General features: G+C 71.6%; 50 protein-coding genes and 3 pseudogenes (2 of these 53 cut by a window edge). 36 read left to right on the forward strand and 17 right to left on the reverse strand.

Annotated elements, in window-relative coordinates:
- Together ABT354_RS13240 and ABT354_RS13245 are read left to right on the forward strand one after the other, a co-directional pair.
- Positions 1-243 carry the end of a hypothetical protein gene (locus tag ABT354_RS13240; protein ID WP_351492803.1) on the forward strand. Its footprint begins 522 nt before the window's first position, so only the last 243 of its 765 coding nucleotides appear in the window; its start codon lies beyond the left edge, outside the window; it ends in the stop codon at positions 241-243.
- A 598-nt stretch (positions 244-841) separates the two neighbouring features.
- On the forward strand, positions 842-1,345 hold the full coding sequence (locus tag ABT354_RS13245; protein WP_351492806.1) for a hypothetical protein: 504 nt from the start codon (positions 842-844) through the stop codon (positions 1,343-1,345).
- A gap of 200 nt (positions 1,346-1,545) precedes the next feature.
- Here ABT354_RS13245 and ABT354_RS38055 read toward each other — a convergent pair.
- A pseudogene (locus ABT354_RS38055) lies at positions 1,546-1,626 on the reverse strand (Lsr2 family DNA-binding protein); the annotation flags it as partial.
- 149 nt (positions 1,627-1,775) lie between these two features.
- On the opposite strand from ABT354_RS38055, the gene ABT354_RS13250 reads away from it, so the two are divergent.
- The 6 genes from ABT354_RS13250 to ABT354_RS13275 all read left to right on the forward strand — a co-directional run bounded on the left by ABT354_RS13250 (position 1,776) and on the right by ABT354_RS13275 (position 8,096).
- Positions 1,776-2,711, forward strand: coding sequence for a nitrilase-related carbon-nitrogen hydrolase (locus ABT354_RS13250; protein ID WP_351492809.1), 936 nt, complete (start codon positions 1,776-1,778; stop codon positions 2,709-2,711).
- A 565-nt stretch (positions 2,712-3,276) separates the two neighbouring features.
- The gene (locus ABT354_RS13255) at positions 3,277-4,071 is read left to right on the forward strand and encodes a hypothetical protein (RefSeq protein ID WP_351492812.1); all 795 of its coding nucleotides are present in this window, start codon (positions 3,277-3,279) and stop codon (positions 4,069-4,071) included.
- A 682-nt stretch (positions 4,072-4,753) separates the two neighbouring features.
- Entirely contained in the window at positions 4,754-5,167 is a 414-nt protein-coding gene (locus ABT354_RS13260) for a hypothetical protein (protein WP_351492814.1), read from the forward strand.
- Between the two features lie 102 nt (positions 5,168-5,269).
- Entirely contained in the window at positions 5,270-5,650 is a 381-nt protein-coding gene (locus ABT354_RS13265) for a sugar nucleotide-binding protein (RefSeq protein WP_502983405.1), read from the forward strand.
- A gap of 516 nt (positions 5,651-6,166) precedes the next feature.
- Complete coding sequence (locus ABT354_RS13270; protein ID WP_351492817.1) at positions 6,167-7,321, forward strand: Gfo/Idh/MocA family oxidoreductase; 1,155 nt, start codon at positions 6,167-6,169, stop codon at positions 7,319-7,321.
- A gap of 52 nt (positions 7,322-7,373) precedes the next feature.
- On the forward strand, positions 7,374-8,096 hold the full coding sequence (locus tag ABT354_RS13275) for a cupin domain-containing protein (protein WP_351492819.1): 723 nt from the start codon (positions 7,374-7,376) through the stop codon (positions 8,094-8,096).
- Here ABT354_RS13275 and ABT354_RS13280 read toward each other — a convergent pair.
- The 3 genes and pseudogenes from ABT354_RS13280 to ABT354_RS13290 all read right to left on the reverse strand — a co-directional run bounded on the left by ABT354_RS13280 (position 8,014) and on the right by ABT354_RS13290 (position 9,963).
- Positions 8,014-8,967, reverse strand: a complete 954-nt coding sequence (locus tag ABT354_RS13280) for a GMC family oxidoreductase (protein WP_351492821.1) — start codon at positions 8,965-8,967, stop codon at positions 8,014-8,016. The two genes, ABT354_RS13275 and ABT354_RS13280, sit on opposite strands and share 83 nt — an antisense overlap.
- Before the next feature lie 169 nt (positions 8,968-9,136).
- Positions 9,137-9,241: pseudogene (locus ABT354_RS13285) on the reverse strand (NAD(P)-binding protein); the annotation flags it as partial.
- Between the two features lie 332 nt (positions 9,242-9,573).
- Positions 9,574-9,963, reverse strand: a complete 390-nt coding sequence (locus ABT354_RS13290) for a hypothetical protein (RefSeq protein ID WP_351492823.1) — start codon at positions 9,961-9,963, stop codon at positions 9,574-9,576.
- Positions 9,964-10,524: 561 nt separating this feature from the next.
- On the opposite strand from ABT354_RS13290, the gene ABT354_RS13295 reads away from it, so the two are divergent.
- Complete coding sequence (locus ABT354_RS13295; RefSeq protein WP_351492825.1) at positions 10,525-11,484, forward strand: ankyrin repeat domain-containing protein; 960 nt, start codon at positions 10,525-10,527, stop codon at positions 11,482-11,484.
- Positions 11,485-12,136: 652 nt separating this feature from the next.
- Here the strand turns inward: ABT354_RS13295 and ABT354_RS13300 are convergent.
- From ABT354_RS13300 to ABT354_RS13310, 3 genes are all read right to left on the reverse strand, one after another.
- Complete coding sequence (locus tag ABT354_RS13300) at positions 12,137-12,850, reverse strand: DUF6624 domain-containing protein (protein ID WP_351492827.1); 714 nt, start codon at positions 12,848-12,850, stop codon at positions 12,137-12,139.
- Positions 12,851-13,618: 768 nt separating this feature from the next.
- Entirely contained in the window at positions 13,619-13,987 is a 369-nt protein-coding gene (locus ABT354_RS13305) for a hypothetical protein (RefSeq protein WP_351492829.1), read from the reverse strand.
- 308 nt (positions 13,988-14,295) lie between these two features.
- On the reverse strand, positions 14,296-15,123 hold the full coding sequence (locus ABT354_RS13310) for a hypothetical protein (RefSeq protein ID WP_351492831.1): 828 nt from the start codon (positions 15,121-15,123) through the stop codon (positions 14,296-14,298).
- A 598-nt stretch (positions 15,124-15,721) separates the two neighbouring features.
- On the opposite strand from ABT354_RS13310, the gene ABT354_RS13315 reads away from it, so the two are divergent.
- Positions 15,722-16,675: a DUF6924 domain-containing protein gene (locus tag ABT354_RS13315; protein WP_351492833.1), complete on the forward strand. Its 954-nt coding sequence runs from the start codon at positions 15,722-15,724 to the stop codon at positions 16,673-16,675.
- 183 nt (positions 16,676-16,858) lie between these two features.
- On the opposite strand, the gene ABT354_RS13320 is transcribed toward ABT354_RS13315, so the two are convergent.
- The gene (locus tag ABT354_RS13320; RefSeq protein ID WP_351492835.1) at positions 16,859-17,620 is read right to left on the reverse strand and encodes a hypothetical protein; all 762 of its coding nucleotides are present in this window, start codon (positions 17,618-17,620) and stop codon (positions 16,859-16,861) included.
- An 816-nt stretch (positions 17,621-18,436) separates the two neighbouring features.
- Between ABT354_RS13320 and ABT354_RS13325 the strand changes: the two genes are divergently transcribed.
- Together ABT354_RS13325 and ABT354_RS13330 are read left to right on the forward strand one after the other, a co-directional pair.
- Positions 18,437-19,240 (forward strand): hypothetical protein, encoded by an 804-nt coding sequence (locus ABT354_RS13325; RefSeq protein WP_351492837.1) that lies wholly within the window; start codon positions 18,437-18,439, stop codon positions 19,238-19,240.
- Positions 19,241-19,270: 30 nt separating this feature from the next.
- The gene (locus tag ABT354_RS13330) at positions 19,271-20,047 is read left to right on the forward strand and encodes a hypothetical protein (RefSeq protein WP_351492839.1); all 777 of its coding nucleotides are present in this window, start codon (positions 19,271-19,273) and stop codon (positions 20,045-20,047) included.
- Here the strand turns inward: ABT354_RS13330 and ABT354_RS13335 are convergent.
- A complete protein-coding gene (locus ABT354_RS13335; RefSeq protein ID WP_351492841.1) occupies positions 20,025-20,474 on the reverse strand; it encodes a toxin-antitoxin system YwqK family antitoxin in 450 nt (149 codons plus the stop codon). The genes ABT354_RS13330 and ABT354_RS13335 overlap by 23 nt on opposite strands.
- A gap of 26 nt (positions 20,475-20,500) precedes the next feature.
- Positions 20,501-21,130, reverse strand: a complete 630-nt coding sequence (locus tag ABT354_RS13340) for a hypothetical protein (RefSeq protein WP_351492843.1) — start codon at positions 21,128-21,130, stop codon at positions 20,501-20,503.
- Positions 21,131-22,311: 1,181 nt separating this feature from the next.
- Here ABT354_RS13340 and ABT354_RS13345 point away from each other — a divergent pair.
- The 3 genes and pseudogenes from ABT354_RS13345 to ABT354_RS13355 all read left to right on the forward strand — a co-directional run bounded on the left by ABT354_RS13345 (position 22,312) and on the right by ABT354_RS13355 (position 26,736).
- Entirely contained in the window at positions 22,312-22,500 is a 189-nt protein-coding gene (locus ABT354_RS13345) for a helix-turn-helix domain-containing protein (RefSeq protein WP_351493179.1), read from the forward strand.
- Between the two features lie 84 nt (positions 22,501-22,584).
- Positions 22,585-25,950: pseudogene (locus ABT354_RS13350) on the forward strand (nSTAND1 domain-containing NTPase); the annotation flags it as partial.
- Positions 25,951-26,202: 252 nt separating this feature from the next.
- The gene (locus ABT354_RS13355; protein ID WP_351492845.1) at positions 26,203-26,736 is read left to right on the forward strand and encodes a hypothetical protein; all 534 of its coding nucleotides are present in this window, start codon (positions 26,203-26,205) and stop codon (positions 26,734-26,736) included.
- Between the two features lie 204 nt (positions 26,737-26,940).
- On the opposite strand, the gene ABT354_RS13360 is transcribed toward ABT354_RS13355, so the two are convergent.
- The gene (locus ABT354_RS13360) at positions 26,941-27,489 is read right to left on the reverse strand and encodes a hypothetical protein (protein WP_351492847.1); all 549 of its coding nucleotides are present in this window, start codon (positions 27,487-27,489) and stop codon (positions 26,941-26,943) included.
- Positions 27,490-27,870: 381 nt separating this feature from the next.
- Between ABT354_RS13360 and ABT354_RS13365 the strand changes: the two genes are divergently transcribed.
- Both ABT354_RS13365 and ABT354_RS13370 read left to right on the forward strand, forming a co-directional pair.
- Positions 27,871-28,233: a zinc ribbon domain-containing protein YjdM gene (locus tag ABT354_RS13365; protein ID WP_351492849.1), complete on the forward strand. Its 363-nt coding sequence runs from the start codon at positions 27,871-27,873 to the stop codon at positions 28,231-28,233.
- Positions 28,234-28,352: 119 nt separating this feature from the next.
- Positions 28,353-29,096 (forward strand): hypothetical protein, encoded by a 744-nt coding sequence (locus ABT354_RS13370; protein ID WP_351492851.1) that lies wholly within the window; start codon positions 28,353-28,355, stop codon positions 29,094-29,096.
- A 232-nt stretch (positions 29,097-29,328) separates the two neighbouring features.
- Here ABT354_RS13370 and ABT354_RS13375 read toward each other — a convergent pair whose 3' ends face one another.
- Together ABT354_RS13375 and ABT354_RS13380 are read right to left on the reverse strand one after the other, a co-directional pair.
- Entirely contained in the window at positions 29,329-30,279 is a 951-nt protein-coding gene (locus ABT354_RS13375; RefSeq protein ID WP_351492853.1) for a terpene synthase family protein, read from the reverse strand.
- 123 nt (positions 30,280-30,402) lie between these two features.
- The gene (locus ABT354_RS13380; RefSeq protein ID WP_351492855.1) at positions 30,403-31,041 is read right to left on the reverse strand and encodes an HD domain-containing protein; all 639 of its coding nucleotides are present in this window, start codon (positions 31,039-31,041) and stop codon (positions 30,403-30,405) included.
- 139 nt (positions 31,042-31,180) lie between these two features.
- Here ABT354_RS13380 and ABT354_RS13385 point away from each other — a divergent pair, with 139 nt between their 5' ends.
- A complete protein-coding gene (locus ABT354_RS13385) occupies positions 31,181-32,197 on the forward strand; it encodes a GlxA family transcriptional regulator (RefSeq protein ID WP_351492857.1) in 1,017 nt (338 codons plus the stop codon).
- Between the two features lie 51 nt (positions 32,198-32,248).
- On the opposite strand, the gene ABT354_RS13390 is transcribed toward ABT354_RS13385, so the two are convergent.
- Entirely contained in the window at positions 32,249-32,383 is a 135-nt protein-coding gene (locus tag ABT354_RS13390; protein WP_351492859.1) for a hypothetical protein, read from the reverse strand.
- A gap of 308 nt (positions 32,384-32,691) precedes the next feature.
- Between ABT354_RS13390 and ABT354_RS13395 the strand changes: the two genes are divergently transcribed.
- On the forward strand, positions 32,692-33,786 hold the full coding sequence (locus tag ABT354_RS13395; RefSeq protein WP_351492861.1) for an endonuclease/exonuclease/phosphatase family protein: 1,095 nt from the start codon (positions 32,692-32,694) through the stop codon (positions 33,784-33,786).
- A 116-nt stretch (positions 33,787-33,902) separates the two neighbouring features.
- Here ABT354_RS13395 and ABT354_RS13400 read toward each other — a convergent pair whose 3' ends face one another.
- Positions 33,903-34,349, reverse strand: a complete 447-nt coding sequence (locus tag ABT354_RS13400) for a MarR family winged helix-turn-helix transcriptional regulator (RefSeq protein ID WP_351492863.1) — start codon at positions 34,347-34,349, stop codon at positions 33,903-33,905.
- A gap of 174 nt (positions 34,350-34,523) precedes the next feature.
- Here ABT354_RS13400 and gap point away from each other — a divergent pair, with 174 nt between their 5' ends.
- The 14 genes from gap to fdxA all read left to right on the forward strand — a co-directional run bounded on the left by gap (position 34,524) and on the right by fdxA (position 51,305).
- Positions 34,524-35,528 (forward strand): type I glyceraldehyde-3-phosphate dehydrogenase, encoded by a 1,005-nt coding sequence (gene gap / locus ABT354_RS13405; protein WP_351492865.1) that lies wholly within the window; start codon positions 34,524-34,526, stop codon positions 35,526-35,528.
- Positions 35,529-35,821: 293 nt separating this feature from the next.
- Positions 35,822-37,018 (forward strand): pentalenolactone synthase, encoded by a 1,197-nt coding sequence (gene penM, locus ABT354_RS13410; RefSeq protein WP_351492868.1) that lies wholly within the window; start codon positions 35,822-35,824, stop codon positions 37,016-37,018.
- A 140-nt stretch (positions 37,019-37,158) separates the two neighbouring features.
- Positions 37,159-38,010, forward strand: a complete 852-nt coding sequence (gene ptlH, locus ABT354_RS13415; protein ID WP_351492871.1) for a 1-deoxypentalenic acid 11-beta-hydroxylase — start codon at positions 37,159-37,161, stop codon at positions 38,008-38,010.
- Positions 38,011-38,071: 61 nt separating this feature from the next.
- Positions 38,072-39,511, forward strand: coding sequence for an MFS transporter (locus ABT354_RS13420; protein ID WP_351492874.1), 1,440 nt, complete (start codon positions 38,072-38,074; stop codon positions 39,509-39,511).
- Between the two features lie 152 nt (positions 39,512-39,663).
- Complete coding sequence (ptlF, locus tag ABT354_RS13425) at positions 39,664-40,491, forward strand: 1-deoxy-11-beta-hydroxypentalenate dehydrogenase (protein ID WP_351492876.1); 828 nt, start codon at positions 39,664-39,666, stop codon at positions 40,489-40,491.
- Entirely contained in the window at positions 40,449-42,263 is a 1,815-nt protein-coding gene (gene ptlE / locus ABT354_RS13430) for a neopentalenolactone/pentalenolactone D synthase (protein WP_351492878.1), read from the forward strand. Before ptlF ends, ptlE begins: the two co-directional genes overlap by 43 nt.
- 36 nt (positions 42,264-42,299) lie before the next feature.
- On the forward strand, positions 42,300-43,199 hold the full coding sequence (ptlD, locus tag ABT354_RS13435) for a neopentalenolactone/pentalenolactone F synthase (protein WP_351492881.1): 900 nt from the start codon (positions 42,300-42,302) through the stop codon (positions 43,197-43,199).
- Entirely contained in the window at positions 43,196-44,209 is a 1,014-nt protein-coding gene (locus ABT354_RS13440) for a polyprenyl synthetase family protein (protein WP_351492883.1), read from the forward strand. Before ptlD ends, ABT354_RS13440 begins: the two co-directional genes overlap by 4 nt.
- Before the next feature lie 129 nt (positions 44,210-44,338).
- Positions 44,339-45,352: a pentalenene synthase gene (gene ptlA / locus ABT354_RS13445; RefSeq protein WP_351492885.1), complete on the forward strand. Its 1,014-nt coding sequence runs from the start codon at positions 44,339-44,341 to the stop codon at positions 45,350-45,352.
- Between the two features lie 113 nt (positions 45,353-45,465).
- A complete protein-coding gene (ptlI, locus tag ABT354_RS13450) occupies positions 45,466-46,860 on the forward strand; it encodes a pentalenene oxygenase (RefSeq protein WP_351492887.1) in 1,395 nt (464 codons plus the stop codon).
- A complete protein-coding gene (gene ispH / locus ABT354_RS13455) occupies positions 46,857-47,855 on the forward strand; it encodes a 4-hydroxy-3-methylbut-2-enyl diphosphate reductase (RefSeq protein WP_351492890.1) in 999 nt (332 codons plus the stop codon). Before ptlI ends, ispH begins: the two co-directional genes overlap by 4 nt.
- A gap of 29 nt (positions 47,856-47,884) precedes the next feature.
- Positions 47,885-49,672: a 1-deoxy-D-xylulose-5-phosphate synthase gene (locus tag ABT354_RS13460; protein ID WP_351492892.1), complete on the forward strand. Its 1,788-nt coding sequence runs from the start codon at positions 47,885-47,887 to the stop codon at positions 49,670-49,672.
- A 137-nt stretch (positions 49,673-49,809) separates the two neighbouring features.
- Positions 49,810-50,988 (forward strand): flavodoxin-dependent (E)-4-hydroxy-3-methylbut-2-enyl-diphosphate synthase, encoded by a 1,179-nt coding sequence (gene ispG / locus ABT354_RS13465; RefSeq protein ID WP_351492894.1) that lies wholly within the window; start codon positions 49,810-49,812, stop codon positions 50,986-50,988.
- Entirely contained in the window at positions 50,985-51,305 is a 321-nt protein-coding gene (fdxA, locus tag ABT354_RS13470; protein ID WP_351492896.1) for a ferredoxin, read from the forward strand. The genes ispG and fdxA overlap by 4 nt, the downstream gene beginning before the upstream one ends.
- 50 nt (positions 51,306-51,355) lie before the next feature.
- Here the strand turns inward: fdxA and ABT354_RS13475 are convergent, their stop codons facing one another.
- Positions 51,356-52,513, reverse strand: a complete 1,158-nt coding sequence (locus ABT354_RS13475; protein WP_351492898.1) for a helix-turn-helix transcriptional regulator — start codon at positions 52,511-52,513, stop codon at positions 51,356-51,358.
- A gap of 328 nt (positions 52,514-52,841) precedes the next feature.
- Here ABT354_RS13475 and ABT354_RS13480 point away from each other — a divergent pair, with 328 nt between their 5' ends.
- Together ABT354_RS13480 and ABT354_RS13485 are read left to right on the forward strand one after the other, a co-directional pair.
- The gene (locus tag ABT354_RS13480) at positions 52,842-52,988 is read left to right on the forward strand and encodes a hypothetical protein (RefSeq protein WP_351492901.1); all 147 of its coding nucleotides are present in this window, start codon (positions 52,842-52,844) and stop codon (positions 52,986-52,988) included.
- A 285-nt stretch (positions 52,989-53,273) separates the two neighbouring features.
- Positions 53,274-56,216 carry an AAA family ATPase gene (locus ABT354_RS13485; RefSeq protein WP_351492903.1) on the forward strand — a complete coding sequence of 981 codons (2,943 nt, stop codon included), beginning with the start codon at positions 53,274-53,276 and terminating at the stop codon, positions 56,214-56,216.
- On the opposite strand, the gene queC is transcribed toward ABT354_RS13485, so the two are convergent.
- Positions 56,194-56,910 carry a 7-cyano-7-deazaguanine synthase QueC gene (gene queC / locus ABT354_RS13490; RefSeq protein WP_351492905.1) on the reverse strand — a complete coding sequence of 239 codons (717 nt, stop codon included), beginning with the start codon at positions 56,908-56,910 and terminating at the stop codon, positions 56,194-56,196. The genes ABT354_RS13485 and queC overlap by 23 nt on opposite strands.
- Before the next feature lie 478 nt (positions 56,911-57,388).
- On the opposite strand from queC, the gene queD reads away from it, so the two are divergent.
- Positions 57,389-57,671, forward strand: partial view of a 6-carboxytetrahydropterin synthase QueD gene (gene queD / locus ABT354_RS13495; RefSeq protein WP_351492908.1) — the 5' portion only. Its footprint extends 83 nt past the window's final position; 283 of the gene's 366 nt are visible here — the first part of the coding sequence; its start codon is at positions 57,389-57,391; its stop codon lies beyond the right edge, outside the window.

The following is a 57,671-nucleotide window of genomic DNA, read 5'->3' on the forward strand; positions in this document are numbered from 1 at the left end:
GTCACACGGGCCAACTGGGAGACAAGGAAGTACGGCTCCTACGGAGGCCGCACGGTGAGCCTTCAGTTCAAGCCTGCCGGTGCCGCCTCGTACACCACAGTGAAGAAGGTGCAGGCGAACGGCTCGGGTGGTCTCAGGACGACGGTGAAGGCCTCCAAGACGGGTACGTGGCGCTGGGTGTACCACGGCAATTCCACCACCGGGCCGTCGACGTCGGCCGGGGACAGCGTCGTGGTGAGGTGATGCCCGACGTGCCGGCGGGCCGCTGGGGGCCGAACCGGCGGTATCGGCTGCGACGGTCAGGGTGTCGGGTCCGCCGTGATCATGGCGGACCCGACACCCCGCGTCCTGGCGAGCGGTCGTGCACGGGCCTCAGCACAACGCGAGCCAGAGCACGGGCCATGAGGCGACCGGTCACCGCTCTGGCGGGCAGGGCCGGATCTCGATGAGGCGACGACGACCACGGTCTTCAACGCCGTCCCCGTCGTACAGGATCGGACGTGCTCGACGTCGTGGGTGCACTGGCGGAGCTCGGGGCCGGCCGGTTCACTGCCGGGGATGAGGTCGCCGAGGTGGGGTCGACGGAGAGCCCGGCCGCGAGACCCTCTCCTCGCTGCTCTCCCGCAACCACTACGAGATCAACTCGTTCAGCATGGTCAACACCGGCCGGAACCCGTGCAAGTGCCCGGGACGTCTCCTCTCCGTACGGATGCAGTCCATCGTCCTCGAAGAGCTCCACGGCCACTGCACCGTCTTAACTCGGCGTATCCTTGCTGGGATTCTGAACTCCGGCTGGTGGCCAGGGGTGCCTGCCGTGCAAGTCCGGACCGGAGGGGGCAAGATGGCCGGCAGTGGCAACGCGGAGGCGAGCGGTCCGCGGTACGCCGATGAGCTGACGACCGCCATGGTGTGGGAGATCGGCGACTGGCTGCTCCCCCGGCTCGAACGGGCGGCAGCCGCCCACCCGCCAGGCGGCGAGGAGAGCATCACCGCCTCCGCACTTGGGGAAGCGGTGGCCACCCTGGTCCTCACCCTGGAACGGGCCATCACCGGTGGAACGCCCGGCCGTGCCCGTGCCCCCATCGGTGTACCGCCGCTCCCGCCGCTTCCGGAGCCCAGCGAGGAGGAACGCCGGGTACGGGCACAGGAGCGGCTGGAGCGCCGCCGGGAGGACTGGAACACCCTCTGCCTTCTCGCCGGCCACTGGCGCTCCGCACCCGGCTACCAGGGCTCCCGCTGGAGCGAGATCCGCTTCCGCGACGCCGAGCAGGAGTGCTGGTACAACCAGCAACTGGCCCACCGGCATGTGGAGACCCGGATCATCCGACCCTCGGAAGAGGACTGACACCGCCGCGAGCCCCGGGCAGGACGGCCTCTCCCGGCCAGGGCGGCAACCGGAAGGGAAGCCCCGGGGCGCTGACCATGACGGCGACACCTCCCCTTGAGGGCAGGCCGCTGGGGATTGGTCTGATCAGGCGGACCCCGGCCCTGCACCGGGCGGGCCGTGCCAGGTGGGCGGCTGTCCTTGTCCTGGGCGGCCTGTTCGTACGCCCGCGGGATGCAGGCCGGAACGCGGCCCCGGTTGTTCACCAGATAGCCGTTCTCCCGCGCCCGGAGGCGCAGCACCTCCCACTCGGGCCGAGCGCCTTCCCGTCACCGGCGGGCCGGTGCCGACACCGATGCCGGACAGGGTGTGCGTCGGTCCTGCTCCGGAGTTAGCGTGGGTCGCGGGCCAGGGGCCCCGGGCCGTTTCCGGTGCGAGAGAGTTGGACGCGATGCCTGTGCCACTGCGGGTGAAGGCCCGGCTCTCCCGCCGCGAACCGCCGGGTGCGGGTGCGGGCCTGAGGGTCGCCCTCTATCAGGGTGAGGGTCCGGTGGGCACCCTGGCCGCGGTGGCGGCCAATCTGACGCGGATGGGCGAGGTCGTGGCAGCGGCCGCCCGGTACTGCAGTCAGCTGTGCGTCTTCCCCGAGAAGTTCAACACCGGCTACGCCCTCGGGCTCGCCGAGTGCCGCGAACTCGCCGAGCCCGCCGACGGCCGGAGCGTCACAGCCGCCTGTACGGCCGCGCGGGCCCATGGCACGGCGGTGGTACTGCCCTACCCCGAGCGGGCCGACGGCCGGTTCTTCGACAGCATCGCCGTCATCGACCGTACGGGGACACTGGTGGCGAACTACCGCAAGAGCCATCTGTACGGGGCGGCAGAGCGCCGCAACTACTCCTTCGGTGAGGATCTCCCGCCCGTCGTCGGGCTCAACGGCATGCCGGTGGGGGTCCTCAACTGCTACGAGTGCGAGTTTCCGCCGCTCTACCAGTACCTGGCCGAGGCCGGGGCCGCGATCGTGGTCGGACCCACCTCCGCCGACCACCACTTCCCCCTCGCCGGCGGCGGGGTCACCCAGGTCCCCTACCAGGACGCGACACGGCACATCATCCCCGCCATGGCCTCCATCTGGCGCCTGTTCGTCGCCTACGCCAACCGGCGCGGATGGGAACACACACCCGCCGGATCCTGGCAGTACCAGGGCAACACCGGCCTGTGGGCCCCCAACGGCGACAGCGTCATCACCGCCACCGGCGACGACCAGGCCCACGACACCCTCCTCATCGCCGACTGCGACCCGGCCGCACATCCCCCGTTCAGCCCAGAGGGCAACCACCTCCACGACAACCGCCTCCGAGTCGCCAAAGCCCTCGGCCCAGCCACCTGAGACCCGCCCGCACGGGGCGGAGGCGGAGCCGGACCGTCAGAACCGGATCCCCCTGCCTGAGGGGCTGATGGGGGCCAATGCCCCGGTTTCACTCCTTCGGGGTGAATCGCCGCTACGGACGCGGGCATGACAGGAACGTGGGCACCGCCCGCGCCCGCCATACCCACCGGGCACCCCCGCACAGGCTCCCGGCGCCACCGGGCAGGTGTCCCCCCGGGCTGTCGCGGTGGGACTGCCGGGAATCTGCGCGTCACCGCGCCGCCCGCCCTGCCCGCAGCCGGCCGCAGGAGCCGAAGGAGCCTTGCCCATGCCGCGACCCTCTATCCGTGTCACCGCCGCAGGAGCGCTTCTGGGGGTGATGACAGCCACTCTGGCCGTCATCGCCCCGGCCGCGCACGCGGCCTCCGCTTGCACGGTGAACAACGCACCTGTCACGAACATCGCGATCTCCGGTGGCCCCGGCGACGACGTCATCTGATGCGAGTCGGGGATTGCCGCCGACACCACCGTCAACGGCGATGGGGGCAACGACACGATCACTGTCTTTGGGAGCGTCGCAGGGTCCGTGAACGGCGGGCCGGGCAAAGACACCATCACCATCGGGGGAACCGTTGCCGGATCCGCGTACGGCAGGGCCGGAGCGGACGACATTCGCGTGAGCGCGACCATTCGTTTTCCCCTGGTGATGGGACAGACCGCGGTCACCGGGACCGTCCGGGGCGGGGCACCGCTCCTGGGTGCTGTTCTCGACGGGAACGACACCATCACCATCAATGGTGGTGATGCCATGGCCGTTGGCGGTGACGCCGTCACTGGAACGGTCATCGGCGACGCCGGGGACGATCGGATCACCTTGGCCGGAGGGGGCATTGAGGAGAACACCGGTGCCGCCGGGCACGGCGTCGATCAGGGCGGCAGTGTCCAGGGCGGCGCCGGTCAGGAAGAGATCAAGGTCTACGGCGGAAAGGACGACAGCGTGGGTTCGACCCCGCAGACCGCGGTGGGGACCGGCGAAGTCCGTGGAGGAGGCACACTCGGTGGCCTTCTCTACGAAAGCGACAACATCATCATCGAGTCCGGCGACGCATTCGGCGACATCAGCGGTGACGGTGACGACGACTGCATTCGGGTGCCCATCAACAGTGGCCGGGTTCTCGGCGGTGCGGGCGGAGACACTCTCCGGTTTCTCGAAACTCCGGAACCGCCAACGGAGGTGCGGGCAACGACAGGATCGATGTGGACGGCACGAACAGTGGGACCGTCGACGGCGCGGCGGGCTCGGACAGGTGCACGGTCCGCGCGGGCAACCCGCCGCAGAACTGCGAGCAGTGACCCCACGGCCGCGTCCGCCGTGCGGTGATTCCGGTCATCCGGCGCGGACAGGGCCCGTGCCCGGGAACCCCGCGACATTCCGGACGGATCTGTTCCGCAAGGATGACTACCTCGTACTTCCCTCCGGTGTCGCATTCAGCACCCCGTTGAGTGACCAGTTCACAGGCAATGCGCTGCGCTTGGAGGGCTGGCCGGGCATCCGGTGGTGACTCCCCTCGACGCCGCCTACACCCGCCACCGTGCCGCCGACGCCGCCTGGCGGCTCCGCCCGCACGCCGCCGCCGAGGGCCACTGCTGCGAGGGCCTCCCGCCACCCCCGCTACGCCCAGACCTGGCCGAAGGCCGGCTTGGTGCCGGGCCTGTCCGTCGTGGACGCCGCCTGCGCGATCGGCCGGCCCGGCACAGCCGCTCTCCTGACCGCCGGCTTCGCCGCCCACCAGAGGACCGGAGCCCGCCTCATGAGCCCTGCCCGTGCCGTGTGCTGACCGGGATCGACCTGCCGCTGGAGCCGTCGTGCGGCTCCACCATCTGGTGCGCCGACGTCTACCGTCGCCTCACCCCCCACCACCAGCGCACCACCTTCCTCGCCCTCCCCACCCCCGCAGGACGCGCCCGTATGGGCGCCGTTCGAGGACATCCGGCTGCTCGACGCGACCAAGCGGCCGTACGGGCCCGGCTTCGACGCCTACGTCCGGGACCTCACCGCCGAGGTGTCCCGGCTCCTGGGCCGGGAGCCCTTCGACGCCGTCCACGTCCAGCACCTCGGCTTCGGGCTCGCCCTCGCCCACGTCCGCTCGGCGGAGCGGACGCTGCGGCTGCTGCACGCCGGGCGCCTGGACGCGAACAAGTCCACGGTCACCGCGATCGACGCCCTGGCCCACATCACCACCCACCACACCCTCACCATCGGCAGCGGGCCGGAACTGCCCGCCCTCACCGCCCGCACCCGAGCTCGGCCTCGTCGCCGTCGAAGCCCAGGCCCACGGCCTGCCCGGCCTTCCCGGCCTCCTCCACGGCGGCGCCCTCCCCTACCCGCCGGGCGACCCGGCCGGCCTCGCCACCCGCATGACGAACTCTCCGACGACCCCGCCCTGCGACAGGTGCTCGCGGGGGCGCCGCGATGAGCACGACACCCCTGCACGCGAGCCGGCTGTGGCCCCCGGCACGGCCCCGCACCGCCGACCTCACCGCTCCCACCCCGGAGCTGCTGGAGGCCCTCGGCCATCTTGACCGCGAGGCGCTCCGCCCACGAACACCTCGTCCACCAGCTCGCCGCCGGCACTCGTGGCGGCGCCCTGTTCACCGACGACATCCGCTGCCCCGTCCACGTCACCGACCTCGCCGCCGCCCTCCTCGAACTCGCCGTCGGCGACCTGACCGGCATCCGCCGTCTCGCGGGCCCCGACGCCCTCAGCCGCCACGAACTCGGCGTCCTCATCGCCCGGCGCGACGGCCTTGACCCCACCCGTCTGCCCACAGCACTCCGGGCCCGCAGCAACATCCCCGGCGCCCTCGACGTACGCCGCGACAGCCAGGCCACCCAGCGGAACCTGCAAGCCACCACCCTGCGCGGCGCCCGGCAGTTCCTGCGCGATCCCATCACCTGAAGCGGGTGGATGCCGGTCTTTGTCCACCACTTGGGGCGCACGGGCCGGGTTGGTGCGCCGTCCCGTCCACCGTGTCCAGCACCTCGACCGGGGTCCTGGCCTCTGCCGGGCAGGAAAGTCCTGTTCCTCCCAGCGCCAGCGGACGTGCTGGAGCAGGACCGGGCCGTCGTGGAGGACGACGATGTCATCGTTCGTGTTACGGGTGATGAAGAGGCCGGAACCGTCCGGCATCGTCAGGTAAGGGGCCTCGGTGCCGACGCCGAGAACTTTCGGGTCCCCGGTCACCGTGCGGAGGTTGAGCTGGGCCGGACGGGGGAGGACGAGGTGTCGGTGCGGCCGGGGCACCCGGTCCGGGTCTACAAGGGAGTCGGGAGCTCGGGAGCAGCGGTTCGTGGAGCATGTGGAGAGGTACTGCGGGATGCGCGGGCGGTGGCAGGCGGAGGCATCCGGATGCGGAGGAGCGGCGGCGGACCGGCCCGCGCCCGGTCACCGGGCCGCCGGGGACCCAGGCCCCGTATGACGCCGGCGCCGCGGACCTGCGCCCTGATCGGTTTCGGCGTGGCGGCGCGGATCCACGGCCGGATCCTGCGCGGACTCGGGGTACGGGTCGTCGCCGTCCTGGAGGCCTCTCCCGACCGCCGGGCCGCGGCCCGTGCGCGCGGTCTGCGTCCTGTCACCGCCTACGCCGAGGCACACGCGCTCGACCCGGACTTCTGGGATGTCTGCACACCGACCCGGTGCCATGTGGAGGTGCTGGAGCGGATCCACGCCGTCGCGCCGCGGGCCGACATCGTGGTGGAGAAACCCGTATGCGCACCGTCCGACGCGGCCCGGCTGCGCCGGCTCCTGCTGCGGCACCGGGGCAGGATCGTCGTCAACGAGAACTACGCCTCTTCCGCCGTCACCGCCACGGTGAGGGAGCGGGTCGCCGCTCTCGGTCTGCGGCACACGAGGACCGTGGTGGAGATGACGAAGCACCGCGGCGCGGACGTCCGGGCGGGGCGGCAGATCGACCGGGAGCTGGGGGCCTTCGGCTACGAGGGTCCGCACCTGGTGACGGTCGCTCAGGGGATCGGGCCGTGGCGCCCCCGGGGGATCGCCGACGTCTCCATGAGTCCCCTGTGCGAATGCGGGGATGCGTGCGGGTGCGCCTGCACGGGCGCGTGTGCGGGCGGATGCGGGGAGGGGGACGGTGCACGGGTCCTGCGGGGGCAGGGCGGTGCCTCTGTCCGTTACAGAACCGAATCCGGTCCCGTCATCGAGCTGTACACCTCGATGACGGGAAGGATCGGCTGTCCCGTGCCCCCCTGCGCCCCGCCCCGCCCGGTCATCCCCATGGACGATCCGCTGACTCGCTACCGCGTCGTCCGGGTGGACGGAACAGCCACGGACGGTGCGCTCTGGCAGGTGGCGGGGTTCTACGAGCCGGTGACCGGCATCGAGCGCCCGGTCGGCGCCGTCGCCGTCCACCGGAACGGCGCCCTGGTCCGTCCGCTGTGTCTCATCGAGGACGACACCATGACCCGGCACCTCCGGCGCGCTCTGGACCACTTCGCCGGCCACGGCCCGAACCCCTGTCCGCCCGAGCGGGCCCTCGACACCCTGGAACTCCTCCACCGGTGGGCGCGGGAGGCCATACACGGGATCCGGACACGGGACACCGCCGGATAGACCGGACACCGGATGGATTGAGCGGCTGGATACACCACACAGTGAAAGGCCCATGATGACCGTGACCACCGGCCTGCCCGCGGGCATCGGCCTCTCCGAAGTGCGCGTCTACCGCACCGCCGCCCCCGACGGCCAGTGCGGCGGCACCCCGCACACCCACCTGGCCTGCGCCGAGCTGTACTTTCCCCTGCGGGGCCGGGGCGCCGTCGAGTTCCTCACCATGGACGGCTACACGCGTACCACCCTGGAACCCGGCGGTCCGGTGCAGTTCACCCCCGGCACACTGCACCGGCTCATCAACGGCGCCGAACCGCTGGAACTCCTGGTCGTCATGGAGAACGGCCGCCTTGTCGAGGAGGGGGACGCCGTCTTCACCTTCCCCGACGAGGACCTCGCCGACCCCGAGGTCTACGCCGAGCTGGCGGCCGTCCCCGACCCGTCGGCCGTCGAACGGCGACGCGACCGGGCCGTCATCGGCTTCCGGCGGCTGGTCGACACCTGGCTGGGTGATCCGGCAGCGGGGCGCCGCGCTCTGGAGCGCTTCCACCGCCGCGCCGTCGAACTGGCCGCACCGCGGGCCGGGGCCTGGCCGGCCCACCTCGACGCGGGCCCCCGGACGGCCCTGGACCGGCTGGCGGACCGTACCGAAGCCGTCAGCGCGGGTGACCCGTCCCATCTCGCCCTGGGCCGGGTCACCCGGCTGCCCCACCTGGACGAGACCGCGCTGGCCGCCCGGTCCTGCGGCCGGCTGTGGCCCTACGCCGTGACGTCGTGACGTCGTGACGCTGTGACCGGATCAGGTCGGCGGCCTTCTCTCCGATCATGATGGCGGCGGCGTTGGTGTTCCCCCGGACCAGGGTGGGCATCACTGAGGCGTCGGCCACCCGCAGTCCGCTGACGCCGTGGACGCGCAACTCCCGGTCGACGAACGTTCCCAGCGCGCAGGTCCCCACCGGGTGGTAGAGCGTGTTCGCCTCGCGACGGGCGAAGGTCAGGAGATCGCCGTCGCCGTCCGAGTCGGGCACGAGGTGGTCGGCGCGCCGGTGCACGCGCAGGGCGGGCCGGTACGCGATGCGGAGGACGGCGCGCAGGGCCCGCAGGGCGGTCTCGCGGTCCTCGGGGATGGCGAGGTAGTTGTGGAGCACCCGGGGCTTGGCCCCGGGCTGCGCGGACCGCAGGGAGACCTTGCCCCGACTGGTCGTGCCGAGGAGCGCCGCGCCGTTGACGAGGGCGGGCGTGGTGGTACCGGGGCCCTGCGGAAGCACCATCGGCATGGCGTGGAACTGGATGTCCGGTGCGTCCAGTCCCTCTCTCGTACGGGCGAATCCGCCGACCCCGCCGACGTCGGAGGTGTGCAGTCCGCGTCCCCGGGGGGCGAGCGGTCCCGCGGCGCCCGGCAGCGGACCGGTGCCGGTGCCGGTGAGATGGATGACGGAGAGGTGCAGATGGTCCTGGAGGCTCTCCCCCACCGGGAGATCAGCGCGCGGCTCGATGCCGTGCGCGGCCGGCTCGTCGGCGATCCCGATGCCCGAGAGCATCAGCAGTTGCGGTGAGTTGTACACGCCGGCGCAGAGCACCACTTCCCGCTCGCAGTACAGGGCCTCCTGCGCCGCCGTGACCCGGGCGGCTCCGAGGGGGCCGTTCACCCGTCCCTCGTTCACCGTGAGGGGTCCGGCCGCGCGGAAGGGCGCAGCTGCGGCCGTTCAGCTGCGGCTCGGGCTCGGTGGCGTAGCCCCAGTCGTACTCCGTGCCGAAGGGTTTCCCGAACCCGGTCGGGAAGTGGATCTCCGGCGCGTCGTCGACGGGTCCCGCCTCGGTCAGCAGGACCCGTACGCCCGGGTCGTCGCTCAGTCTCGCGGCGAGCGCGCATCCGGCGGAACCGGCCCCGACCACGATGTGGTCGTATGCTTCCCGGCGCATGATGTGCCCTTTCGGTCAGCAGATCACACCATTGTCCGCCGCGCCGGCCGGACCTGTCCGCGTCGGTCATCGTGACCGCCGGCCACAACCCGCCCGGCTGCACCGGAAATCCAGGTCCGCGACCACCGGTGTCCGGGCGTCGTCCGGTCGCAGCCCGGTGAGGGTGCGGGCGTCGGCCCGGACGACCTCCGCCGCCACCCGCACCCCCGGATCAAGGTGCCCGCCCCGTACGCCGCAGCGGTCGGCGGGGCGCTCGTACGGGCGGCGGCGGACGTCAGCGCGGGGCGGTCGGGCGAGGACTGCCGGCCCCTGGTTACCGAGGCGGCTGGCGGTCAGGCGTCCGGGTCGGCTTCGGGATGCGTGAACCGCACGGGCCTGCCCAGCGACCGGGCGTAGGCGATCTCGGCTCGGGTGCTGTCCCCGATGTAGCCGCCGACGACGAGCACCTCGTCGGCGAGCCGGATCTTCGCCCGGTGCAGATCGTCGAGTCGAACCTTCAGCGTCTCGGCCTCGGCGGGATCGGACCGGAGTTCGTGCGGCGACTTCATGTCACAGCCCGGTTTGACGACGATCCTCCCGGCTTTGGTCTCCCGTAGATCGGCCTCGTTCATCTCCGCCATGAAGCGGGTGGAGCCGCAGATCGCGACGATACGCGGGAGGCCCGACAGCCTCTTCGCGTCGGCGAGCCTCTCCTCGGGGGTGAGCAGTCGCGGGTACGACACCGGTTCCTCCTGGTGGTGCGGTCCAAGGGGCGCCTGCGGAGACGAGAACGAGGAGTCCCGAGATCATTGTGTGGCGGACACCGTGGGAACCCTCGCGGCAGCACCCTATGCGACGACCGGCGGCATCCTGAAGGAGCGCCCCGGCCTGGCGCCGTGGCACCCACCGGTCGGCGCTACAGCCCCGCCTGAGCGCAACCGAACCGGCCAACCTCGCCACGAGCCGGCCGGCCGTGGGGATCGACATCACCGGCACGCTCGACCTCCTGCCCGGCGAAACGGCCACCTCTCCCGAGTCCGCTGCCGCCCGCGTCGCCCGCCGCGGCGGTCTCAAGGCCGATGACGCCGGCGGCGAACCGCCGAGTGCCACCGTCCGCGCGTTGCCCCCGGGGCCCCCGCTGCAGCGGCGCGGGGCGGCCCCGGTTCCGGGCCGGGAGCTCACGCCCGCGGGTGTGTTCGCCGGTGAGGGCTTGTGTCAGTGGGCTCTGGGACGGTGGCCCCGTGGCCGGACTCAACAGGCCGTCCGGCGTTCGGTGTTCGGTGTTCGGTGAGGAAGGGGTTCAGGTGGCTGAGCGGGGTGCGGGCTGGGAGTGCGGTGAGTGGAGGGGATGGCGGGACCTGGACGGGCTGCGCCGGTGTCTGGCGCGGGGGGCCGATCCCGAGGACTGGCACGGGGAACGGCCGCTGCATGTGGCGGCGGTGCTCGGTTCACCGGAGGTGGTGGCGGAGCTGGCCGGGCACGTCGCCAATGTGGACGCGCTGTGGGAGGGGACCACGGCGCTGTGGGAGGCAGTGGTGGACCGGCGGTGGGACAACGCCCGGGCCCTGGTGGCGGCGGGGGCCGATCCCTGGGCGCCCGTGGCGGGCGGCTGGTCGCCGGGCCGGCTGAGCCTGGCCCTGCCGGGGGGCCGGTTCTTCACCCGGCCCGCCGACGAGAGGGGCCTCAGTCCGGCCGAGCGCGCCGTCGCGGAGGAGAGCGGGCGGCTCGTCGCCGTGCTGGAGGACCTGCACATCGACGGTACCGGTCTGGCGTGCGTGGCGGGCATCGACGCCGCCGAGGCCGTACGGCGTCTGGATGCCGTGCCGGTGCGGGGGCGGGCACTCGCGGAGCTGGAGGGGGCGGACGAGTACGACATCGACACCAGCATGAGGATCGTCGGGGTCACCACGGTGCCGGGCGGCTGTGTCGTGACCCAGCCCTGGGGTTACACACCACAGAGTGACGCGGTCCTGGCCCGTCTGGCCGCCGGGACCCGCTGCTACGGCCTCTACGCCAACCCCAAGAGCGGCAACCAGGGCTGCATCGCCCGCGACGGAACCATCCGTGCCGGGGACCTCCATCCCGGCGGCGGACCCGATCCCTGCGGCAGTCCCGAGGAGATCTTCCTGGCCTTCCTCTACGCGGATCACGCCGCGGCCCACGCCTGCGCCTGGGCGGGCCTCGGGCTCACCGAGGCCCGCGCGGTCACCGGACCGCCCGATATCTGGGTCGAGCTGCCCGACCGCGGCGACGGGGACGACTGAACCATCCGGGGCACGAGCCGGCATGCCGGTCACCGCCCACAGGGCCGCCGGCAGCAGGAAACCCCGGCTCCCGCTCGCGGCCCGGGGACGCGTCGGCCGTGACGGTGCGCCGGAACCGGGTCCCGGAGACGACGGCAGATCAGGCCGGGCTCACGTGCGCTGTGATGGTGTCGGGTGTGGATCGCGGACCGGGGGCCACGGGATACCGGTCCCCCGGGGAATGCCCGGGTTGAGCACCAGGGTTCCGTAGCCGCGCGCCTCGATCCTCCCTCGACCTCATCCCGTGACCCGTAAGGAAACACGGGTCCGCCGGGGGATCCAGCGAACGCCGTACCGCGCCCTCGCACACGCTGTGGCACCGGACTTCGCCGCCCCCGTGCGACCCGGCCCCGCCACGCCAGCCACCGCGGCGCGCCGGGCCCGCTTGCGTTCACCGAGCCGGTCTTCCAGCGGCCCATGGCGGACGCGGTGGGCTGAACTCCGTACGCACGCGGGCGTCGGCTCCGTCTCCGGCTGCCTGCCCCAGGTACGCGTGGCGTCCGCCCCGGTTCCCGGCCGTCCGTCCTGCCCGTCCCCCACGCGACTCCCCCGGCCCGCGTACGGCGGGCGCAGCGGGAGGGCCGGATCACGGGGATGCGGCGAACGACCGGATCTACTCGCCGAGCGGTTCGAACCCCCACACCGCCCGGCGCGCGTCAGCACCCGGAGGGTCGATCATCGGGAACGGCAGCAGGGTCCCGTCCTCCTGCTGGGCGAGCTGGGTCCCGAAGACCTGGGGTTCGCCACGGTGAACGCGGACGCGGTCCTCCAGCAGCGCGCCGTGCCGGACATCGGCGTCCCCGTCGGTGACCGCCCGGGCCAGCAGATCGAGGCACTCCTCCTGGAACCCGGGCGAGTGGTCCGCGTGTTGGGCCAGGATCCACGCTGCGCCCGCTGCCGCCTTGCCGACGAGGGCGTGCCCGGGCCAGCCGTGCTCGGCGATCACACCCCGCAGCCAGGCGGTGTTCGCCGCGTCCACCGCCCGCCACCGTTCGTAGAAGCCCTCCGTCCGGTCGGCCTCCGGGGTGAGCCGGACCGATTGGTCCTGTTCCTGACGCTCCAGGAGCTCCTCGCGCAGGGAGGCGTTCTCCAGCGGTGGATCCGGCAGTCTCACGGCATGCTGTACGGCGAGGAACATGCACCCCAGGGCGAAGCGGAGGTGCTCCGGTATACGGGAGGCCTCCAGCTCGCCCGTGGACAGCCAGCGGCCGTCGCACTCACCGCGTCCGGTCCGGGCGAAAGGCCGGTCCACGAGGCCGACATGGACAGCCTCCAGGCAGGAGCGCCCCGCCGGTGAGGTCCTGGCCGCGAACACCCTGCTGGTCACCTCCCCTACCTCGGTACGGGGAACGGCGCTGTCCCAGGGCACCACCGGCCGTGGCAGCAGACGGACGTGGTGACCGTGGGCTTCGGCTGCCCGCACCGCTGCTCCGGCCGGTGTCTCCCCGTCTCCGCACGGTGCGCTGGGGGCGCACCAGTCTTCCAGGGGGCCTCCCGGGTGCCAGGTTCGCCACTCTTGGCCCCAGCGGGTGAACAGCAGGATCGTGGACAGCGGCCGGGCTGGAGTGCTCATGACTCCGATGCTGCCAAGCCGGCGTGTACCGGGGCGTGGTTTCCCCGAAGGCAGCTCCATCGGGCGACTGAATCCGGTCACCCGAGCGTGGACTCCCGGTGTTCCGCGGTTCGGTCTCCGATGTCGGCACAGCAGGGCGGTTCGTGGGGTCAGGCCCATGCTGACGGGTTACCCGGCCCGACTCCCGGGTTCTCGCGGGCCGGCCGGTCAGGGCTCCGCTCCTGGACTGCCGCACCACCCTCGACCCCGAGCCTTGGCGCAGCGCGGGCTGGGCCGTTCGGACGCCCCGCCGAGGGCGCCGTGGGCGTTCAAGGCGGTGATATCGCAGTACCCCAGGCCCTGTTGCCCGGCTGCCGGTCGGCACGCGGGGTCTTGTCGAGATCAGGCGTGCGCCGACCGGGCTGCTCAATTCTCCGCTCTCGGGGCGTCCTTTGACGGAGAAGAAGGGATGAAACACGGTCGGGTGGCTGGTGGGCGGCGCTCGGACACGCTGCGCGATGTGTCAGCCGGCGGGGCGGGGGGTCATACGGTGAGGGCCGGATCCAGCATGAGATGGTGCGTGCCCCCAGCGTGCGTGCACAGGGCCCGCCAGGCCTCGGCGTTGTCGATCTGGAGGTATTCTCCCAGGTCGTCGACCTCGTCCTCGCACCGCGGAGACAACTGATGTGTCTGCCCTGCGGGATCGGTCCAGGTACCCGCCGGATGGAGACGGACGCTGTCACCGTCGGCGGGTACGTACAGAGCGACGGACCGGGCGGGCGGGTGCGCCTCGCGCACACGGTGCGCGATCAGCGCGCAGGCGTAGCGGCTGATGACACAGGTGAGGATGCTCATGTCGGCCGGAGTCGCTGTGCCCCACTCGGCCATGGCCTGGTTTTTCGCTTCTTCCACCCGCGGTCGGATCCGCCAGGTCCACCGGGCGGAAGTGGAGGCCCTGGCGGCGGTAGTCGATGCCCTGCGAGCGCAGGTCGGCGTAGACGGTGTCCCGGCTGACGCCGGCCGTGCGGGCGAGTTCCGCGATGTTCCGCGCACCCTCGGCCCAGGCGGCGGCGACCAGGCGGGGCCTGGAGCGGGCCTGGTGGAGCACCCATTCCTGGAGCGCCCGGATGGCCGGGCGCTGCGGATTCTTGTCCATACCCCCACCCCATGTCGAGTTACTCGACATGTCAAAAAACTCGACACCTCGACACAAGGTGGAGTCACGTTCCGGTGGCGGGGGTCCGCTTCGCTGCGGGGAGCCCCTCGGGGGTGAGGACGTCACCGGCGGGGGGATGGAACGCTCCGACCGGCTTGCCGTAGGCGGTGAAGACGGCGCGGAAGGGAGACCGGTTGCCGGTCATCTCGAACGCGTACAGCTCCGGCTTCCCTTCGGTGACGCTGAGCCCGATGGTTCCCATCTCGGTGCTGGTGGTGAAGGCGAGGAGCCGGCGCCCGTTCTCTGTCACCCGTTCCGGTACGGGGGTGTCCATCGCCTCGTCCGACGGCTTGGGGATGTTCTCCCGGAAGTCGCACATCCAGGTGATCGACTTGACGGAGGGCGCCGACGGGACGCCTTTGACCCAGCGGTCCGCGAACCGGTCCACGTCCGCCTCGATACTCCTGGGACTGCGTCCGCTGAGGGCTCCGGCTCTGATCTGCGCCTCGTCCATCGCCAGGTAGACAGCCCTGTCGGGTGTCCTCATCACGCGGACGGTGCCCTTCCCGGCATAGACGAGCTCGGCCCGGCACTCGCCGTCCCGGCCGGTGCGCACCTTCGCGCGCATCCGCTGCCCGTTGTGGCGGGCGGTCAGGCCGATGGTGACCGAGGATGCCTGGTGGAAGGCGTTGAGCGCGGGGGCGACGGTGGTGCCCCAGGCGCTCTTGCTGGATCGTTCAGGGTTCCTGTCCGAGGTCGCCGCAGGCTTGCGGGACTCCTCCGGCGAGGACGGGGCCTCGTCCTTGCCGGCGCCGCAGCCGGACACGCCGACGGCCAGGACGACGAGTGCGGATATGAGAGCGCGGGGCGCTCGGGACGTGGTGACCGGCACAGGGACCCTCCGGGGTTCGGACAACAGCGATCGGGCATCAGCCCGCGGGACGGCCTGCCACGGCGGCGGCAGCATCACCGGGACGGGCCGGTGATGATCTTCACACTCCGCACCGGGGGGGGTGACCGTGCGGGCCCGGGATATCGGGGCATGGGGCGACCGGCGCCGGGGGGAAGCGGCGGTGCCCGGGGCGTCGCGCAGCTCGCCCCTTTCCGCATCGGCAGGGCTCCCTGCGCCCGTTCCCTCGGAAGTCGCGCGGGAGTGTCCGGACGGCCTGGCGGACCATCCTCAAGGGGCCGTGGCGCTGGACTCCGCCGCTTCGTTCGTGTTGTGGCCGGCATCTCGAAGCCGGCACGGCCCTGGACAGGCCCGGGCGGCTTCAGCTGCGGTGCGAGGCGGGGCGGATCGCCGTGGAGAGGCGTCATGCGCTTTCTTCCGGCCTCGGAACACATCCCTTGGGTGCGGGCCCCGCGTGATGCACTGGTTCCGGGCGGTCCCGGCCACCGCGGTACCGGTGGTCGACGGCCGGCCTGTCCGGATCGGCCCGCGGTTTCCGGTCTCCCGCCTCTGTGTCCGCCCCCTGTCCTGGAGGAGTGTCATGTCCTTTCCCGCGTCTCCCCTTCCCGGGTTTCCCCGTACGGGCCCGGGTGAAGTGCTGCTGGTGTGCGCGCATTTCGGGCACGGCAGCCCTGTGTGGGGCGGTCTGCTCGACCGGATCGGCGGCCACCGGGCAGGCGGCGTACTCGACCTGGAGGGGAGCGGTGTACGCCTGCGCATGGTGGAGGACGCCCGGTGGGACCGCCTCCGCGGTGGCAGCGCTCCGGCACTCGTACCCGGCGGCCCCGTGCGGCCGGTCCTCGTCCTGGCGGATGCCCCGGCATCGTATGAGTGGGGCGCGCCGCTGGTCGTGGATCTGGCGGGGATGCCGGGGCGTGGTGTGCGGGTGGCGCCGGAGCGGCTGGGCGGGGTGCTGGCGGGTGTGCTGGGCGGGTGGCTCGGCTTCGGTGAGCTGGTGCGGGGTATGGACCGGTGCGGAAGGTACCCGGGGGAAGGTGACCGCCCGGCCTGCTCCGCCGGGGTTGTTGCGGTCCGGTCCGGTTTCCCTCTGCTGCCGTCCACCGGTTCCGCCCTGCTGGTCCGTACCTGTTTCGCCGACGAGCCGGGCTGGCACGCTCTGCTGGAGGACCTGGGCGGGACCGACGGTGAGGGGTGGATCGGCACGGACCGGGATCCCGGCGACATCGACACGGACCACTATCCGCTGGAGGCGCTGGTGGTGGACGACCTGGCCTACCGGGATCTTGTGCCGGGCCAGGTTCCCGCGCTCGTCGCGCCGTCCGCGCGACCTTCCCTGGTCGCTCTCGCCACCGCCCGGACCTTCTCCGAGCCCGGTCGGCCGCTGACCGCGGTCGACCTCGACAGCGCGCCGGGACGCTGTGCTGTTCTTCCCAGCCGTCTTGTCGGGTCGATGGCGTGCAACCTGGAGATGTCCAACATGGACTTCCACGATTTCGTCGTCGCCGAGGGCGTCACACCCTGGTGGGAGCCGTAACCGGCAGGTATCCCGTCGGAAGCGGCCGGGCTGTGGCGCCCAAGGGCACCCGGGTTGGGCCGCCCGGCGCCGGTGAAGGCGGCCTCATGACGGGCGGTGCTCCCGGCCCGCGATCGATCGTCCTGCGATCCGGCTGCGAGCGGTGCTGTTCATGGTGCGGGCCGGGGATGGGACCGGTGGTGTTCAGGCCCGGTCGGACGGCGCGGTGAGAACGTCCCCGGCGGGTGGGTGGAACGCTCCGACCGGCTTGTCGTCCTGGGAGAAGACCGCGGTGAACGGAGTGTCACCGCCGGTCACCCGGAGCTTGTGCACCGCGGGTTTTCCGATGGTGATGTGGATCTCCTTCGTGATGCCCCTGGCACGGGCGGCAAGGGCCAGGAACCGCCGTCCGTTCTCGGTGACCGTTGTGGGTACCGGGATCTGTGTCACGTCCACCGACGCCTGGGGTATCTGGGTGCGCAGGCCACACATCCAGGCGGCCATCTTGACCACGGGCGCCGAAGGTACGGCCTTGACCCAGCGGCCCGCGAACATCTTGACCTCGGCCTCCGTCTCCTCAGGGCTTCGGTGGCCCCGGGCGCCGCCCCTGATGTGGGCCTCGTCCATCATCATGTACACGGTGTCGTCACCAGTCCTCATCAGCCGGAGGGTGCCGCGCCCGTCGAAGGTGACCTCGGCCCGGCACTCGCTGTCCGGGCCGGTCCGCACCGTGGCACGCATCGGCGTTCTGCCGTAGCGCACGGTCAGGCCGACCGTGACCGACGGGGCGGCGTGAAAGGCGCCCAGCGCCGGGACGGCCGTGGCCGTCCACGACCCCCGGCCGCCATCCGCGCCCCGGCCCCGTTCCATTTCCACGGTGTCGATGGCACAGCCGCCCGTACCGAGAGCCAGGACGACAAGGAGGACCAGGGCGCTCCGGGATCCGCGGGGCACGATCACAGACACGGGCACACTCCATGGTCCAGGCGGGAACTGCTGGGCCGGCAGCACCTCATGGCCACGATAGGGCGTCACAGTGTGCGGGAGGAAAGCAATGCGCGCACCGGCGCGCCCGGTTGAGGCCGGCGCCCGGAACAGGCACGGCCCGGGCGCCGTTTGCCCGGCGGGACGGCCAGAGCTCCTCCGCCGCCTGGCCGGAGGGCTTCACCCGCTGCTCGGCGGCGGGGCGGCCGATCCGGGGGCAGCGGGGGCTATCGCGGTCCGCTGCCCTCCTCCCCCGGGAGGCCAGCGCCGCGGCGTTCCGGCGGAGTCCGCGGACGCGCTTCCGGTGGATCGCTTCTGAGCGGACCGGAGGCTCAAGACTGCGCCGCCTCTGGTGCTCCCGCTCTCTGTCCGGCTGCCGCACGCGTTGCGCTCGCCACCGGGAGCGGCCTGAGCGGCGGGCGAGCCGGGTGTAGTGGGTGTGGCGGAGAACGCCGGGGTGGACGGGTGGGGTCAGGCGGTGGGGGGTGGGGGTGGGGCATGGGGGGCCGGCGGGTGTTTCGCCGTCCGGTTGGTAGGGGTGCCAGAGGTGGTCGTGTCCGTAGCGGAGGTGGAGGTGGTTGCCGCAGGTGATGCGGTTGCCGTCCATGCTGACGGTCTGGGGGTGGCCCGCCGAGGTGAGGGCGGGGATGATCTCGGCGAGGGCGGAGGCCAGGGTGGTGCCGGGGGGGGTGAAGGGTTCGGTGCGGGTGCGGTTACCGGCGTGGCCGGCGTACTCCCAGGCGGCGGCCTGCTGGGTGAACTGCTGGTGGGGTGGCTTGAGCCGGAGGGAGGAGCGAAGTGATCGCGAGTACGGTGGTCGGACGCTGGTGCTGGGGCGAGTTCGATGCCCCGGGTGGCGATGTGGAGCGTTGTCTGTGGGCGCTACGGGTCGCGCACGCGGTCCTGGTGCGGCATGGTCTGTCCACCGGGGAGTGCACCGCCCGTCTGTCGGTCGCCGAGTGGGGCAAGCCCAAGAGCCTCCTTTACCAAGGTGATGTGCGCCTGGACACAGGCGTGGGCGGCGATGCCGGCGTCGGGGCACTGGCCGGGGCGGTGATATCCGGCATCCGCCCCGGGCGGATCGGGTCGGCGGACGCCCTGGTCCGCTGTACGGGTGCGGTCACCGGCACCGGCGGTCTCGTTCCTGTCCCCGGTCCGTTCCTGCTGGGCGTCTCGGCCCTCGCGGACTTCACCACCGTGGACCTGGAGACGTACTCCGACACCTGCATGACCCACAACCTGCGCGGAAACCCCCAGCCCGCGGCGTACGCCGCGAACGCGCCCCGGCTGACGGGCGCCCTGCGCGGCATTCAGGAGGCGCTGGGCTGGGAGACACCCGTGCGGCGGGGTGAGGATGCGCTGGGCTGGCTGTGGGCCGCCGACCGGGAGGGCGCGGCGGGCTTCGTCCCGGCGGATGTGGACGACGACAACACGTACCGGGCGGCACGGATGTGGCCGGCGCGGCTGCGGGACGCGCACGACCGCGGACTCACGCCGTCGCGGGCGCTGCGCGAGCTCGCGGGGCTCCCGGCGGCCGCCGTGGTTCCGGTGACCGGACTGGCCGGGCTCCGCGATAGCGTCGATGCCACCGGGAACCGCTGATCCGGCGCTCACGGAGGAAGGCTGTGCCATATGGGAGAGGGAACCGCGTACGCGGTGCTGGGACAACTGCGGGCCGTGGACTGGGGCGACGACGCCGCGGCCTTCGCGCACGCCAACTCGCGTGCTCTGCTCATGCGCGAGTTCCTGCGCCGGACCGCGCTGTGGGCCCGCGCCCAGGGCGCCGAGGAGGCGTGGCCGTTCTTCGACGTCTGCGACCGCATCGCCCTGGACCTCAGCCTGTCCGACCGTCTTGCCGCCGAGGCCGAGAGCACCCTCGCGGATCTGGCGCCCCAGTCCTTGCGGCTGGCCTGCCGCGCCGCGCTGCGGTGGGCGGTCCTCCGCGACACCGGCGCCCCCGTGCCCGGCGGGCTTCCCGATCCGTACGAGCCGCTGCTGCTCCTGGTCGGGCGGGGCGGGGGCTGGTTCCTTCAGGAGTTCCTCGACCTGACCGGCGTGATGATCCGCCTCGGCACCGTGGAGAGCAACGCAGCCGCCACGCCGTTCACGACCCTGGACCGGGCGACCCTTGACGCCCTGGACGCCGAGGGCGAGATCACCTACTACGCGAAGACCGACGCAGACAAGCCTCGTTCGAGTCCGCGCGGGATCGTCCGGCGCCGGGTGGACGACGAGGACCGGACCTGGGACGAGGCCTTCACCCGTAACCTCCGCTGGGAGCCCACCGAGTACCTGCGACGGCACGAACTCGGCCACAACGACACGGAACCTGAACGGATCGGCGAGGTCGAGGCCGCCGCGTTCATCGAGTCGGTCACCCGGCGGCTCACGGCGGAGGCGGCGGGCTGAACTCCGTACGCGCGCGGGCACCGGCGCCGTCCCCGGGTACCTGTTCCGGGTGCGGGTGGCGTCCGCTCCGGTTCCGCACCGGCCGCCCCTGTTCGTCCCACGCGCGGCTCTCCAGGAGGGACCAGCCGTCGTCGGAGAACCACTGCTCGGAGGCGAGCACGCCGTTCTCGTGCCAGGCCCGCCACAGCCCCACCGCCCGGCCGCCCACACACACGCCCTCGGACTCCGGCCGCCCGTTGTAGTGCCATGCACGGCTGGAGCCGTGCACCCGGCCCTGTACGTACTCGTCGAGACTGACGAAATCATCGCCGGAGTACTCCGCCACCTCCCCGGTGAACGGCTCGCCCCGGTACGTCAGCCGTGATCCGTCGGCCCACATGTCGACATCCGGGCCGTCGATATCGATCCTCAGCGGCTTGCCTGCCACTGCCACATCTCCTTCACGGTCGCGGTTCACCAGGGGAGACCGATGACGCCCCAGCCACGACGGTACGCCTCGTCGGTGACAGCACCCCACTCCGTCACCAGCCTGCTGAACCCGGTGGCGTCGGTGATCCAGCCGTTGTCCCGCGGTCCATGGAGCCGGTACGGCTCGTGAACCCGAGCCAGCACCGACCGGGCCTGCTGCCAGGTGTGTGCGAGCCGGGCGGTGGTGTCGGGGTCGCGGGCGATGAGAAGGTCGCGCCGCTCCGCCCCTTCGGGCGCGGGAAACATGCCGGAGTCGACGTGCTCCAGGTCCTGGTGCGGGTCGGGGCCCCACCAGATCAGCCCGCCGAGGAAGTCGTCCAACAGCCCGCGGGGGCCGGCGGGGACGGCCTCGCGCACGTGGTCCCAGGCGTGGGCCGTCCAGAAGTGCGCCTTGTAGGAGCCGAGGGTCCCGTGGAACTCGTACCGTCCCAGCCAGGACCGGTACGGCTCGGTGGGCCGGACCCATCCCCCGTCCAGCGGGTCCCGGTCCCCGTCAGGGCCTTCGGGGTCCTTGTCCGGGTACACCGCCTCCCGAAGGCTGTCCAGCCGGTCGTCCGCCGCGATCCCTTCCAGGTGTGCCCAGTCGACGACCAGGACGGTGAGGTCCATACCCATGGGAAGGGAGAGTAGTTCGCCGGTTCCGCCGAGGGCCGGCTGGGGTGCTTGCGATGCGTAACGGTCCCGCCGCCGCCAGGTGCCCGGACCAGTGCCTCCCCGGCTTCCACGATCCCAGCCCTCGCCCTGGGTCGCCGAGGGCCGCCCCCCTGGTCCTGATCGGGGACTCCGACCCGGGCACGTCCCATCTGCTGATCGGGATGGGCACCGCTTTCGCCGAGGCCGGGATGCCGGCCTCTACGGCACCACCTCCGCGCTGGTCAACGGGCTCGCGGAGGCGAGGCGGGCCGTCGGCTGTCGGCCCTGACCGCCCACCGCAGCAAGCTCTGCGGGCTCCGCCCGGATGAATTGACTACCTGAACCTGGACAAGAAGGGCGCGAAGCCGCTGCTCCAGATCTTCACCGACCGCGAGGAGCGCAAGGCCACCACGGTCGCGCCGTTCACCGAGTGGGACGAGATATACGCCGATCCAGGCTCTGGCGGCCATCACCGACCCCGCTACCTCTTCCCCGCTGCACCCTCCCCCAGATCGGCGCGGAGTCGTACGGCCACCAGACCACCGAGGCCGAACTCGCGAACCCGTCGCGACACACGGTCCGGCCCACTTCCGCTCCATGCCTGTCAGACAGATGCGGGAGGAGGGACCAGATCAGCATCCGGGTCGTCACCCGCGACGGTGAGACCGGCCCGCATGTGCACGAGGGCGGCTGGAGCCGCCGGCTCACCATCGGATGAGCGAGCGCTCCTTGGCGTAGTCGCCCCGGCTCTGCGGTGGGGCTGCTCAGCAGCAGGTCATCGCCGAACCACTCGGCTCCCGGCGTCTGGTGGCGGCCCTCCACCGGAAGGGCCGTCACCCGGTGTTCGTGTGCCCGGACCGGGCGAGTGCCGGAAGTGGTGTCGCCCTTCCGCTCCGGCGGCCATGCCGGCAAGGCCGCGAACGCCCGTGAGTGATCGGGTTGCCGGCGCCCGGCGAGTACCTCTGGCCGATCGGCCAGCACGCCGTCGACCGTGACCGGGCGTGGCACGTGCGGCCGGGCACCGGATCACGCCCGGGGCGTGCCGGTTTCGGGCTTGTACACGTCTTCGGCAGGTTCTTAGCCTCGGCCGGGTACCGGCTTCATCGGAAGGAGTGGGCACATTGGGGCGTCGTGAGGGGCCTGTCGACCCTGCGGCCGGTCCGGTGCAGCGGTTCGCTCATGATCTGCGCCTGCTGCGTCAGGAGGGCGGTGGCCTCACCTACCGGGCCATGGCCCGCGAGGTCGCGTACTCGGCGGTCACGCTCTCGCGGGCAGCGTCCGGGAAACAGTTGCCCTCACTGGAGGTCGCCCTGGCCTACGTTCAGGCATGTGGCGGCGACGTAGGGGGGTGAGAGCGGCGCTGGCACGAGACCGCGGACGCGCTCACGGTACAGGCGCCCGCGGACGACGGCGCGACCAATTCTCCGTATCAGGGGCTCGCCCGCTTCGAGCCGGGTGACCACGACCGCTTCTTCGGGCGGGACAGACTCGTCACGGTGGCGGCCGGACTCACCCGCGGCAACCGGTTCACAGCGCTCTTCGGACCGTCCGGGAGCGGCAAGTCGTCCCTGCTGCGCGCCGGCCTCGTCCCCGCCCTCCGCGAGAACGGGCAGGGTCTGGCCGCGATCCGCATCCTCACCCCGGGCGGCCACCCTCTGCGGACCCACGTGGCGGCGCTGGTCCCGAAGCAGAGCGGGCCCGGCGGGAGCCCCCGGGGAGACACCCTGCTGGTGGTCGACCAGTTCGAGGAAGTCTTCACCCTCTGCACCGACCCCACCGAGCGCGCTGCATTCATCGACCGGCTCCTCGCCGCACGGGACCCCGGCAGCGGACTGCGCGTGATCATCGCCGTCCGCGCCGACTTCTCCAGCCGCTGCGCCGAGCACCGCGGTCTCGCGGACGCGCTGACCGATGCGGCGCTGCTGGTCGGGCCTATGACGCCGGCCGAACTCCGCGAGACCGTCGTCGGCCCCGCGCGGGCGGCCGGGCTGATCGTGGAACGGGAGGTGACCGCCCGGCTGATCAGCGAGGTGGAGGGCGAACCGGGCGGACTGCCGCTGCTGTCCCACGCCCTGCGGGAGACCTGGCGCCGCCGCCGCGGTCGCACCCTGACCCTGGCCGCCTACGAAGCCGCGGGCGGCACCCACGGAGCCATCGCCCGCACCGCCGAGGACGTCTTCGCCACCCTCTCGGACGAACGACAGCGACTGGCCCGGCTTGTTCTCCTGCGGCTCATCACCCCCGGCGACGGCACCCCCGACACCCGCCGACCCATCACCCGCTCCGAACTCGACTTCGGCGACCCGGCCGAGACCACCCTCGTGGTGGAACGACTCGCCCGCGCCCGGCTCCTCACCCTGGACGACGACACCGTCGACCTGGCCCACGAAGCCCTCATCACCGCCTGGCCCCGCCTCAACACATGGATCGAAGAGGACCGCGAACGGCTACGGACCCACCGCCGCCTGACCGAGGCCGCCCAGACCTGGCACGACCTGGGCCGCGACCCGGGCGCGCTCTACCGAGGCGTACGACTGACCCTGGCCCGGGAGTCGTTCACGGATGCCTCTGACCTCACCGACGGCGAGCGCGCCTTCCTGACGGCCGGGGTCGAAGCACGGCAACGAGAGGAACGAGCAGCGCGGCGGGCCGTCCGCAGACTCCGGAGCCTGACAGGCCTGCTCGCCGTGCTGCTGGTGATCGCCCTACTCGCGGGCACCGCTGCCTGGCAGCAGAGCCGGGTCACCGAGAAGCGCCGCGCCGAGTCCGAGGCCCGCCGGATCGCCGCCGTCGCCGCCACCCTGCGCACCACCGACCCACGCGTCGCGCTACGCCTGGGGGTGGCGGCCCACCGCATCGCCGATCTGCCGGAGACCCGCGCTGCCGTGCGGGCCGGAGCTGGACAGAGCGACCACGACCTCTTCACCGCCACGCTCGACCAGTGGCCCGTCAAGCACTGGCTGAGCGCCGACGGAACGACCCTGGCCGTCGCGGTGAAGGATCGGCTGATGCGCTGGGACATCGCTTCCCACCGGCGCATCGCGGACGACCGGGTCCCCGGAATCCATGAGCCGGTCTTCGCTCTCGCGCCCGATACCCGCTCCGTCGCCCTCCCGGACGGAGACGATCTGATGGTGCGCCGTGTTTCCGGCGGGCGGGAAGTACGCATCCCTGAGGGCGCCCACCGTATCGTCGGGATTTTCTTCAGCCCTGACGGGAGGCTCCTCACCGCCGCCTCCCAAGGAGGCCGGCTCCAGGTGCGCGACGCGCATACGGGAAAGCTGCTGTTCACCACCTGGGGCGCCTTCATCGGCAAACACGCTCCGTACGCCGTCACGGGCGACAACCGGCTGGTGGCCTGGTGCACCCGGGGTCGGGAAAACCTCCTGAGGGTTCACGATCTGACCGGCCGGGCCGTCCACGCGCCACCCCGGGACCTGGCGCGGTCAGCCTGTACGAGGAATGAGATCACCTTCACCCCGGACGGCCGGGCCGTCGCCGTACCGATGCCGGACGGCGTGCGCACCTGGGACCTGAAGGCCGGCCGTGAACGCCCCCGCGTCCCGGCCCGGGACGCCGTGAACCTCGCGTTCAGCACGTCCGGCCGCTGGCTGGCCGCGCACACCGGTGACACCGTGCGGATCTGGCAGACCCGTCGCCCCGGGCGCCCGGTGTACACCAGCCCGCCGGTCAGCCGCACGGCTGGTGACATCCGCGTCGATGAACACGCAGGGGTGATCCGCTACGGGGAAGGCACGACAGGGACGATCGTGCGCACTCTCTTCCTCGGCGGGGCGCTGGAGAGCAGGCCCCTTCGGCCCCGGGCCAGGGAGACCCGTCTCAGCCCGGACGGCCGCCTCGCGGTCGCCTCTGAGAACGGGCGCCTGATACTGCGCGACGCCCGGAGCGGGGCACTCATGCACCGACTCCCCGGTCGTGTGTGTACGGGGTGCCGCCCGGCACTGGCCTTCTCGCCACACGGCGACGCCCTCGCTTACACCACCAGTCAGATGGAGGAAGGCCTGCGTGTGGTGAGTACGGCCACCGGCCGTACCCTCTGGACGGCGAGGCTTCCCTTCCCGCAGAGCTTTGTCGTCGGTCCCGGCGGGACCTTCGTCACCGTCTCCTCCATCGGCACAGTGATCGGCAATGACGACCGCATGCGTCTGACGGCGTGGCGGACCACCCGACACGGCAGCCGTCAGCTGTTCGCCGCCGACATCGACATCACCGCCCACAACAGTTTCCTGGCGCCCGACCTGCGGACCGTACTGACCGGCGACGGCCGATACCATCCGCTGGCCGCAGGCCGCGCCCGGCCGGCGACCCCGGGGGAAGGAGGTCTGATCAGCGCGGCCTTCAGCCCCGACGGCCGGTATCTGGCGGTCGGGGACAACTCCGGACGGGTCACCCTCTGGGGCCGCGGAACCGCGGAACGTCTCGCCGTGCTCACTCACGAACAGGAGAACAGCCGCCCCGACAACCTGATCGACCGGCCGGCTCTCGCGTTCTCCGCCGACAGCAGTCAGATAGCCGTCGGCCTCAAGGAAGGCTCGGTACACGTCTGGGAAACAGCCGCGCCCCGACTGGACGGCGCCATCGTGGCCAAGGCACCCGGCCCCATACGAGATCTCGCCATCGTGGGCGGCGAGGTACGGGTTGCGACGGCGGACACATCGTCACTTTCGTACGATGTGAGCCTCCCTGCTCTCGTCCGGGCGACCTGTACCCGCTCCGGTGGGCTGACCAGGCAGGAATGGGCCGTGCACATGCCCGGGCTGTCCTACCGGAAGACCTGCTGACCACACACCCGACAGTCGAGACCTCCGCAGACGGTTACCGCCGCTGAGCGGAGCGGGGAACCCGACGATCGGCGCCGTGGCCGGTTAATCGCGCCGAGATGATCTTGTTCCGGGCGGGCCCCTGCCGCAGAATCATGTTCCCGTCAGACAGGGGAACCACCCTGAAGCATATTCCGTATGGGGTATTTTGTTATGCTCGCAACCAAAGTCGCATCCGTATTGATCGCGCCACGTCCCGCGATCCGCGCGGCCATGACACGCCGCACCATGAGGGTGGGCGTCCTCGCGGCGGTCGTACTGCCGCTCTCCCTCGCCTGTTCACCCGCCGAGCCGCGCCAGAGCGACAAGGCTTCCCCGGCGGCCAAGCCCGCGGCATCGTCGGCCGCCCCCGCCCGTACCGTACACACCGGTCCCCTTCGGAGCCCTGAGCTCGACGGATCGGCGACCCTGGCCGGCCGCCAGAACGAGATACGGGGAGGCGCCACCTTCGAGTTCGACAAGGGCCGGAAAGGGCATGCCCTGATCGTCACGGCGCGATGCCAGGGCAAGGGGGCGCTCAGGATCACGGTCGAGCCACTGGATTCACAGTTCACGCTGAAATGCCTCGACGGTGAGGTGTCGAGCATGCACAACGAGCTCACCCTCGGCGGAGCGGAGAAGGCGGGCATCATCTCCGTCCGGGCTCCGTCGTCCGTGCGCTGGTCCATGGCCGTCGGCCGGGACGTGCCGGCGGTGCCGGAGGGCCCCGGCGGTTCGGAGACCACCGGAACATCCGGAGCGCGGTAGCCGCCCGGCGCCGGGCCGCTCCTCGGATCCGAGGGCTTTCTCGTCCTTCCCTCCACCAGCGGCACCGGGAGCGATCTCGTCGCCGCCGTCCGGTTCCCACGGCGTCCACCGCTGTCCCGGACCATCGCGGACCGCCGCACTCAGCCCGGACCGGAGCATGCGGGGCAGCCCGGAAGACCATGAAGCTCCGGCGGGTGGGGCGGCTCAGGGCCGCTGGGCGTTGCGGATGCGCTGGGTCTGGAGGGTGATGAGGGCGGTGGGGAACGCGTCCTTGTCGTGACCATAGGTCGCGATGACATTGCCGGTCCGGACGATGGTCACGATCGACGAGGTGGTCATGGTCTCACCGGTTCCGCCGTCGTCCGGGTTGAGCGGGAAGGTGACCGACCGCTTGTACTGGACGGCTTCGTCCCCTGCCGCAGGGGCCTTCTGGCTCTCGATGGAGCCGGTGTAGTCGCCGGCCCAGCTCTCGCCGCGATAGGTGCCGCAGGAGCGCAGTGCCGTCTTGAGCCGGGCGAAGCGCCGCTCGGTCTCACCCCCGTCGAAGGAGGTGAGCCTGATGGTGGAGGAGTGGATGGACTTCTTCCAGTTGATGGTCTGGTGGATGATGTCGGTGGCGTCGAGGCCCCAGTTGGTCCGATTGACGGTCCGGCAGTCCGGGTCCGACTCAGGCCGGAAAGAGGGGAGGTCGGACGGGTCTTCCCCGAAGGGGGTCTCATCGACGGGGATGTCTCCCGGGCGGGCGCCGGGCACCTCACCTTCCCGGAGCGCCAGGGTGGATAGCTCTGCGGTGGAGAACGCCGGCCGGGGCTTCGCCGCCGGTGCCGATGGCCGGGCGGACTGGGGGTCCGTGCCGTCCGCGGCCGTACATCCCACCGCCGCTCCCATGGCAACCAGCCCGGCCAGAACCCGTATGGATGAGCGGACCGGAGACAGCACGCCTGTGCCCATCAGCAGAATCCCTTGAACGTCGCGGGGGTGAGGGATGAGCGTATGCGGACCCGCTCCGGGTCGCCACGGCCTTTCGGCAGTGATCCGACCGTACGGCTCAGCCTTGATAGAAGGGGTGGCCCTTCGACCGACCCCGCTGCCCGGACCCGGGGATCCCGCCCGGGGTCGGGCTATTCTGGACGCATGATCGAGAACCTTCCCCCTTGCCCGAAATGCTCATGTGAGTACACCTATGAGATGAACGCCCTCGTGGTGTGCCCGGAGTGCGGACACGAGTGGGTTCCGGCGGCGGACGGTGGCGCGGAGGGGGACGGCGGCGCCGGAGAGCGCGTCGTCAAGGACGCGGTCGGCAATGTGCTGAACGACGGGGACACCGTGACCGTCGTCAAGGCGCTCAAGGTCAAGGGCAGCCCCTCGGGAATCAAGGCCGGCACGAAGGTCCGTAACATTCGCCTGATCGACGGGGTGGACGGCCATGACATCGACTGCCGGATCGAAGGATTCGGCGCCATGCAGCTCAAGTCCAGCGTGGTCAAGAAGGCCTGACCGCCCGCCCCGAAGACCATCTCCCGGAGGCCTCGCTCCGGGGCGGCCGCACCACCCCGCCGGCGCCACCTGCCGGCCCCCTCCCAGGCCCTGACCGGGCGCTTTGGCAGACTGTACGGATGGATGACGACAGCTATCGTCCGGTGCACCGGGACCCCGCCCCCGCGTTCTACGGCCGGCTGCGGGTGATGCGGACCGCCGATCTCGCCCCCGCCCGCTGGCTCGCCGAGCACGGCCCGACCGGGGAGGACTTCGGGACGGTGGCCGGCGTCGCCGTCCCCGGCCACCCCGCCTACGCGCGGATCCTGCACCCCGCGTCCCTGGACGAGCGCCCGGTGCGCTGGTCGGCCGTGGCCGCCGCGTACGGCCGTACGGTGGCGCCCACCACCCGCTGGCACGAGGTCATCGGCGCGGAGGAGTTCCACCGGAACTCCTCCGACCACGGCCTGCCCGGCGTCTGGGACGAGCATCCGTGGGAGGGCCCGACCCCTCAGGCCATCGCGGAGGTCCTGATTCCGCTCCTGACCCGTCACACCCGTACCCCCGACGACTGCTGGTTCGGCCTGTGGGAGGGCTACGGGTGGCTCGACTTCGACGGCGTCCCCACCTTCGAGACCCCCCATCGGGACCGGGTACTGCTCTCCGGGCCCCTCGCCGAGGTCACCTCGCCCGCCACCGGGAACGACGACATCTGGGTCGAACTGCCCGACCTGTGGTGGCCGCAGGACCGCGCCTGGTGCGTGGGCGGCGATGTCGACCTGACCGGCACCTATGTCGGCGGCTCCCCGGAACTCATCGCCGAAGTGCTCGCCGCTCCCGGACTGGAGGCCCATCCGGTCTCCCCCGGCGACCCGGTGAACTGACCGGGAAAGGAGCCCGGCCGCGACGAAGGGGCACTCCGGTTATTCTGTGCCGTCGCATTGTCCTTGTCGTGCTGCCGTTTGACGCTGTGCGGTGGAAGGAGCGGGCCGTCCGCCCCTTCCCTCGCGGCGAAAGGGAGATCGGTACACCGCCACCCGGAACCCGGACGCCGGAGTGATCATCTCCGGCCCGACCGGCAACCGTCTCTCTCCAACGACCTCCGGGACAGCGGCCTCAGCGGCGGGGTGTCCGGTGGTATCGGCCGGTCGACAGCGACCAGGTCAGGTTGCCGCGCATCCAGGACTCCAGGCCGTCCAGGTAGCGTTCCAGTTCGGCTCCCGCCGGGACCCGGGGGCGGAGTGCGCGGTAGGCGGCGACTTCGGCGTCGTGCATCCTGGCGGCGAGATCGATCGCCTCCTGGACCGTGCCGCGGTCGCGGCGGAGCAGGAGTGTCGGCAGGTTGACCGGGTGATGACTGCGGATGCTCTCCTTCTCGTAGGAGTGGATGTCATTGGCCCAGCAGACGACGTTGACGGCCTTGGTGGTCAGCCTCTTCACCTCCGGGCGCGCCAACTCGGCGGCGGGAAGTTCGAATCGGCCGACGACGTCGATCAGTGCCAGGCAGGTCGGTACCGCGCCGCTGTGAACACGCATGGCCGTGTACTCCTCGACGGTCGGCCACACCGCGTCCGCCCTGTTGGCGGCCTCCCAGACCTGGGCGAACCCATAGCCCAGCACCGAGGTGACGAACCGGTCGACCTGCACCTGGCCGGCAACCGCCTCCAGTCGTCGCCGCAGACTCCGCAGTGCGGTGGTGAAGGCGTCCTCCTCGTCCACCCGCGTCCCGGGGTCCTGAAGGATCCGCAGGAAGGACACCAGACTCCTGGCCATCGGACCGGGCCGGGCCCCTGCCTCGGCCTCCTCCGAGCGGATGTCGTCGAAGGCGAACAGCCACATCTGCCAGTCGGAGTGAAGCTGCACCAGCTCGGTGTCGGCGCGCGGTGTCGTACGGGAGGCCTGCCAGCCGATCCTCGACCGGCCGAAGCGGGCGCGGACGGCGGGATCGGTGATGAGGGCGAATGCGTCGAGCCACCTCAGGGAGGCGCGGTCGATCTCGTCGGCGTCGGGATGGACCTGGTCGGGAAAGGGACAGTGCAGCGATGGGATCCTCAGCTCCGGTTCCATGATGTCCTCCCTCGGGGCACCCGCGGCTGATCCGCGCTCAGCGGGTGCCGGCCCTTTCGGTCGTCGCTCTGGCGGGTCGCCGCGGGGTGGCCCGCGCGACCCGGCCGGGGTGGCCCGCCCCCCTCACTCCGGCCAGTCGGACTCCTTGATGACCTCGACGAAGTCGCCGCGTACGAAGCCGGGCACGAAGTGCGCCAGCACATCCGCCTTGACATTGCCGAAGGTGGTGTCCGGGCGGTCCTGGACGCCCTGGGTGAAGGCGGCGAGTATCCGGTTCTTGAAGTCCGGGCGCGGATGAGCCGCCACGACGGCGGCCCGCTGCTCATCCGACACGGCGGTGTAGCCGATACCGAGGACGTCCAGCTCCACTCCCCTCGTGACCAGGGCGATCTCCGGCGCCATGTGCAGCGGGACCTCCGGGGTGGTGTGCAGGGCGACGGCGCTCCAGACCCGGTCGGCCGTCTCGCCCGTGATGCCGTGGGCGTGCAGGAACCGGCGGGCCTCGTCCGCGCCGTCGATCTCGAAGCGCCGGCCGGTGCGGCGGTAGCGCTCGGTGAGCCCGAGGTCGTGGAACATCGCGCCCACGTAGAGGAGTTCCGGGTCGAAGTCGAGCCGCTGCTCGCGCCCGCGCAGCGCACCCCAGAGGAACACCCGGCGCGAGTGGTGGAACAGCAGTGGCTCGACCGCCTCCCGTACCAGCTCGGTCGCTTCGCGCGCCAGGGCACTGTCCGGGATCCGCACCCCCGCGATCGTCTCGCTCATGACTCCTCCGTGTCTGTTCACTGGAATGGCTCTTCCACCGCCGAATCGGTGATGGGCGATGGGTGATGTGCCTTCACTGTCCTGCGGCGGCATACGCTGGTGCCATGTCCTCGCAGCCAGAAGACCCACAGATCCGGACATGAGGCCGGGGTCGCGGCGGGTCGCCTTCATCGTCTTCGACGGTGTGACGATGCTCGACGTCAGCGGCCCCTGCGAGGTGCTGCACCAGGCGGGCCGGCTCGCCCCGCCCTATGAGCTCGTACTCGTCTCGCCGGACGGCGGCCCGGTGACCACCTCCGCCGGACTCGCGCTGACCGGCACCGTGCCGGCGGCGGAAGCCGGGGGCTCGCACACCCTCATCATCGCCGGGGGCGACCGGCTCGCCCAGCAGCCGATCGAGCACGGGCTGCTCGACGCGACCCGTGCCCTCGCCGAGCGGGCCGAACGGGTCGCGTCCGTCTGCACCGGCGCTTTCGTCCTCGCCGAGCTGGGCCTGCTCGACGAACGCCGCGCGACCACCCACTGGCGCCATGCCGAGGCGCTCGCCCGCCGCTACCCCCGGACGCGCGTCGAGCCCGACGCCATCCACATCCGCGACGGACGCTATGTCACCTCGGCGGGCATCAGCGCCGGAATCGATCTCGCCCTCGCCCTGGTGGAGGAGGACCACGGCCCGGACGTCGCCCGGGCCGTCGCCCGCGAGCTGGTGGTCTTCATGCAACGGCCCGGCGGGCAATCGCAGTTCTCCACCGCCCTCGCCACCCCGCCGGCCCGCGGCGACCTGCTGCGCTCACTGATCGCCGATGTCCTCGCCGACCCCGGAACCGACCACAGCCTGCCCGCGATGGCCGCGCGCGCCGCTGTCAGCCCCCGCCATCTGAGCCGGCTCTTCCGGGCCGAACTCGGCACCACACCCGCCCGCTGGCTCGAACGCGTCCGCCTCCACCGTGCGCAACAGCTCCTCCTCGACGGACACAGCGTCACCTCGGCGGCCCGCATCAGCGGCCTGGGCAGCGACGAGACCCTCCGCCGCGCCTTCGCCCGCCACCTGGGCATCACCCCGTCCGCGTACCGCACCCGCTTCGGCACGACCGGTCCTCCGGGCGGACCCCGGAACCACGATCGGCCGGACCCGGACCCCGGCCTCCTCGACTGACCACTCCCGGTTCTGCCGGGGATACGGTTCCGGTGGCCGGGGTGGGGAAGGTCAGGCCGCCCGGTCCTGGTCCAGGGCGAGGTGGAACAGGTGGGCCCAGAACGCGGCGGCCGGGCTGAGCGGGCACGGGTGCCGGGGGTGCCAGGTGCCCTCACGCAGCCGGGCAGGCCGGAAGTACCTCGGCACGGAGGCGATGGACGGCGCAGGTGTGGGGCGCGGCCACCGCAGCGATCGGATCGTCGAGGCCGGTCACCGCGGCGGCCGGCGGGACCGCCACGCGGGAAGGGCGCCTGAGCAGCAGGTTTCCGGTCAGGAGCCCTTCATCGCTCGGTGAGGCCCCGAGGCGCCCCCTCATGGCGCGAGCGCTATTGATCATTCAACATCTGGCGTTGCGCCTGGGTTCATGCCTCATACACGAGACGCCTCAACACTGTGTCCCGGCCCGTGCCGAACCGTGACCGGGCCATGGATGCGGGTCATACTGGAGGTCACTGATGGTCAAGCGTCGCGAGCTGCTCGGAATGGTCGGCGCAACCGTCGGAGCGGGAGTGCTGGCGATGGGCACGGCCGAGGCCGCCCCGCAGGGCGGGCGGAGGCACCGCGGGCCCTCGCGCCGGACGCTCAAGGTCATGCAGTTCAATATCTGGCTCGGCGGCAGCCGGGTGCCGGGCGGACGGGCGGGTATCGCCGATACCATCGCCGCGGTCGAGCCGGACGTGGTGATGCTCAGCGAGTCGAACCCGGAGCGGGTGGCCCATCTCCTGGCCGATCTCGCCGAGCGCGGGCTGACCTACTTCGACAACAGGAACCCGGTCGATCCCGCGGTGATCTCGCGCTACCCGATCATCGAGCACGCGTCGTTCCCGTCCTGGTCCAAGGCGGTCGTCTCGGTCGACGGCACCGAGGTCGCGGCCTACTCCGGGCACTTGGAGTACCGCTACTACGTCAATTATCTGCCGCGCGGCTACGGCGGCGGCACGCCGGCGCCCCTGGAGACCTCCGAGTACGGCTGGGGCGAGATCCCGACCGGTCCGATCACCGATGTCGGCCTGATCACCCGGCTCAACGCGGCCTCGGGACGCACCAAGGTGACGAGGACGGTGCTCGCGGATGCCGCGAAGGAGCGGGCCAAGGGCCGGCTGACCCTGCTGGCCGGTGACTTCAACGAGCCCTCCCACCGGGACTGGAACCACCGGACCCGGAACCTCTTCGACCACAACGGCGCCGTGGTCCGGTGGTCGACCACGAAGGCGATCGAGGACGCGGGTTTCCGCGACAGCTATCGCGTGATCCACCCGGACCCCGTCCGCAGGCCGGGCTTCACCTGGCCGAGCGACAACCCGGGCGCCGACGTCGGTCAGCTCACCTGGGCCCCGAAGGCCGACGAGCGGGACCGGATCGACTTCGTCTTCTACCACCCGGACCGGCGCATCCGGCTGCTCGACAGCGTGATCGTCGGGCCGTCCAGCAGCATTGTGCGCAACAAGCGGGTCGAGGAGTCGGGCCGGGACAGGTTCTGGGAGCCCACCTGGACCTGGCCGACCGACCACAAGGCCGTCCTCAGCACCTTCCGGGTGACCACACGCTGAGCCGGGTCCGCGCCCGGTCGGACCCGCCTCGCGCAGGAGGCAGGAGGCCGTCGACCCCGCCCGGCGGTGGGCCGCTGCCCACGGCCGGGCGGGCCCGGAGCGGTCCGGACGAGCATCTACGTACGGGGAATGGACGGGTCCTGCCCGGCTTCGGCCCCCAGCTCCGCCAGACGGGTCAGGGCGGGCAGCGCCGCGGCAATCGCCCGGCGTTCGGCGGGGGTCAGCCGGGCGATCAACGGGATCAGGTGCCGGACCCGGTCCTCGTGCCGGGCCTGGCCGATCTCCCGGCCGCTGTCGGTGATGTGGACGAGGACGGCCCGTCCGTCCGCCGGGTCGGGGCGGCGTTCCACCAGACCGTCGCGTTCGAGCCGAGTGACCAGCTGCGTGAGGCCCGGCTGGCTGATCTGCTCGGTTCTGGCGAGTGCGGTCAACCGCTTCGGAACACCGAGGGCCAGGGTGTCCAGCACGGACAGCGTCGTGAACGACAGCTTCTGCACCGCGGGCAACCGGATGTAGTAGCGATTGAAGTTCTCGATCGTTCTGGTGAGGTCACCGACATCCAAGTCGGCTTTCTTAGCGGCACGTTGAGTAGGATCCACCCTGGAAATGTATCGCAGACTTATATAAGCTCATGATCGATCGCGTTCCGTGCGCCTCGTCCAGGCGCACGGTGCGCATGCACCTCGGCGCAACGGCGCGTCATTGGATCTGTAGAGCGCTAGGTGAGGAACCCACCCATGACTGTGCGAATCGGCATCAATGGCTTCGGGCGCATCGGTCGCAACGTCTTCCGCGCGGCGGCCGCACGGACTTCGGATCTGGAGATCGTCGCCGTCAACGACCTCGGCGACGTCCCGACGATGGCCCACCTTCTCGCCTACGACTCGATCCTGGGGCGTTTCCCCGAGGAGATCACCGCCGAGCCGGGCGCGATCCGGGTGGGCGACCGGACGATCAAGGTCCTCGCCGAGCGCGATCCCGGCGCCCTGCCCTGGGGAGACCTGGGGGTGGACATCGTGATCGAGTCCACCGGCGTCTTCACCGCCGCGGCGAAGGCGCGCTCACACGTCGACGGCGGAGCGAAGAAGGTCATCATCGCCGCGCCGGCCAGCGGTGAGGACATCACGGTGGTGATGGGCGTCAACGACGGCGACTACGACCCCGAGCGCCACACCATCGTCTCCAACGCCTCCTGCACCACCAACTGTCTCGCCGTCCTCGCCAAGGTGCTGCACGACGCCGTCGGCATCGACACCGGCATGATGACCACGGTCCACGCCTACACACAGGACCAGAACCTCCTGGACGCCCCGCACAAGGACCTGCGCCGGGCACGGGCCGCGGGCGTGAACATCGTGCCCACCTCCAGCGGTGCCGCCAAGGCCATCGGCCTCGTCCTGCCGGAGCTGGACGGCCGGCTGGACGCCTTCGCCCTGCGGGTGCCCGTCCCCACGGGCTCGGTCACCGACCTCACGGTCACCACCCTCCGGGGCACCACGGTGGACGAGGTGAACAGCGCGTACGCGGCGGCGGCCGCAGGACCGTACAAGGGCTTGCTGTCCGCCGTGGACGCGCCGCTGGTCAGCTCCGACATCGTGGGCGACCCGGCCTCCTGTGTCTTCGACGCCGGACTCACCCGGGTCTCCGGCTCGCAGGTCAAGGTCGTCGGCTGGTACGACAACGAGTGGGGCTACTCGAACCGCCTCATCGATCTGGCGCTGCTCGTCGGGTCGTCTCTGTAGCCTCCCGCCGACCAGGCCGGACCGGACTCGACCAGGCCAGACCCGACCGGACTCGACGCGACCGGACCGGACTCGACCGGGCTCCGTACGACCCGCACGACCCGCACAACTCGTACGTCTGCACGACTCGCACGTCCGCACCACCCGTACACGAGCAACGGCCGTGCCCCGAAGCGGCGGCCGCTGCTCCGGCGCGACCGTGAACCGGCGCACCGCACCCGACGCGGCCGATGGCGTCGGTGTGCCCGGACGTCCGACGACTCCCCCCACACGACGCCACGAGAGCAGGCCCCATGAAGGAACTTCCGGGATTACCCTTCGACAATCCGGACGTGATCGGCATCGCGCCCCGGATGCTCGCCCTCCAGCAGGACGGGCCGATCTCCAGGGTACGGATCGCCGGTGAGGACGCCTGGCTGGTCACCCACTACGACAAGGTACGAGCACTCCTCGCCGACCGCCGGCTCGGTCTCAGCAACCCCTTCCCGGAGCAGTCGGCGAAGAGCACCGCCAGGAGCACCATGATGGCGCTGATGGCCGGGGACGACCACCGGACCGAAGCCACCGACCATCCGCAGTTGCGCGAACTGCTCGTGCCCCGGTTCTCCACCCGCCGGATGCGCCTGATGAAGACCCGGATCGAGCGGCATGTGGACGAGCTGCTCGACCAGTTGGCCGCCGGCCCCCGGCCCGCCGACCTGCACAGCGCGCTGGCGTTCCCGCTGCCCACCATGACGGTCTGCGATCTGCTCGGCGTGCCGCTCGCCGACCGGGAGCGGTTCGGGCAGTGGGCGAGGGGCACCTTCGACCAGAGCGACGGTCAGCACTCGGCGAACACCTTTCAGCAGGTCGTCGACTACATGACGGAACTGGTGGCGCGCAAGCGGATCGAGCCGGGCGACGACATCCTCTCCGAGCTGATCGCCGAAAAGGACGGCACGCTGTCCGACGCGTACATCGCCCAGCTGGGCAACGCCGTGCTGTTGTTCGGCTACGAGACCACCATTGTCCGTATCGACCTGGGCACCCTGCTGCTGCTGCGCAATCCGGCCCAGCGTGCCCTGCTGGCCGAGAATCCCCGCCTCGCGCCGGCCGCGGTCGAGGAGATCCTGCGCCTGGGCGTCGGCGGCAAGGGTTCCAACGCGCTGATACCCCGCTACGCGCACCGCGACATCACCGTCGGCGAGACCGTGATCCGGACCGGGGACGCGGTGATGCTGGCCATCGGCGCGGCCAACTACGACCACCGGGCGTTCCCCGAGGGCGATCTGTTCGATCTGGCCCGGGAGAAGCCCAAGTCGCACCTGGCCTTCGGACACGGCACCCGGCACTGCATCGGCCGCGTACTGGCCCGGATCGAGCTGACGGCGGTGTTCGAGCGGCTGTTCAGCAGGCTGCCCCAGCTGCGGCTCGCGGTGCCCGAGGAGTCACTGCGCTGGCAGGAACACCGGATCACCGGCGGGTTCGACGAGATCCCCGTCACCTTCTGAGTGGCATGGCACGAGCGACAGACACAACCGTCCACCGTTCAGGGTGACAGGCGGCACGCAGCGCACGACCGAAGCCGTCGGCCTGCCCGGATGGTGTTTGACGCCCCCTCCCCCACGCACAGTCACGAGGACAAGGAACCATGACGGACACTTTCAGTGAATATGTCGACTGCATGCCCCTTCTCGACGACCGTGACGCCCTCCACCGGTTCTACGACGAGCACGGCTATGTCTATCTGCGCGGCGCCCTGGACCGCGAACTCGTGCGGACCGCCGCCGAGCAGATGCTCCAGGGCCTGATCGCACTCGGCCACGCCGCCCCCGGCACCACGCTCGACACCCTCGCCATCGACTCCTTCGAGGCGGTCGACGAGGTGGCGATGCACGACTACGTCAGGTACGACGAGCTGTGGAACCACCCCTCGACCCGGAAGGTCTGGGAGAAGGTCTTCGGCGAGCCGGTCTTCGTCTTCAAGTCGACGACGATCCGCTACTACCCCTCCGCCGCGGGCTCCGCCGAGCCGAGCTTCCTGACCCCGCTGCACCAGGACGGCTTCTACATCGGCCCGAACAAGGACTTCCGTACCGCCTGGATACCGCTGCTCCCGACGACCCGCGCAATAGGCGGTGTCGCCCTCGCCGACGGCAGCCACCGGAAGGGCCCGCGCGAGCATGTCGTCACCGAGAACTTCCGCCGCTTCGGCCACGCCGTGCGCGGCATCCCGGCGGAGGAGTTCGGCGCGGACGAGGAGTTGCTGTTCTCGGCCATGGCACCCGGCGACGTGATCATCTTCCATGCCTTTATGTGCCACAAGTCCATCCCGAACGTCTCGGCGCACCCGGCCGGCATGCGGATGTCGATGGACACCCGTATCCAGCCCGCCTCCTCGCCCCGTGGGTTCAATGCCCTCACCCCCTGGCCGGAGTCGGCGAAGGACGCCTCCAAGGGAGTCCTGTCGAAGATCACCGGCACCCCCACCACCGCCGAGTGACCTCATCACCCCCGAACACGCCTCGACCGTCCCCTCCGAACGCCCGGGTAGGCAGCAGCGCATGACCAAGCACGAGAGCCTCCCCCCTCCGAAGGGGCCCGAAGCGACGCCGGAGCCCTCGGCCCCCGCAGGGCTCGGCGGCATCGCCCTGGTGGTGGTGCTCACCGGATACGCCCTTTCCATCGTGGACGCCTCCATCGTCAATGTGGCCCTGACCTCGATCAGTGACGACCTCCACGGCGGCCCCGCCGCACTGGAGCTGGTGGTGTCCGGCTATGGCCTCACCTACGCCCTCGGCCTGGTGCTGGGCGGACGGCTGGGCGACGCCTTCGGCAGGCGGCGCCTGTACGCCTACGGGCTCGCGGCCTTCACCGTCACCTCGGCACTGTGCGGGCTCGCCCCGACCATCGAGTTCCTCGTCGTGGCCCGGCTGCTCCAGGGCGCCGCCGCCGCCATGCTCGTACCGCAGGTGCTGGCGACGATCCAGGCGGCCACGGTGGGCCAGGCACGTGCCCGTGCGATCGGTCTGTACGGGGCGACCGCGGGCCTCGGCATGGTCATCGGGCAGATCCTGGGCGGGCTGCTGGTCTCGCTGGACATCGCCGGCATCGGCTGGCGGGCGGTCTTCGCGATCAATGTGCCGATCGGAGTGGCGGCGCTGATGGCCGTCCGGCGCGTCCCCGCGACCAGGGCCGGCACCAGGCCGCGCTTCGATCCGCTGGGCACCGCACTGTTCGGCGCCACCATGGTCTGTGTCCTGGCCGTGGTCGTGGCGGGCCCCGAACTGGGCTGGCCGCTGTGGCTGTGGTCACTGCTCGCGGTCGCGGCGGCGGGAGCGGTGGCCCTGACGCGGGTCGAACGCGGACTGGAGGCGCGGGGCGGTTCACCGCTGCTCTCCCCGTCGGTGCTGTCCCATCCGGGGATGCGCAGAGGGCTGATGGCGATGGTGCCCTTCTCGGCCGGCTTCGGCGCCTTCCTGTTCGTCTACGCGCTGATCGCCCAGGGCCATTTCGGCTTCGGGGGACTCGCCTCCGGCGGCGGGCTCGCGCCGTTCGCCGTGGCGTTCTTCGTGGTGGCGCAGTTCACCCCGAGGATCGCGGCGGCGCTGGGGAGCCGGATCGTCACCCTGGGCGCCGTCGTCCAGTCCGCGAGCCTGCTACTGCTGGCGCTGGTGCTCTGGCTGGGCTGGCCCCATCCCTCCCTGGCGCTCGTACTGGTCGGGATCGGCTTCTTCGGCGCGGGCGCGGCGCTGATCGGCCCGACGCTGTTCCGGACGATCCTCGCCGACGTACCCTCCGCACAGGCCGGCATGGGCAGCGGTGTGCTGGTGACCAGCCAGCAGATGGCGACCGCGCTGGGTGCGACCGTCGGCGGAACCCTCTACATCTCCCTGGACGGTTCGCTGTCGACGGTGTCGGCGGCCGTGCTCGTCCTCGCCCTGCTGGTCTGTTCCTCGGTGACCGTTCTCATGATCAGCCTGAAGCTCCCCGACCCCAGCTGACACCCGCGTCCCCCGACCCCAGCTGACAACCGCCTTCCCGGACCCCAGCTGACAACCGCGTTCCCCGAACGGCTCGATCTCATCCAGACCTTCTCGTCGGCCACGGCGCGCCGTCCTTCGGCGTACCCGCGCGCAGAAGCGGAGACAGCCCAGTGCAGTTACCGACCAGGACAGCCGTGGTGACCGGCGCGGCCAGCGGCATCGGCCTCGCCCTCAGTGCCCGCTTCGCGGCGGCCGGCGGCGGCGTGATCATGGCGGACATCGACGGCGAGGCACTCCACCGCCGGGCCGCCGAACTCACCGCGCAGGGGGCCCGGGTGACCCCGGTGACCGCCGACCTCACCGACCCGGACGCCGTCGAACGGCTCGCGGACACCGCGTTCGACCACCTCGGCGACATCGACGTGGTGTGCAACAACGCCGGGGTCCTCGGCCCCGTGGGGCAGCCCCTGTGGGAGGTGCCGCTGGCGCACATGCGGCAGGTCTTCGAGGTGAACCACTGGGCCCACGTCCTGGTGGCCCGTGCCTTCGTCCCCCGGCTGCTGGAGCGCGGCCGGCCCGCCCATCTGATCCACACCGCCTCGATGTCCGCCTTCGTCGTCGGCGCGGGCAGCGCCGCCTACGCCGCCTCCAAACACGCCGACCTCGCCGTAGCCCGCAGTCTCCGCGCCGATCTGCGGGGCACCGGGATCCGGGTGTCGGTGCTCTGTCCCGGCCGGGTCGACACCCCCATGGTCCAGGGCCTGACGGCCCCGCGCGGTGCGGGCGGCGACACCTCGGTGAGCGCCGAGGAGGTCGCCGGACTCGTCTGGGAGGCCCTCGGCTCCGACCGCTTCTATCTCTTCAGCAACTCCGACGCGCCGCTGCGGCTGCGCGATCAGTTCGACGATGTAGGGCGCCATCTCTCCCTTCCGCCCCCTTCCCCCGAGGAGGAACCGTGGCCCGCGCCGAAAGCGACGACCGTCGTGATAAAACACTGACCATCGATCTGGAGGCGGTACGGGAGAAGTACCGGCGGGAACGCGACAAACGCACCACCGGTCGCACCTATCAGTTCGCGCGCGGTGACTTCGGCCGCTACGCGCGGGACCCCTACACCGAGCGGCGGGAGCGCGAGCCGCTCACCGACGAGGTGGATGTCGCCGTCGTCGGCGCCGGCATCGGCGGCCTGCTGACCGGCGCCCATCTGCGCGAGGAGACCGGCCTGGAGCGTATCCGGCTGATCGACGAGGCCGGCGACGTCGGCGGTACCTGGTACTGGAACCGCTTCCCCGGGGTCCGGTGCGACGTCGAGAGCTACATCTATATGCCGCTGCTCGAAGAGATCGGCGCGATCCCCACCGAGAAGTACTCCACCGGTCCCGAGATCTTCGCCCACCTCCAGCGGATCGCCCACCGGTACGACCTCTACCGCGACGCCCTCTTCCAGACCACCGTCACCGGGCTGCGCTGGGACGAAGCCGCCGGCAGGTGGCTGGTGAGCACCGACCGCGGCGATCTGATCCGGGCCCGGTACGTGGCCATGTCGATCGGACTGATGCACCGGCCCAAACTCCCCGCGCTGCCGGGGCTCGACACCTTCGCCGGGCACTCCTTCCACACCAGCCGCTGGGACTTCGACTACACCGGCGGCGACAGCACCGGCGGGCTGACCAAGCTGAAGGACAAGAAGGTCGGCGTCATCGGCACCGGCTCCACGACCATCCAGCTCGCCCCGCACCTCGCCGAGTGGGCCGAGCGGCTCGTCCTCTTCCAGCGCACCCCGGCCGCGGTCGACGTCCGGGGCAACCGGCCCACCCCGGCCGACTGGGCGAGCGGTCTCGAACCGGGCTGGCAGCAGCGCCGTATGGAGAACTTCCACGCGCTGACCTCCGGCATCCCGCAGGACGAGGACCTGGTCCAGGACCGCTGGACCCAGACCACGGCCCAGCTGGCCGCCGCGATCCTGCCCACCGGAGACACCGGCGGCGACCCGAGGGAGCGGGCGCTCGCGGCCGAGCGGGCGGACTTCCTCAAGATGGAGGAGCTGCGCGCCCGCGTCGACAGCGTTGTCACCGATCCCGCGACCGCCGCCGCGCTCAAGCCGTACTACCGCGTGTACTGCAAGCGGCCCTGCTTCCACGACGGCTATCTCCAGACCTTCAACCGGCCGCAGGTGACCCTGGTCGACACCCAGGGGCAGGGGGTGGAGCGGATCACCCCGGCCGGGGTGGTCGCGAACGGCCGGGAGTACCCGCTCGACTGCCTGATCTTCGCCACCGGCTACGAGCACGAGTTCGCCGTCCCGTACACCGATCGCGCCGGCTACGACATCGTCGGCCGCGACGGCCTGAAGCTGTCGCAGAAGTGGGCGGACGGGGCGCACACCCTGCACGGACTCCAGGTGAACGGCTTCCCCAACTGTTTCATCCTGTCCAAGATCCAGGCCGGCCGGCACGTCAACATCGCCTACATGCTGAGCGAGCAGACCCGCCACCTCGCCCATATCGTCAAGTCCGTCGAGGAGCGCGGCCACCGGGTCGTGGAGGCCTCCGAGGCCGGCGAGAAGGAATGGGTCGAGGAGATCCTCCGGCTCGCCACCGACAGCATCGACTTCCTGGAGAACTGCACGCCCGGCCTCTACAACAACGAGGGCGACCCGAGCGGACTGCCCCTGCTCAACTCCAGCTACGGCGGCGGTTCGGTGGAGTTCGTGAACATCCTCAGGCGCTGGCGCGCGGCGGGCGACCTCGCCGGTCTCGAACTGCGCTGACCACCCCCCACCCCCCTGCGAAAGGCGGCAACGCCCATGGACATCAAGCCGATACCCGGCGCCCCTCTCGGCGCCGTCGTCCACGGCGCCCATGTCACCGGCGACATGGGCAGGACCCGGTACGCGGAGATCTGGGCAGCGCTCGACGCGCACCTCGTCCTGGTCTTCCGCGGCCACGAGACCCCTTCCTACCCGGAGTTCCTGGCCTTCGGCCGCAGCTTCGGGCACATCCCGAAGACCGGTCTGACCAGCGGCGCCCACCCCGACCACAATGAGATCCTGATCGTCTCCCATCTGCTGGAGAACGGTCGCAGGATCGGCGTCGGCGACGCCGGGTGGATGGGCTGGCACACCGACTACTCCTTCCGCCCCCGTGTCTCCCAGGTCGGCTTCCTGGAGGCCATGGAGGTGCCCTCCTCCGGCGGCGGGGAGACGCTTTTCACCGATATGTACGCCCTGTACGAGTCGCTGACGCCCGAGGAGCGCCGGCGCCTGCACTCCTACCGGGTCCGGCATGCCCTGCGCACCGGGTACGAGGAGACCATCGAGGAGGAGCTCCAGGGCGAGGTGTCCCTCGGCGAGAACACCGCACAGATCCAGCCCGAGGACGGCACCTCCACCATCCACCCCCTCATCGCCCGCAATCCGCGCACCGGCCGCCGGTCGGTCTACATCAGCACCCTGAACACCCAGCGGATCGTGGACCTCGCCCCCGACGACAGCCGCAGGCTGCTCGACGAACTGCTGGTGCACGCGGGCAAGCCCCAGTACACCTATGCCCACACCTGGCAGCCCGGGGACATCGTCATGTGGGACCAGCTCGGCACCGTCCACGCCAAGCGGGCCTTCGACCCGGCCGAACGGCGCATCATGCGCCAGGTCGTCAGCATCTTCGACGATCCGACCGCCCCCTGGCGGGCGGAGTCCGCCGCATGAGCACCGCCCCCGCCTGCCTCAGCCACAGCCGGGTCACCATCACCCCGGCACTGCGCGCCGCCGTCGACCGGCTCGACCAGCGCTCGCGCCACCAGGCGGCCTACCACTTCGGCTGGATCACCGTGAGCGGCGCGCCCACCAGCGCCGACGCCGGCAAGGCCGTACGGCCGGCACTGGCGCTGCTGTCGGCCGAGGCGGTCGGCGCACAGCCGGAGGTCGCACTGCCCGGCGCCGTCGCCGTGGAGCTCGTGCACAACTTCTCCCTGCTGCACGACGATCTGATGGACGGCGACGAGGAGCGCCGCCACCGCCGCACGGTGTGGCGGCTCTGGGGTGCCTCCAGCGCGATCCTGACCGGTGACGCGATGCTGGCGCTCGCCCAGGAGGTGCTGCTGGACACCGGGCTGCCCACGGCGGCGCCCGCCGCCCGGCTGCTGGCGCGCACCACCCGGCATCTGATCCGCGGCCAGGTGGAGGACCTGGCCTTCGAACAGCGCTCGCATGTCACGGTCGAGGAGTGCGTCGACATGGCCGCCGGCAAGACCGGCGCACTGCTCTCGGCGAGTGCCGCGATCGGCGCCGTCCTCGCCGGGGCGCCGGAGGCGACGGTGGACGCGCTGGCGCTCTACGGTGACCAGGTGGGCGTCGCCTTCCAGCTCATCGACGATGTGCTCGGCATCTGGGGCGACCCGGCCGTCACCGGCAAGTCGGTCCACTCCGATCTGCGGTCCCGCAAGAAGTCCCTGCCGGTCAGCCATGTACTGAACCAGGACGGTCCGCTCAGGGACGAGCTGGCCGCCTGGCTCACCACCCCCGGTGAGCCCGACGAGGAGGAACTGCGGCGTGTGGCCGCGCTGATCGCGGACGCCGGCGGCCGGGACTGGGCGCTGGCCGAGGCCGCCCGGCGGATGGCGCTCGCCGAGGACGCGCTGCGCGGTGTCGAGCTGGACACCGGCGCACGGGACGAACTCCTCGCGCTCGGCCGGTTCGTCGTCGACCGCGAGATCTGAGACCGGCCGGCCCCCTCCCCCCTGTCCGTATCCCCCTTCTGCTCGATCCCCCTTCTGATCGGCGCGGCACTCCCGCCAGGGCACCACCATGCCCGCTGTTCCCCGCAACCCACCCCCAAGGACTCCCCCATGCCCCAGGATGTCGACTTCCACATACCCCTGCCGGGCCGGCAGAGCCCGGACCACGCCCGTGCCGAGGCCGACCAGCTCGGCTGGCCGCGCTCGCTCGGGCTGATCAAGTCCGAGGCGGCGGCCGAGCGCCATCTGCGCGGCGGCTACGCCGATCTGGCCTCCCGCTTCTACCCCCATGCCACCGGCGCCGACCTGGATCTGGGCGTCGATCTGATGTCGTGGTTCTTCCTCTTCGACGACCTCTTCGACGGGCCGCGCGGCGAGAACCCGGAGGAGACCAAACGGCTCACCGACTCGGTCGCGGCGGCGCTGAACGGCCCCCTTCCCGACACCGCGCCACCCATCGCGCACGGCTTCGCCGACATCTGGCGGCGCACCAGCGAGAACATGACACCCGCCTGGTGCACGCGGAGCGCCCGGCACTGGCGCAACTACTTCGACGGCTATGTCGACGAGGCGGAGAGCCGCTTCCGCGACACCCCGTACAACTCCGCGGCCCAGTATCTGGCGGTGCGCCGGCAGACCATCGGGGTGCAGCCGACGGTCGACCTCGCCGAGCGCGCGGGCCGCTTCGAGGTGCCGCACCGGGTCTTCGACAGTGCCGTGCTCTCCGCGATGCTCCAGATCGCCGTCGACATCAATCTGCTGCTCAACGACATCGCCTCGCTGGAGAAGGAAGAGGCCCGCGGCGAGCAGAACAACATGGTCATGATCCTGCGCCGGGAGCACGGCTGGTCCGAGGACCGGAGCGTCACCCACATCCAGGGCGAGGTCCGCGCCCGTCTGGAGCAGTACCTGCTGCTGGAGTCCTGCCTGCCGCAGGTCGGCGACATCTACCGGCTCGACGGGGCCGAGCGCGAGGCCCTGGAGCGCTACCGCAACGACGCCGTGCGCACCGTGATCCGCGGTTCCTACGACTGGCACCGCTCCTCGGGCCGCTACGACGCCGAGTTCGCGCTCGCCGCCGGCGCCCAGGGCTATCTGGAGGAGCTCGGCAGCACCGCCCGCTAGCGGCGGCGCCCAGCAGGACCGAGCGGCCCGCGCCCGGCCGTCGCGGAGGCACAGCCGGCCGGCGAGCGGAGCAGCTGTCAACAGATCGGCAAAGACGGGAAGTTGAGATTCGAATGACCGAGCAGAACACCTTCTCGGCGGGAACGGCGCCCGGGGCGCTCCCCGTCGTGGGACACGCCCTCCAGATCATGCGTCACCCCGTGGACTTCATGACCTCGCTGTCGGCCCACGGCGACCTGGTCGAGATCAGGATCGGCCCCACCACGGCCTATGTCCCGACCCACCCCGAGCTGCTGCGGTACGTGCTGACCAACGACCGCGTCTTCGACAAGGGCGGCGTCTTCTACGACCGCGCCCGGGACATCGCCGGCAACGGCCTGGTCACCTGCCCGTTCTCCGACCACCGCCGCCAGCGCCGGCTGATGCAGTCGGCGTTCACCCGCGGCCAGCTCAAACGGTATGCGGAGGCCATGCACGCCGAGATCGCGGACACGACGTCGCGCTGGCAGGACGGCATGGTCGTCGACGCCTTCCAGGAGATGTACGGGATGGCCCTGCGCACGGTCGGCCGCACCCTGTACTCCACACCCGTCAGCCCCGAGCTGGCGGCCAAGGTGGAACGTTCCTTCGATGTGGTGCTCAACGGCCTGTTCCGGCAGATGTTCCTCCCGGCCTCGATCCGCCGGCTGCCCCTGCCGTCCCAGCGCCGCTACAAGAACAACCTGGACTTCCTGCACGAGACCACCCAGCGGCTCATCGACGACTACCGCAGCTCCGACACCGAGCACGACGACCTGCTCGCCGCCCTGCTCGCCGCCCGCGACGACGACGGCGGCCGGCTCGGCGACAAGGAGATCCACGACCAGGTCATCACCGTCATGGCGGCCGGTACCGAGACCGTCGCCGGCACCCTCACCTGGGTCTTCTACCTCCTCTCCCAGCACCCGGAGATCGAGGCCGCGCTCTACGACGAGATCGACTCCGTCCTCGACGGCCGCGCCCCGCGGTGGGACGATCTGCCGAGCCTCTCCCTGACCGACCGGATCATCTCCGAGACGCTGCGACTGCACCCGCCGGCCTGGCTGTTCACCCGACTCACCGCCACCCCGACCGAACTCGCGGGCCGTCAGCTGCCGGCCGGCTCCACCATCGTCTTCAGCCCCGCCGCGGTCGCCCAGTACGAGGACGCCTTCGACAACCCCGGGGAGTTCGACCCCGACCGCTGGCTGCCGGAGCGTGTCGCACCCGCCTCCCGCCATGCCTTCGTGCCGTTCGGCACCGGCGCCCGCAAGTGCATCGGCGACCTCTACGCCCGCACGGAGGCCGCCCTGGGGCTCGCCACCATCCTGGGCCGCTGGCGGGTCACCTGCGAGCCCGGTATGGACGTCCGCCCGGTGCCGCTGGCCACCGTCTACCACCCGCGCCGGCTGCGCCTGAGACTGGACGCGCACACCCCGCGCCGGACGGCCGCCACCGTCCCCGCACCGGCCGGGGGTGACGCGGCGTGAGCGGAGCCGAGGTCGTCCTGGCCCAGCCGCGCGGCTTCTGCGCGGGTGTACGGCGCGCCATCGGCATCGTCGAGCGGGCGCTGGACCTGCACGGGGCGCCGGTGTACGTACGCAAGGAGATCGTGCACAACCACTACATCGTCTCGGAACTACGAAAACGGGGCGCGGTCTTCGTCGACAGCGAGGAGGAGGTCCCGCAGGGCGCGGTCTGTGTCTTCTCCGCGCACGGTGTCTCACCCGAGGTCCGCTCCACCGCCGCCGGCCGGGGGCTTGAGGTCATCGACGCCACCTGCCCGCTGGTCTCCAAGGTCCACCAGGAAGCGGTGCGCTTCGCCCGGGACGGCCGTGCCATCCTCCTCGTCGGGCACGAGGGCCACGAGGAGGTCGAGGGCGTCCTCGGTGAGGCCCCCGACCGGATCCTCGTCATCGAGACGGAGGACGACGTACGCCGCCTCGACCTGCCCGACGACACCCCGGTCGCCGTCCTCACCCAGACCACCCTCTCGTTCGACGAGACCGAGCGCGTCGTCGAGGCCCTGCGCGCCCGCTTCACCGACCTGATCACCCCCGGCGACGACATCTGCTACGCCAGCCAGAACCGGCAGAACGCGGTCAAGGACCTCGCACGCGACAACGACCTGGTCCTGATCGTCGGCTCGCGCAACTCCAGCAACTCGCTGCGCATGGTCGAGGTGGCCCGCGACCACGGCGCCGCCGCCCATCTGGTCCCCGACGAGCGGCACCTCGAAGCGGACTGGCTGAGGGGTGTGTCGTCGGTCGGCGTCAGCGCCGGGGCCAGTGCCCCGGAGATCCTTGTCGACGGGCTCGTCGTCCGGCTCGCCGAACTCGGCTTCGACCGGGTCCAGCTCCAGCGGGGCATCGCCGAGGACGTCGTGTTCTCCATGCCCGGCCGGCTGGCCGACCCGGTCACCGGCCGTGTCCCGCAGACACCGCTGGCCGGCGAGGTCTCGCCCGCACCCGGTGGGGTGCGATGAATCCGCCGCCGGAGAAAGAGGGGCGCGCCATGCCACGCCTGGAGGAGATCCGGGGGCCCGAGGACCTGCGCGCCCTGTCCCCGCACGCGGCCCGCGAACTGGCGCCGCGGATCCGCCGGCTGCTGGTGGAGAGCTGCACCGCCCATGGCGGCCATCTCGGCCCCAATCTCGGGGTCGTCGAACTCTCCATCGCCCTGCACCGCGTCTTCGACTCCCCCCGCGACAGGATCCTGTGGGACACCGGCCACCAGGCCTATGTCCACAAGATCCTCACCGGCCGCACCGGGGCGTTCGCCACGCTCCGCCGCACCGGCGGGTTGTCGGGCTACCCCTGCCGCGCCGAGTCCGAGCACGACGTCATCGAGAACTCGCACGCCTCGACCTCCCTCTCCTGGGCGGACGGCCTCGCCCGCGCCAACGCCCTGCTCGGGCGGAGCGACCGCGCCGTGGTCGCCGTACTCGGCGACGGGGCGCTCACCGGGGGCATGGCCTGGGAAGCCCTCAACAACATCGCGGCCGCCCCCGAACGCCCCGTCGTCGTGGTCCTCAACGACAACGGCCGCTCCTACGCCCCCACCGTGGGCGCCGTCGCCGGACACCTCGCCGGCCTGCGCACGGGCGACGCCCGGCCCACCCTGTTCGAGAATCTGGGGCTCGCCTACGTCGGCCCGGTGGACGGCCATGACATCGAGGCCGTGGAGACGGCACTGCGTACGGCCGTCGCCCTGCACAGGCCCGTGGTGGTCCACTGCGTCACCTCGAAGGGCCGCGGCCACCTGCCCGCCGAAGAGGACGAGACGGACCACTTCCACGCCGTGCGCGCCGCCGCCGCCCGGAAACCGGGGTCCGCGCCCAGCTGGACGTCCGTGTTCGGCAGCGAGCTGGCCGACCTCGCCGCCGACCGGCCGGACGTGGTCGCCATCACCGCGGCCATGCTCGACCCGACCGGGCTCGGCGAGTTCGCCCGCCGCCACCCCGAGCGCGTCATCGACGTCGGCATCGCCGAACAGCACGCCGTGACCACCGCCGCGGGGCTGGCCCTCGGTGGGGTGCACCCGGTCGTCGCGCTGTACGCCACCTTCCTCAACCGGGCCTTCGACCAGCTCCTGCTGGATGTGGCCCTGCACCGGGCCCCGGTCACCTTCGTCCTGGACCGGGCCGGGGTGACCGGCGACGACGGCCCCTCGCACAACGGCATGTGGGACCTGTCGCTGCTGAATCTGGTGCCCGGCCTGCGGCTGGCCGCGCCACGCGACGCCACCACCCTGCGCCGTGCCCTGCGGGAGGCCGTGGCCTGCGACGACGGCCCCACCGCCCTGCGCTTCCCCAAGGGCTCCAGCGGAGCGGACATCCCGGCCGTGGAGGTGCGCGCGGACCTGGACGTCCTGCACCGCGGCGAGCGCCCCGACATCCTGCTGGTCTCCGTCGGCGCCATGGCCGCCACCTGTCTCGACGTCGCCGAACGGCTGGCCGGGCGGGGCGTCGGCGTCACCGTCGTGGACCCCCGCTGGATCAAGCCGGTGGCGCCCGGGCTGACCGCGCTCGCCCTCGACCATCTGATGGTCGCCACGGTCGAGGACAACGGACGGGCCGGCGGCGCCGGGGCGTGCGTCGCCCAGGCCCTGGGCGAGGCCGATCCTGGTCTGCCGGTGCATGTCTTCGGCCTCCCGCAACGCTTCCTGGACCACGGCTCACGGGCCGATGTCCTGGAGGCCTGCGGCCTCACACCCCGCCATCTCGCCCGGGCGCTGCTGGCGGCCCTGCCCTCCGGACGGCGGGCCCGGCGGGGAGCCGCCGCCTCCCTCGCCGCCGGCTGACACCGGCCGTCCCGACGGGCGGTCGGCGGCCACGCGCACGGCGACGACCCCGCCGACCGCCCGTGAGCCGACCGCCCGTAACCCGACCGCTCGCAACCCGGTCCCCCCGGACCGGCCGACCATCTTGGGGATTTGTCATGTCTGTCGCTCTCGGAGTGCCGACGGTGCCGCCGAGGCTGGCCCGACGACGTACCAGCCGTCAGATCCAGGTAGGGACCGTACCCGTGGGCGGCGACGCCCCCGTCTCGGTCCAGTCCATGACCACGACCCGCACCTCCGACATCGGCGCGACCCTCCAGCAGATCGCCGAACTCACCGCGTCCGGCTGCCAGATCGTCCGCGTCGCCTGCCCCACCCAGGACGACGCCGACGCCCTCGCCACGATCGCCCGCAAGTCGCAGATCCCGGTGATCGCGGACATCCACTTCCAGCCGAAGTACGTCTTCGCGGCCATCGAGGCGGGCTGTGCGGCCGTACGGGTCAACCCGGGCAACATCAAGCAGTTCGACGACAAGGTCCGTGAGATCGCGCGGGCCGCGAAGGACCACGGCACGCCGATCCGCATCGGGGTCAACGCGGGTTCGCTCGACCGCAGGCTGCTGAAGAAGTACGGCAAGGCGACCCCGGAGGCGCTGGTCGAGAGCGCGCTGTGGGAGGCGTCGCTCTTCGAGGAGCACGACTTCCGGGACATCAAGATCTCCGTCAAGCACAACGACCCCGTCGTCATGGTCGAGGCGTACAAGCAGCTCGCGGCGGAGTGCGACTACCCGCTGCACCTCGGTGTGACGGAGGCGGGCCCCGCCTTCCAGGGCACCATCAAGTCGGCCGTCGCGTTCGGGGCGCTGCTGTCCCAGGGCATCGGCGACACCATCCGTGTCTCCTTGAGCGCGCCGCCCGTCGAAGAGGTCAAGGTCGGCCTCCAGATCCTGGAGGCCCTGAACCTCAAACAGCGCGGCCTGGAGATCGTGTCCTGCCCGTCCTGCGGGCGCGCCCAGGTCGATGTGTACAAGCTGGCCGACGAGGTCACGGCCGGGCTGGAGGGCATGGACATCCCCCTGCGCGTGGCCGTCATGGGGTGTGTGGTGAACGGGCCCGGCGAGGCCAGGGAAGCGGACCTCGGCGTCGCCTCCGGCAACGGCAAGGGGCAGATCTTCGTCAAGGGCGAGGTCGTCAGGACCGTACCCGAGTCGAAGATCGTCGAGACGCTCATCGAGGAGGCGTTCAAACTCGCCGAGCTGATGCGCGGGGCCGAGGAGAACGACGGTGACGGTGCCGGTGGCAGCGACAGCGACACGAGCGAAGGGAAGCATCCGTGACCTATGTCATCGCCCAGCCCTGTGTGGACGTCAAGGACAGGGCCTGTATCGAGGAATGCCCCGTCGACTGCATCTATGAGGGTCGGCGATCCCTGTACATCCACCCGGACGAGTGCGTCGACTGCGGCGCGTGCGAGCCGGTCTGCCCGGTCGAGGCGATCTTCTACGAGGACGACGTGCCCGGGGAGTGGACGGACTACCACCGGGCGAACGGCGAGTTCTTCGACGACCTCGGCTCGCCCGGCGGCGCCGCCGTCCTCGGCCCGGTCGAGCGCGACCATCCGCTCGTCGCCGGACAACCGGTCCGCACGGGATGAGCCGGGCCGTGCCCTGGGGCGGGGGCGGAAGCAGCGCCGTACAGCGCCCGTCACCCGTCGGTGGGCAGGGAGGTGGTGCACGCCGGACAGCGGGGGCGGTCCTGGGCCGGGGGTCCGGCGGGCTCCCCGCCCACCGGCCCACTCGCCCCGCCGTCCGCGTGCACCGTCAGTCCCTCGCGCTCCGCGATGGCCCCTGCCTCGAAGCGGCTCTGCGCGCCGAGCCCTTCGAGGATCTCGGAGACATGGCGGCGGCAGGTCCGCAGGGAGATGCCGAGGCGGCGGGCGACCGCGTCGTCCTTGAGGCCCTTGGCCAGCAGGACGAGGATGCTCCGTTTGATGGTGCCGGAGATCTCGTGGGCGGCGCGGGGGCCGGTACCGAATACGGTGGCGTTCTCCCAATCGCGTTCGAACACCCGGATGAGGTAGGCGACGAGATCGGGTTCACGGATCACGAGGGCGCCGCTCGTCGCCGCGGGCAGCAGGGCCATCGCCCGGTCCACCAGGATCATCTGCGGTACGACCTCGGGCATGGTGCGTATCTGTGCGCCCGCGGCGAGGAGCTGTTCCGCATGGGTACGGGTGGGTAGGTCGTACCGGGTGGCGTGCTGGTAGAGACAGCGCATCCGGACACCGCGGGCGAGCAGGGCGAGATCCCGGGGCAGCGCCTCACGGAGGGCGTTGGGCGGGAAGGCACGGCCGTGCTTGGAGACGATGATCTCGCTCGTACAGCTGTCGATGACCTCGTTCAGAAGGGACCGTACGGCGTCCTGGTCGGCGAGGTGGTCGATGGTGGACTCGGGACAGACGGCCTGCCGGGCCCGGAGGTAGACGGGGACGAGCGCGGCGAGCGCGTCATGTTCCCGCTGGAGCCGGGTCCGCTGCTGTCGCAGGGCGTCCTCCCGGGCCCGGAGTTCGGAGTCCCGGTCGGCGAGCACCCGGGCGGCGGCGGTCTGCGGGCTCACCGCGCGCCAGGCCCTGGCGCGGGGGTCGCCGGGGTCCGGGGCCGGGAGTTCCTGGAGGAGTCCGGCTCGGGTCAGGGTCCGTACGGCCCGCTGGCAACCGGGCTCGTCCAGACCGGTGTCGGCGGCCGCCCGGGGAAGGGCGTCCGCCGTGAGCCCGCGGTGTTCCAGGGCCCACCGGTACAGCAGGACCGTACCCTCGTCCAGCTCCGCCGCCCCGGGCGGATCCGGCTCCTCTCCCACGGTCATCGCCCTCTCCTCTCCTATCCCTCCTCAACCTGCATGGCACCTAGATGATTCATGACACAGCTATCGGCCCTGGCGACGGGGTGGCAAAGTGATCATGCCGCCGGGGGCGACCGGAGCGGCGCTGACCTGTTGCGATGGAAGCGGGGAGTCAATGAGCGGAGCATCAAGGGCACGGGGGACTGTTCGGTGCGCGGCCGTCGGGATCGTGGCGTTGGCCTGCCTCGGATGGGCCGGTACGGGCACGGCGGGGGCAACACCGGTGGCACCAGCGGTCCTGGCGGCCCCGGCGGGACCGGCTTCCGCGGGAGACCCGGCACCCCCCGCCGCCGTGCCCGGGGTACCCACCGGCTCCGGGCCCATCACCACCATCTGGGACTGGATCCTCGCCGGCGGAGACGCCGGGAACAGCGGGGACGACGACTGCTGGGAGACCACGGCCTGGGGCGACGGCACCTGCGGGCGACCCTTGAACTAGAACCCCACCGCACGGTTGATGCCCCATCACCCTGGGTGATGGCAGGCATAGGGGCAAAGTCTTGGACCTCCCGTCCCGCGCGGGCCCACGATGGTCATGGTGACCCGTCACGGCGTTCGCAGGCACGGAGAGCTGCTTCTCCGGAGGTCCGGTGATGTGGTGCACCTCATGAAGGAGGATTCGGTATGACATGCCTCGGCCACCGTGTGGGAAGAGGTCCCCTCCCTGTACCTGTACCTGTCCCTGTCCACCATCGGTGTGCGACTGTCCTGACGGGCTCCGTCTGTGAAGCGTGGTGACGGCGACGGCGGGGAACGGTTCGTCGGCCGCCAGACCGAGTTGGGGCTGTTGCTGACCGCTCTCGAAGAGACCCGGGCGGCCGGCACCCCGGCGAGGATCACCGTCATGGGGGAGATGGGGATCGGCCGAACCTCCCTGCTGCGCCGTTTCGGCACCGGCGCCCGCGCCCGTGGATGCCCATCCGTGCACTTCACCTACCGGGGGTGCGCCCGCGAGAGCCTGGCGGCCTTCGTCGACCGGCTGAACCCGGCTCCGGGCGGATCCCTCCCGGAGCGAGGGCCGGGGACCGACGGAAGGGCCGCCGGAGGGGCCGACGAAGGGGGCGGCGGAGGGATCGGCGGCCGGGGAATCCCCGGGGGCTCCTCCGGCACCCCGTCGGCCTCGGCCGATGCCCTACCTCTGGTCCGGGAGGCGATGGTGGCGGCCACCCGCAGGAATCCGCTGGTGATCACCGTCGACGACGGGGACCTGATGGACGCCGAGGCGCCGTCCGCGCTCACGGCCCTGCTGAGGTCCTGCTCCGATCTGCCCGTTCTGCTGGTGATGTGCTACCCGGACTGGCGGCCGGCGGCGTCCGAGGCGGTGTTCACCGAGCTGTTGCTGGATTCCCGGTTCCTCCACCTCCGGGGCCTCACCGTCTCCGACACCGCCCTTCTGGTACGGGCGATGACCGGGGAGAAGCCCTCACCCGCAGTCGCCGCCGCCTGCCACCGGGTGTGCGCGGGAAACCCCTTGCTGCTGACGGAGCTGCTGCGGGGCCTCGGGACCCGGTCGCGCGGTGCGCTCGACCAGAAGGCCATCGACCAGGCCGTCCTGCCGGCCGCCACGGGGCGGATGATGAGGAGACTCGCCCGCAGCAGCCCCGACGCGACCAAGGTGATGGCCGCGGCGGCCGTGACCGGCAAGGCCGCCAGCCCCCATCTCCTGGCCCATCTGTGCGATCTCGGTGTGACCGATGGTCTCAGCGCGGCCGATCAGTTGGTCCGGATGCGTCTGGTCGAGGACGACGGCGAGAATCTCCTGCTCCGCCATCCGATCCTGCGGAATTCCGTCCTCGCGGGCATGACACGCATGGCGCGCGACGCCACCCATCTGAAAGCGGCCGCCTATCTCCGCCGCACCCACGCGCCGGTGGAGGACATCGCCACCCAACTCACCGCGTCCACCGTCCCGTTCGACCGGTCCTGGTCCACCGCCGTCCTCCTGGAGGCGGGGCGGATCGCCGTCGCCGACAACCGGGAGAAGGACGCCCTCAAACACATGGAACAGGCCCTGGGGACGGCCGTCGGCACGGAACGCGATCAGGCACTCGTCGAACTGACCGAGCTGAGGCTACGGGCCGACCCGCCCCGCGGCATCGACAGCGCGGTCACCGCGATCCGGGGTGTCGCGGGGGACGCGGCACGGTCGAAGCTCCTGGCCCGGCTGGGTGGCGCCCTCTACCTCCGTACCCCGGACGACCGGGGAACGGCGGCACTGGAGGCCATCGCCCCGGTGAACGCCGCACATGGGACGGCGGCCTGGGCACCCCTGCACCGGGCCCTGGTGAACGAGGAGGGCTTCGCCCCGGCCCGCGTCGCGGAGCGCGCGGAACACCTCCTGGCCATGGGCTCCCCACCGCCGGAAGGGGGGTCACGGACCCCCGCCCCACCGGACGGCCTCCGGCCCGCCGTCGCCGCGCTCGCCCTCTTCGGCCGGTGTCTCGGCGGTGACGGCCCCGCCGCGCCGGCCGAGGAGGCGGACCGGCTGCTGGCCCACGAGGACGATGTCTGCGTCCATCCGATCGCCCCGCTGGCCGCGCTCACCGTACTGATGTGGCACGGCCGCCACGACCTGGCGGCCCATCACGCGGAGCGGCACGAGAACTGCGAGCACGGACGGGGCCACACCCTCCACCAGGCCCTGCTGCTCTCCGTGCGGGCCCGGATCTCCCTCACCGAGGGGAACCTGCCCGACGCGGCCGACCGGTTCGCCCGGTGCCTCAAGGAGTTGAACCGGTTCGGGACCGCACCCCACAACCCCGTCCGGCTGAGCGTGGTCGGCGCCTTCGCCGATGTCCTCCTCGACGCGGGTGACGAGCCGGCCGCGCGCAGACTGCTCCGCGACCATCTGCGCGCCGGGTCCCTGCCACCGGGCTGGCAGTACGGTCCGGTGCTGCTGGCCCGCTCCCGGCTGCTCCTCGCCGCCGGCGACCTGCCCGGTGCGTCGCGCGATATGGAGGAGACCGGGCAGCGCGCGGAATCGGCCGGCATCGCGGCCGGTGCGCTGCCCTGGAGGATCCAGGGATCCACCCTCATGCGCGAGCTGGGCCGGGCCGCCCTGGCGCGTCGATGGGCCGAGGAGCAGGTACGGCTGACCGCCCGGGCGGGATCGGACCGCGCGCGGGGCGAGGCGCTGCACGTCCTCGGCGCGGCGCTGGGCGGCGAGGAGGGGGAGGGCAGGCTGCGCGCGGCCGTGGTGCTCCTGGAGGAGCAGGGGGCCCGTCTTCCCCTGGCCCGAGCGCTGTACGAGCTGGGGTCGCTGGTGGCCGGGGGACCCCGGTGGGAGGAGGCCGGCCGCATGCTCGGCAGGGCGCTCTCGCTCGCGGAACAGTGCGGCGCGACCCCGCTCGCGCTGCGCACCCGCGACCGTCTGGCCTCCTTGGACGGCGGGTCTCCCGAGCGCGTGGCCCTGCGGGCGGTGTCCCGTCTGACCACGAGGGAGCGGCAGGTCCTCGTGGGCGCCCTGCGCGGCAGGACCAACGCGGTCCTCGCGAAGGATCTGCGCATCACCAAGCGCACGGTGGAGATCCATCTGACGAACGCCTACCGCAAACTCGGCATCCAGGGGCGGACGGAGTTCGACACCGTGTTCCGTGTCCCCGGACTCTGGCCCCTGCTGCTCTCCGGGGCCTCCTCCCCACCGCTCATGGAGCGGCGAACTCGGTGACGGCGTCGGTGTAGTCGGTCGGATCGGCGACCCCCGCGTCCCGGAACGCCTCGCGGCGTTCGTAGCACGTCCCACAGGTGCCGCAGTGGCGCTCGGCCCCCTTGTAGCAGGACCAGCTGACGCCCAGCGGGGCGCCCAGCCGGGTGCCGTGGGTGGCGATGTCGGCCTTGGACCAGGTGAGAAAGGGGGCTTCGACACGCGGGGTGGGGAACCCCTCATTGGCCACGGTGACCAGTTCCCCCAGGGCGGAGACAAAGGCGGGCCGGCAGTCGGGGTAGACGAAGTGGTCTCCCGCGTGCATGCCCAGGGCCACGATCGCGGCCCGCTCGGCGACCCCGACCGATACGGCGACGTTCGCCAGCACGGCGTTGCGGTTGGGCACCACGGTGGAGCGCATGGAGTCCTCGGCGTAGTGCCCGTCGGGGACGTCCACGCGGGAGTCCGTCAGGGCCGATCCCCCGAGGTGCCGGCCCAGACCGCTCAGGTCCACCACCAGATGGCGGGCGTCGAAGTGGCGGGCGATCGTGGCCGCCGACTCGATCTCCCGGCGGTGGCGCTGACCGTAGTCGACGGTGACGGCGATCAGATCGCTCCGCAGAGCGGCGTAGTGCGCCATCAGGGTCGTGGAGTCCATGCCTCCGGACAGTACGACGACAACGCGGAAGGGATCGGGCTTCTCCTGGCTGTGGCCCATGGGGTGTCTCCCGGGGTGTGAAGGGCGGGACGCTGGACGGGCGGTACGTCCCCGATGTGGGGCAGCGCGGTGCGCCGGCCGCTCCCGGCGGCGGGGCAGCGGCGGGTACCGACCCGTGTCCGACGGTGGGGCACCGCGGTGTACCGGCGCATCACGGCCCCCTCCGAGAATCGCCCGCCCGCGCACCGAGGGACACACCCCCCGGGCACCGAGACGCGGGCGGTACGGAAGCGGCCCCCGCCAGGCCGTGAACGCGCGCCGGACGGACAGTGCCCCGGCGTCTTCTCACGGTGTCGTCCGCGGCGGGTCTCGGTCCGGGTGCCGTCAACGTCTCGGCCGGGGCCGTGATGCATGACCTGCCCGTACGCCCACATGCTGGTTCCGTCCCGCTCCCCCGGGCCGCTCGCCGGCCCCGTCCCGGACGGCCGACCGGAGCGCCGGGGCGCCCGGAGCACACGAGAGGACCTGGAGGCTTCGTATGGGCTTCACCATCAGCAAGGAGTTCCACTTCTCCGCCAGTCACCGGCTGGAGCACTTGGCGGAGGGCCATCCCTGCGGCCGGCTGCACGGCCACAACTACGTGGTCGAGCTGGAACTCAGCGCACCCTCCGACGCGCTGGACAAGGCGGGATTCGTCCGCGACTTCGGAGAGCTGGCGCAGTTCCGCCACTGGCTCGACACCCAGGTCGACCACCAGCACCTCAACGATGTCCTGCCGGACCGCAACCCCTCCGCGGAGAACCTCGCCCGGTGGCTCTACG

Source organism: Streptomyces sp. NPDC000594 (assembly GCF_040299965.1).
In the GTDB taxonomy this organism is placed as follows: domain Bacteria; phylum Actinomycetota; class Actinomycetes; order Streptomycetales; family Streptomycetaceae; genus Streptomyces.

What these genes read in the sequence shown, in the direction of transcription:
- ABT354_RS13245 (WP_351492806.1), top strand. Translation starts at nt 842, where the DNA reads ATGGCCGGCAGTGGCAACGCGGAGGCGAGCGGTCCGCGGTACGCCGAT.
- ABT354_RS13250 (WP_351492809.1), top strand. Translation starts at nt 1,776, where the DNA reads ATGCCTGTGCCACTGCGGGTGAAGGCCCGGCTCTCCCGCCGCGAACCG.
- ABT354_RS13270 (WP_351492817.1), top strand. Translation starts at nt 6,167, where the DNA reads ATGACGCCGGCGCCGCGGACCTGCGCCCTGATCGGTTTCGGCGTGGCG.
- ABT354_RS13275 (WP_351492819.1), top strand. Translation starts at nt 7,374, where the DNA reads ATGATGACCGTGACCACCGGCCTGCCCGCGGGCATCGGCCTCTCCGAA.
- ABT354_RS13315 (WP_351492833.1), top strand. Translation starts at nt 15,722, where the DNA reads ATGTCCTTTCCCGCGTCTCCCCTTCCCGGGTTTCCCCGTACGGGCCCG.
- ABT354_RS13330 (WP_351492839.1), top strand. Translation starts at nt 19,271, where the DNA reads ATGGGAGAGGGAACCGCGTACGCGGTGCTGGGACAACTGCGGGCCGTG.
- ABT354_RS13340 (WP_351492843.1), bottom strand. Translation starts at nt 21,130, where the DNA reads ATGGGTATGGACCTCACCGTCCTGGTCGTCGACTGGGCACACCTGGAA.
- ABT354_RS13355 (WP_351492845.1), top strand. Translation starts at nt 26,203, where the DNA reads ATGACACGCCGCACCATGAGGGTGGGCGTCCTCGCGGCGGTCGTACTG.
- ABT354_RS13365 (WP_351492849.1), top strand. Translation starts at nt 27,871, where the DNA reads ATGATCGAGAACCTTCCCCCTTGCCCGAAATGCTCATGTGAGTACACC.
- ABT354_RS13370 (WP_351492851.1), top strand. Translation starts at nt 28,353, where the DNA reads ATGGATGACGACAGCTATCGTCCGGTGCACCGGGACCCCGCCCCCGCG.
- ABT354_RS13375 (WP_351492853.1), bottom strand. Translation starts at nt 30,279, where the DNA reads ATGGAACCGGAGCTGAGGATCCCATCGCTGCACTGTCCCTTTCCCGAC.
- ABT354_RS13380 (WP_351492855.1), bottom strand. Translation starts at nt 31,041, where the DNA reads ATGAGCGAGACGATCGCGGGGGTGCGGATCCCGGACAGTGCCCTGGCG.
- ABT354_RS13385 (WP_351492857.1), top strand. Translation starts at nt 31,181, where the DNA reads ATGAGGCCGGGGTCGCGGCGGGTCGCCTTCATCGTCTTCGACGGTGTG.
- ABT354_RS13395 (WP_351492861.1), top strand. Translation starts at nt 32,692, where the DNA reads ATGGTCAAGCGTCGCGAGCTGCTCGGAATGGTCGGCGCAACCGTCGGA.
- gap (WP_351492865.1), top strand. Translation starts at nt 34,524, where the DNA reads ATGACTGTGCGAATCGGCATCAATGGCTTCGGGCGCATCGGTCGCAAC.
- penM (WP_351492868.1), top strand. Translation starts at nt 35,822, where the DNA reads ATGAAGGAACTTCCGGGATTACCCTTCGACAATCCGGACGTGATCGGC.
- ptlH (WP_351492871.1), top strand. Translation starts at nt 37,159, where the DNA reads ATGACGGACACTTTCAGTGAATATGTCGACTGCATGCCCCTTCTCGAC.
- ABT354_RS13420 (WP_351492874.1), top strand. Translation starts at nt 38,072, where the DNA reads ATGACCAAGCACGAGAGCCTCCCCCCTCCGAAGGGGCCCGAAGCGACG.
- ptlD (WP_351492881.1), top strand. Translation starts at nt 42,300, where the DNA reads ATGGACATCAAGCCGATACCCGGCGCCCCTCTCGGCGCCGTCGTCCAC.
- ABT354_RS13440 (WP_351492883.1), top strand. Translation starts at nt 43,196, where the DNA reads ATGAGCACCGCCCCCGCCTGCCTCAGCCACAGCCGGGTCACCATCACC.
- ptlA (WP_351492885.1), top strand. Translation starts at nt 44,339, where the DNA reads ATGCCCCAGGATGTCGACTTCCACATACCCCTGCCGGGCCGGCAGAGC.
- ptlI (WP_351492887.1), top strand. Translation starts at nt 45,466, where the DNA reads ATGACCGAGCAGAACACCTTCTCGGCGGGAACGGCGCCCGGGGCGCTC.
- ABT354_RS13460 (WP_351492892.1), top strand. Translation starts at nt 47,885, where the DNA reads ATGCCACGCCTGGAGGAGATCCGGGGGCCCGAGGACCTGCGCGCCCTG.
- ispG (WP_351492894.1), top strand. Translation starts at nt 49,810, where the DNA reads ATGTCTGTCGCTCTCGGAGTGCCGACGGTGCCGCCGAGGCTGGCCCGA.
- ABT354_RS13475 (WP_351492898.1), bottom strand. Translation starts at nt 52,513, where the DNA reads ATGACCGTGGGAGAGGAGCCGGATCCGCCCGGGGCGGCGGAGCTGGAC.
- queC (WP_351492905.1), bottom strand. Translation starts at nt 56,910, where the DNA reads ATGGGCCACAGCCAGGAGAAGCCCGATCCCTTCCGCGTTGTCGTCGTA.